General features: G+C 73.5%; 37 protein-coding genes and 1 pseudogene. 23 read left to right on the forward strand and 15 right to left on the reverse strand.

Annotated features, from left to right (window positions below; genetic code table 11):
* Positions 1 to 212: 212 nt before the first annotated feature.
* Entirely contained in the window at positions 213 to 410 is a 198-nt protein-coding gene (locus tag ACWEFJ_RS33860; RefSeq protein WP_449716231.1) for a hypothetical protein, read from the forward strand.
* A 38-nt stretch (positions 411 to 448) separates the two neighbouring features.
* Here the strand turns inward: ACWEFJ_RS33860 and ACWEFJ_RS33865 are convergent, their stop codons facing one another.
* The 7 genes from ACWEFJ_RS33865 to ACWEFJ_RS33895 form a co-directional block, all read right to left on the reverse strand.
* Positions 449 to 3,325: a glycosyl hydrolase family 95 catalytic domain-containing protein gene (locus ACWEFJ_RS33865; protein ID WP_449716232.1), complete on the reverse strand. Its 2,877-nt coding sequence runs from the start codon at positions 3,323 to 3,325 to the stop codon at positions 449 to 451.
* Between the two features lie 69 nt (positions 3,326 to 3,394).
* A complete protein-coding gene (locus ACWEFJ_RS33870) occupies positions 3,395 to 4,207 on the reverse strand; it encodes an NmrA family NAD(P)-binding protein (RefSeq protein ID WP_449716233.1) in 813 nt (270 codons plus the stop codon).
* A 192-nt stretch (positions 4,208 to 4,399) separates the two neighbouring features.
* Positions 4,400 to 5,422, reverse strand: a complete 1,023-nt coding sequence (locus ACWEFJ_RS33875; protein WP_378094522.1) for an ABC transporter permease — start codon at positions 5,420 to 5,422, stop codon at positions 4,400 to 4,402.
* A complete protein-coding gene (locus ACWEFJ_RS33880) occupies positions 5,415 to 6,923 on the reverse strand; it encodes a sugar ABC transporter ATP-binding protein (RefSeq protein WP_449716234.1) in 1,509 nt (502 codons plus the stop codon). The genes ACWEFJ_RS33875 and ACWEFJ_RS33880 overlap by 8 nt, the downstream gene beginning before the upstream one ends.
* Before the next feature lie 20 nt (positions 6,924 to 6,943).
* Positions 6,944 to 7,993 carry a sugar ABC transporter substrate-binding protein gene (locus ACWEFJ_RS33885; RefSeq protein ID WP_449716235.1) on the reverse strand — a complete coding sequence of 350 codons (1,050 nt, stop codon included), beginning with the start codon at positions 7,991 to 7,993 and terminating at the stop codon, positions 6,944 to 6,946.
* A 35-nt stretch (positions 7,994 to 8,028) separates the two neighbouring features.
* Positions 8,029 to 8,787 (reverse strand): SDR family NAD(P)-dependent oxidoreductase, encoded by a 759-nt coding sequence (locus ACWEFJ_RS33890; RefSeq protein ID WP_378094516.1) that lies wholly within the window; start codon positions 8,785 to 8,787, stop codon positions 8,029 to 8,031.
* 148 nt (positions 8,788 to 8,935) lie between these two features.
* Positions 8,936 to 10,243, reverse strand: a complete 1,308-nt coding sequence (locus tag ACWEFJ_RS33895; protein ID WP_449716236.1) for an enolase C-terminal domain-like protein — start codon at positions 10,241 to 10,243, stop codon at positions 8,936 to 8,938.
* A 287-nt stretch (positions 10,244 to 10,530) separates the two neighbouring features.
* Between ACWEFJ_RS33895 and ACWEFJ_RS33900 the strand changes: the two genes are divergently transcribed.
* The 9 genes from ACWEFJ_RS33900 to ACWEFJ_RS33940 all read left to right on the forward strand — a co-directional run bounded on the left by ACWEFJ_RS33900 (position 10,531) and on the right by ACWEFJ_RS33940 (position 20,060).
* On the forward strand, positions 10,531 to 11,217 hold the full coding sequence (locus tag ACWEFJ_RS33900; RefSeq protein ID WP_449716237.1) for a FadR/GntR family transcriptional regulator: 687 nt from the start codon (positions 10,531 to 10,533) through the stop codon (positions 11,215 to 11,217).
* Between the two features lie 34 nt (positions 11,218 to 11,251).
* On the forward strand, positions 11,252 to 12,103 hold the full coding sequence (locus ACWEFJ_RS33905) for a fumarylacetoacetate hydrolase family protein (protein WP_449716238.1): 852 nt from the start codon (positions 11,252 to 11,254) through the stop codon (positions 12,101 to 12,103).
* Positions 12,103 to 13,077: an aldo/keto reductase gene (locus ACWEFJ_RS33910; protein ID WP_378094508.1), complete on the forward strand. Its 975-nt coding sequence runs from the start codon at positions 12,103 to 12,105 to the stop codon at positions 13,075 to 13,077. The genes ACWEFJ_RS33905 and ACWEFJ_RS33910 overlap by 1 nt, the downstream gene beginning before the upstream one ends.
* On the forward strand, positions 13,077 to 13,964 hold the full coding sequence (locus ACWEFJ_RS33915) for an amidohydrolase family protein (RefSeq protein WP_449716250.1): 888 nt from the start codon (positions 13,077 to 13,079) through the stop codon (positions 13,962 to 13,964). Before ACWEFJ_RS33910 ends, ACWEFJ_RS33915 begins: the two co-directional genes overlap by 1 nt.
* Positions 13,961 to 15,241: a nickel-dependent lactate racemase gene (gene larA, locus ACWEFJ_RS33920; RefSeq protein WP_378094506.1), complete on the forward strand. Its 1,281-nt coding sequence runs from the start codon at positions 13,961 to 13,963 to the stop codon at positions 15,239 to 15,241. The genes ACWEFJ_RS33915 and larA overlap by 4 nt, the downstream gene beginning before the upstream one ends.
* On the forward strand, positions 15,238 to 15,921 hold the full coding sequence (gene larB / locus ACWEFJ_RS33925; protein ID WP_378094504.1) for a nickel pincer cofactor biosynthesis protein LarB: 684 nt from the start codon (positions 15,238 to 15,240) through the stop codon (positions 15,919 to 15,921). The genes larA and larB overlap by 4 nt, the downstream gene beginning before the upstream one ends.
* Entirely contained in the window at positions 15,918 to 17,078 is a 1,161-nt protein-coding gene (gene larC / locus ACWEFJ_RS33930) for a nickel pincer cofactor biosynthesis protein LarC (RefSeq protein ID WP_378094502.1), read from the forward strand. The genes larB and larC overlap by 4 nt, the downstream gene beginning before the upstream one ends.
* 1 nt (position 17,079) lies before the next feature.
* A complete protein-coding gene (gene larE, locus ACWEFJ_RS33935; protein ID WP_378094500.1) occupies positions 17,080 to 17,898 on the forward strand; it encodes an ATP-dependent sacrificial sulfur transferase LarE in 819 nt (272 codons plus the stop codon).
* 353 nt (positions 17,899 to 18,251) lie between these two features.
* Entirely contained in the window at positions 18,252 to 20,060 is a 1,809-nt protein-coding gene (locus ACWEFJ_RS33940) for an RICIN domain-containing protein (protein WP_449716239.1), read from the forward strand.
* A gap of 547 nt (positions 20,061 to 20,607) precedes the next feature.
* Here the strand turns inward: ACWEFJ_RS33940 and ACWEFJ_RS33945 are convergent.
* The 3 genes from ACWEFJ_RS33945 to ACWEFJ_RS33955 all read right to left on the reverse strand — a co-directional run bounded on the left by ACWEFJ_RS33945 (position 20,608) and on the right by ACWEFJ_RS33955 (position 26,974).
* Positions 20,608 to 20,865 (reverse strand): response regulator transcription factor, encoded by a 258-nt coding sequence (locus ACWEFJ_RS33945; protein WP_378098462.1) that lies wholly within the window; start codon positions 20,863 to 20,865, stop codon positions 20,608 to 20,610.
* A gap of 1,067 nt (positions 20,866 to 21,932) precedes the next feature.
* Complete coding sequence (locus ACWEFJ_RS33950) at positions 21,933 to 25,421, reverse strand: ThuA domain-containing protein (RefSeq protein ID WP_449716240.1); 3,489 nt, start codon at positions 25,419 to 25,421, stop codon at positions 21,933 to 21,935.
* 80 nt (positions 25,422 to 25,501) lie between these two features.
* Positions 25,502 to 26,974 (reverse strand): arabinofuranosidase catalytic domain-containing protein, encoded by a 1,473-nt coding sequence (locus ACWEFJ_RS33955; RefSeq protein WP_378097970.1) that lies wholly within the window; start codon positions 26,972 to 26,974, stop codon positions 25,502 to 25,504.
* 1,026 nt (positions 26,975 to 28,000) lie between these two features.
* On the opposite strand from ACWEFJ_RS33955, the gene ACWEFJ_RS33960 reads away from it, so the two are divergent.
* The 3 genes and pseudogenes from ACWEFJ_RS33960 to ACWEFJ_RS33970 form a co-directional block, all read left to right on the forward strand.
* Entirely contained in the window at positions 28,001 to 30,829 is a 2,829-nt protein-coding gene (locus ACWEFJ_RS33960; protein WP_449716241.1) for a PQQ-dependent sugar dehydrogenase, read from the forward strand.
* Between the two features lie 25 nt (positions 30,830 to 30,854).
* A complete protein-coding gene (locus tag ACWEFJ_RS33965) occupies positions 30,855 to 32,558 on the forward strand; it encodes a ThuA domain-containing protein (RefSeq protein WP_378097375.1) in 1,704 nt (567 codons plus the stop codon).
* A gap of 25 nt (positions 32,559 to 32,583) precedes the next feature.
* A pseudogene (locus tag ACWEFJ_RS33970) lies at positions 32,584 to 33,924 on the forward strand (RICIN domain-containing protein); the annotation flags it as partial.
* Between the two features lie 94 nt (positions 33,925 to 34,018).
* Here the strand turns inward: ACWEFJ_RS33970 and ACWEFJ_RS33975 are convergent.
* Entirely contained in the window at positions 34,019 to 34,786 is a 768-nt protein-coding gene (locus tag ACWEFJ_RS33975) for a helix-turn-helix transcriptional regulator (RefSeq protein ID WP_449716242.1), read from the reverse strand.
* Between the two features lie 70 nt (positions 34,787 to 34,856).
* Between ACWEFJ_RS33975 and ACWEFJ_RS33980 the strand changes: the two genes are divergently transcribed.
* Both ACWEFJ_RS33980 and ACWEFJ_RS33985 read left to right on the forward strand, forming a co-directional pair.
* Entirely contained in the window at positions 34,857 to 35,669 is an 813-nt protein-coding gene (locus ACWEFJ_RS33980; protein WP_449716243.1) for a phytanoyl-CoA dioxygenase family protein, read from the forward strand.
* Complete coding sequence (locus tag ACWEFJ_RS33985; protein ID WP_378097366.1) at positions 35,666 to 35,926, forward strand: hypothetical protein; 261 nt, start codon at positions 35,666 to 35,668, stop codon at positions 35,924 to 35,926. The genes ACWEFJ_RS33980 and ACWEFJ_RS33985 overlap by 4 nt, the downstream gene beginning before the upstream one ends.
* Positions 35,927 to 35,986: 60 nt before the next feature.
* Here the strand turns inward: ACWEFJ_RS33985 and ACWEFJ_RS33990 are convergent, their stop codons facing one another.
* The 4 genes from ACWEFJ_RS33990 to ACWEFJ_RS34005 all read right to left on the reverse strand — a co-directional run bounded on the left by ACWEFJ_RS33990 (position 35,987) and on the right by ACWEFJ_RS34005 (position 43,205).
* Positions 35,987 to 37,300, reverse strand: a complete 1,314-nt coding sequence (locus tag ACWEFJ_RS33990; protein ID WP_378097363.1) for a ricin-type beta-trefoil lectin domain protein — start codon at positions 37,298 to 37,300, stop codon at positions 35,987 to 35,989.
* A 539-nt stretch (positions 37,301 to 37,839) separates the two neighbouring features.
* Positions 37,840 to 38,619 carry a FadR/GntR family transcriptional regulator gene (locus ACWEFJ_RS33995; protein ID WP_378096222.1) on the reverse strand — a complete coding sequence of 260 codons (780 nt, stop codon included), beginning with the start codon at positions 38,617 to 38,619 and terminating at the stop codon, positions 37,840 to 37,842.
* Between the two features lie 232 nt (positions 38,620 to 38,851).
* Entirely contained in the window at positions 38,852 to 41,725 is a 2,874-nt protein-coding gene (locus ACWEFJ_RS34000) for a glycosyl hydrolase family 95 catalytic domain-containing protein (RefSeq protein WP_449716244.1), read from the reverse strand.
* Between the two features lie 475 nt (positions 41,726 to 42,200).
* Positions 42,201 to 43,205, reverse strand: a complete 1,005-nt coding sequence (locus tag ACWEFJ_RS34005) for a polyprenyl synthetase family protein (RefSeq protein ID WP_378096229.1) — start codon at positions 43,203 to 43,205, stop codon at positions 42,201 to 42,203.
* Positions 43,206 to 43,349: 144 nt separating this feature from the next.
* On the opposite strand from ACWEFJ_RS34005, the gene ACWEFJ_RS34010 reads away from it, so the two are divergent.
* From ACWEFJ_RS34010 to ACWEFJ_RS34045, 8 genes are all read left to right on the forward strand, one after another.
* The gene (locus ACWEFJ_RS34010) at positions 43,350 to 44,828 is read left to right on the forward strand and encodes a sugar ABC transporter ATP-binding protein (RefSeq protein ID WP_449716245.1); all 1,479 of its coding nucleotides are present in this window, start codon (positions 43,350 to 43,352) and stop codon (positions 44,826 to 44,828) included.
* Between the two features lie 44 nt (positions 44,829 to 44,872).
* Complete coding sequence (locus ACWEFJ_RS34015; protein ID WP_449716251.1) at positions 44,873 to 45,838, forward strand: ABC transporter permease; 966 nt, start codon at positions 44,873 to 44,875, stop codon at positions 45,836 to 45,838.
* Positions 45,835 to 46,824, forward strand: coding sequence for an ABC transporter permease (locus ACWEFJ_RS34020; RefSeq protein WP_449716246.1), 990 nt, complete (start codon positions 45,835 to 45,837; stop codon positions 46,822 to 46,824). The genes ACWEFJ_RS34015 and ACWEFJ_RS34020 overlap by 4 nt, the downstream gene beginning before the upstream one ends.
* A gap of 29 nt (positions 46,825 to 46,853) precedes the next feature.
* Positions 46,854 to 48,038 carry a substrate-binding domain-containing protein gene (locus tag ACWEFJ_RS34025; RefSeq protein ID WP_378096238.1) on the forward strand — a complete coding sequence of 395 codons (1,185 nt, stop codon included), beginning with the start codon at positions 46,854 to 46,856 and terminating at the stop codon, positions 48,036 to 48,038.
* 27 nt (positions 48,039 to 48,065) lie between these two features.
* Positions 48,066 to 49,208, forward strand: a complete 1,143-nt coding sequence (locus ACWEFJ_RS34030; RefSeq protein WP_378096241.1) for an inositol-3-phosphate synthase — start codon at positions 48,066 to 48,068, stop codon at positions 49,206 to 49,208.
* A complete protein-coding gene (locus ACWEFJ_RS34035; protein WP_449716247.1) occupies positions 49,205 to 49,987 on the forward strand; it encodes an SCO3242 family prenyltransferase in 783 nt (260 codons plus the stop codon). The genes ACWEFJ_RS34030 and ACWEFJ_RS34035 overlap by 4 nt, the downstream gene beginning before the upstream one ends.
* Positions 49,984 to 51,312 carry an EboA domain-containing protein gene (locus ACWEFJ_RS34040; protein WP_449716248.1) on the forward strand — a complete coding sequence of 443 codons (1,329 nt, stop codon included), beginning with the start codon at positions 49,984 to 49,986 and terminating at the stop codon, positions 51,310 to 51,312. Before ACWEFJ_RS34035 ends, ACWEFJ_RS34040 begins: the two co-directional genes overlap by 4 nt.
* Positions 51,312 to 51,718: TatD family hydrolase (locus ACWEFJ_RS34045; RefSeq protein WP_449716249.1), on the forward strand; the 407-nt coding region annotated here is incomplete at its 3' end. The genes ACWEFJ_RS34040 and ACWEFJ_RS34045, both read left to right, overlap by 1 nt.

Genomic DNA, 51,718 nt, shown 5'->3' on the forward strand with positions numbered 1-51,718 from the left:
GGCGCGCGAGCACCCGCTCCAGCAGCGCGCGGACCCGGACGGACTTGCTCGCCACCCGGATCGGCCGCCCGCCCGCGCGGCGGACGGGTTCGGGGAGTCGGCGTACCGGTCGAACGATGGCGACCACCCGCCGTCGGCGGCTCGTGCGCCCACGACCCCCGTCCTGCTGGGAAGCGAACACGCAACGTCGTGGCCGAAGTGGACTCCACCGGTTGGTGATCGCCGCGGACCACGTCGGTGACCGCGCGTCGCAACCCGTGGTGGCGGAGAGGTGGGTGTACGCGGGGACCTACGCCTGGCCCGTGTGCCAATCGGCGGGCACGGCGGCCGTGCAGCTCAAGCAGGCCAAGGACTACAAGTGCACGCACTCGTTCCTCTGGTACTACGACCTCTACCTGTTGCGCGATTGATCCCGGCGAGGCCGGGATCTCGCGGCTGACCGGGGGAGTCACAGCGGGACCAGTTGCCAGTGCTGGTTGGCGCCCCCGTTGTCCGTCCACTGGACGACGCGCGCGCCGTCGCCCGTCGAGCCTCCCTCGACGTCGGCGCACAGTCCATTGCGGACGTTGACGAGCCGGTGGTGGCCGCTGCCCGCGTCGACCAGCCGCCACCACTGGTTGTCGCTCGCCGTGTCCGCCCACTGGTCGAGCTGCGCCCCCTGCGCCGAGCCTCCCGGGCTGTTGAGCAGCCGCCCGCTGTTGCGGTTGACCAACCGGAACGAGCCGTCGTCGTTCGGCAGCAGCTGCCACTGCTGGTTGGCGCTGCCCGACCACGTCCACTGGATCACCTTGACCCCGTCGGCCGTGCCGGCGCCGTAGGCGTCGAGCACCTTCCCGCTGCGCCGGTTGACCACGCGGTAGTAGGTGGTGGCCGGCAGCCCCACGGTGAGGTCCACGCGCTGCCCGGCCGCCATCGACAGGACCCGCGCGTGCGAGCCCAGCGGTGACGCGGTCAGCCGCGCGGTGCCGGTGACCGAGGTGATCCCGCGCCGGCTGATGAGGGTGACGTCCTGCGGCACGGCGGACGTGGCCGAGAGCGTGACCGTCCGCGCGTTCAGGTCCCACGACAGGCTGTGCACGTGGATCCGACCGCGGGCCCGCACGCCGGTGATCGTGCCCGTCGGCAGCCGGGCGGGCAGGGCCGGGAGGAGTTCCAGCACGCCCGGCCGCGAGTACACCAGCGCCTCGGCCAGCACGGCCGGGATCGCGTGGGCGGCGTCGGCGTTGTAGATGTCCAGGTTCGGGTTGTGCGAGGTCATCAGCGACCGGAAGACCATGTTGTTGCCGAGGATCTTGCGCAGGTTGGCGTACACCTTCTCGCCGTCCTTCAGCCGGGCCGCGGCCAGGGCGCGGTGCAGGCTGCCGTGCGCGGAGGTGTTCTCGTCGCCGCGCAGCTCCAACGCGCGCAGCGCGGGGCGGACCAGGTCGGGCCGCTCCTCGGGGTTGATCTCGTGCAGCGGCCACGCGCCGTACAGGTGGTGCACGTGGCGGTGGTTGTAGCGGTCGGACAGCGACGGCCACGACCACTCGGCGAGCGCGCCGTCGGCGTTGACCCGGTAGTCGGGCAGCTTGGCCAGCAGCGCCGTCCAGCGCTGCACGCCCTGGCCGGGCCCCTGCTCGACGCCGAGCGCGGTCGCGGCGGCCACGGCGGCGCGCAGCGCGTGCCGGCCCGCGGCGACGTCGCCGGTGGCGTTGACCGAGAAGGCGACGCCGGTGTTGCCGGGCGTGTTCTCCATCGAGAACGACGGCACGAACACGACCCTGCCGCTCGCGTCGGTGCGGGTGAGGAAGTCCTCGTAGAACAGCGCCAGCTCCAGGAGGGCGGGCCCGAGCCGGTCGCGCAGGAACGCCTGGTCGCCGGTCACCTCGTAGTGCTCCAGCAGCGGCTGCAGCAGCCAGTCCGCGCCGCCGGTCCACGTGTGCCCGGGGAAGTCGGCGCCGTTGAAGTGCAGCATGTGGCCGTACTCGCCGTCGGTGCGCGACGGCGCGAGGAAGCCGCGGGCGCCGTAGAGGTTGCGCGCGTTGGCGCGCCAGTGGGCGAGCTGGCCCAGCACGAGCGTGAAGTAGCCTTCCATGGCCTCCGGCAGGTCCAGCACGTTGCCGCCCGCCACCTGGAGGTTGACGTTGGCGTCGGTGGTGAAGTCGTCGGCCCACGCGGCGTTCCACGAACCCGCCCAGATGCCCGTCAGCCGGGGCGGCAGGACACCGCTCGAACTGAGGAACAGGTAGCGGCCCGAGTCGTAGAGCCGTTCCAGCAACGCGGTGTCCAGGACGTCGCGGCGGGCGTTCTGCCGCGCGATCAACGCGCTGGTCGGCAACGCCCGGTCGGCCTCGGACACCCCCAGGTCCAGCCGGGAGCGGTCGTACCACGTCGAGTGGACCGCGACGTGGCGCGACCGCAGCGCGTCGTAGTCGGGCCCGATCGACGCCAGCGCCGCGTGCAGCGGCTCGGCGTCCCACCCGCCCGGCGACTCGTACCGGTCCAGCTTGGTGAGCAGCAGCAGGCGGGTCGCCCCGGTCACGACGACCGTCGCGCCGGACACCGCGACCGAGCCGCCGGTGGCGACGACCCGGGTGACGCCCTCGTAGCCGAACGCGCCCTGCCCGGACGGGTAGGCGCCGCGCAGGTTCAGGTAGCCCGAGCCGCCGACGAGGGTCGCCCGCGTCGCGTACCCCACGGTGGCGGGCACGCCGGGCAGCGCGGTGTTGACCGACAGGGTGGCGTCGACGGTCCCGCCGGTCGCCGGCCGCAGTTCGTGGACGATGACCCGGTCCGGGCGCGACACGAACGCGCGGCGCGTCCACGTGCCGCTGCCGTCCGTCCAGCCGGACGCGACCTCCCCGGTGCGGAAGTCGGTGGTCCGGGTGTAGTCGTTCGCGGTGGTCATGCCGGGCGTGGAGATCCGCAGCTCGTACGCCGGGTGGTACGGCTGCGTCCAGCGCAGCGACCACCCGGCGGCGAAGTCCCGGTTCGCGCCCGCGTAGTCGCCGGCCAGCGCCTTGGTGCGGGCGGCCTCCAGCCGGCCCGACAGCACCGGAGGGGTGACGGACCGCGTCCCGTTGGGCAGGACGAACCGGTGGTGGTTGAGCACCACCGTCTCGGCGGTCGGCGCGCCGTAGACCACCGCGCCGTACTCGCCGTTGCCGGTGAGGAAGCCGTCCGTCCAGGACGCGGCGGGCGCGGTGTCGTGGATGCCGCGCGTCGGCAGGGGCAGCGGCGGCGCGGCGGCGTCGGCCCGCGCGGGCAGCAGGCCGGGCCACGCGGCGCCGCCGGCGGTCAGGGCGCTCGCGGCGAGGAACCGCCTGCGGTCGAGTGGACTGTCCACGATCGGGACTCCTTCGTTCGGTGTGCTGCGGGCAGGGGCGGGGCCGACCGGCCGGTGTGGCGCACGGCGTCAGCCCCGGAAGCGGTCGACGTGCTCGGCGACCCACTGCGCGAAGGTGCGGGCGGGGCGGCCGAGCACCCGCTCGACCGTGTCGTCCACCGTGACGGCCTCCGCGGGCGGGGAGGCGTGCCAGCCGATGACGTACTCGGCGTCCGGGCGGGGGACACCGGTGGCCGTCAGCCGGTCGACGGCCTGCTCGTGCGTGATCCGCTCGAACGCGATGTCGCGCCCCAGGGCCGCGGCGAGCACCGCGATCCGGTCGCGCGTGGTCAGGGCCTGCGGGCCGGTCAGGTTGTAGGCGCGGCCCGCGTGGCCGTCGTCCAGGAGCGCGGTCACGGCGACGGCGGCGATGTCGGCCTCGTGCACGAGCGCGCTGGGCAGGTCGTGGGGCTCGCGCACGACGCCGTCGGCCCGGATCGAGTCGGCCCAGGTCAGGGTGTTGGACATGAACTCCTGCGCCTCCAGGCGCGTCCACTCGACCCCGGAGTCCGCCACGGCCTGCTCCGTCGGACCGACGTACCCGCCCCACAGCACCGTCATCCGCCGCACGCCCGCGTCCACCGCGCGCTGGACCAGGTCCGCGCCGACCTCGGCCAAGCCCGAGGTCACGGTGATGTGCAGCGCGGTGACGCCGGTCAGGGCGTCGGCCAGCGCGTCGGGCTCGGTGTGCGTGCCCGACGCCAGTTCCACGCCGGCGGGCAGCTTCCGCCGGGCCGCCCCGGGGTCGCGGGTCAGCGCGCGGACCCGCTGCCCGCGCCGCACCAGTTCGCTCACCACGTGGCGGCCGGTGTTCCCGGTGGCGCCGGTTACCAGGATGGTCACGGTGGTTCTCCTCTCGTCGCCGACGACGCTAGGAACTCCAGCTGACTCGAGGTCCACCGGATGTGGCGGCGATCATGGTCCGACCCCCTGGGGGCGGGACTGCGCCTTGCCTGCGGCAGCCCGGGACGGTGTGCGGACCTCGCCCCCGGGCCACCCGCACCTGGTCCTGGGCCCTGCCCCGGGCCACCGCACCTAGTCCTGGGCCTTGCCCCCGGTCACCCGGGACAGCGCGAGGGCGATGAGGATGATCGCGCCGTTGAGCGCGCCGATCCACTGCGCGGGGACTCCGCCGAGCGTGAGCACGTTCTGGATCAGGAACAGCAGCAGGATGCCGGTGAACGCGCCGAACATCGACCCCTTGCCGCCGTTGAGGCTGATGCCGCCGATGACGGCCGCGGCGAACACGGTGAAGATGTAGCCGGTGCCCTGCGCGGACGCGACGGACGCCAGCCGCCCCGACAGCAGCAGCCCGCTGAGCGCGGCGAGCGCGCTCGCGCCGACGAGGACGATCCACAGCACCCGGTCGGTGCGGATGCCCGCTGCCTTGGCCGCGTCCACGTTGCCGCCGATCGCGTACAGGGACCGGCCGAACGTGGTGGAGCCGAGCACCACCATCCCGGCGGCGAACAGCGCCAGGCACACCCACACCGAGGCGGGGACGCCCAGCCACTGCGCCGTGCCGAGGTAGAGCATCGACTCCGGGAGCTGGAAGAACGTCTGGCCGCCGGAGATGCCGGTCAGGATGCCGCGCAGCACGATGAGCATGCCGAGCGTCACGATGAACCCGTTGAGCCCGAAGCGGATGATGAACAGGGCGTTGACCACGCCGATCAGCACGCCGACGGCCAGCGTCACGGGCACCGACCAGCCGCCGGGCAGCAGGCCGAGCCCGTGGCCCGCGCCGACCGGCACGGTCAGCCACGCCGCGACGCCGGGCGCGATGCCGACCGTGGACTCCAGGGACAGGTCCATCTTCTTGACGATCAGCACGAGGGTCTGGGCGAGCACCAGCAGCGCGATCTCGGACATCGTCTGGAGCACGTTGACCAGGTTGTCCACCTGGAGGAACACCGGGCTGACCAGGTGGCCGACCACCAGGATCACGATGATGGCCGGGATCAGCGCGAAGTCGCGCAGCCGGGCGAAGGCGACGCGCCCGCCCCCGGCGCTCCGGCGGGCGGTGTCCGGCGCGGCCGCCGTCGTCGTCTCAGGCATCGAGGTCCATCCCCTCCATCGCGGCGACCAGGTCGTGGTCGTGCCAGCCGGCGGCCACCTCGGCGACGACCCGGCCGCGGAACACCACCAGGACGCGGTCGCACATGCGCAGGTCGTCCAGCTCGTCCGAGGCCACCACCACGCCGGCGCCGCCCTCGGCGACCTCCTCGACCTTGTCCAGCAGGAACTCCTTGGACCGCACGTCCACGCCGGCGGTCGGGTTGATCAGCACCAACACCTTCGGGTCGCCCGCCAGGGCGTGCGCCAGGACGACCTTCTGCTGGTTGCCGCCGGACAGCCCGGACACCGGCAGCTCCGGCCCCGGCGTCTTGATCGCCAGCCGGTCGATCATCGTGCGGGCGATGGCGTCGCGGCGGCGGCCGTCCAGGAAACCGGCCCGGCCGAGCCGTTCCGGGATGGTCAGGGTCGCGTTGTCCGCGACCGACATCTGCGGCACGAGCCCCTGGTGGTGGCGGTCCTGCGGCACGAACCCCGCGCCCGCCCGGAGCGCGGCCGGCACGCTGCCCGGTCGCGGCCGCACGCCCGCGATCGACACGGTGCCGGTGTCGGCGCGGCGCAGCCCCACCACGGTCTCGGCGATCTCGATCCGGCCGCTGCCCGCCGCGCCCGCCAGGCCGACCACCTCGCCCGGCCGGACCCGGAACGACACGTCGCGGTAGCGGCCGGCCAGCGAGATCCCGTCCACCTCCAGCGCGTCCGCCCCGCTCGGCGTCACGGGGGCGCGGCGGGCGCCGCGCGCCGCGACGGCCGCCTCACCGGTCATCGCGGCCACCAGGTCGGCCCGCGGCAGGTCCGCCACCGGGGCGGTCAGGACGTGCCGGGCGTCGCGGAACACCGTGACGGTGTCGCAGATCTCGTAGACCTCCTGGAGGTGGTGGCTGATGAACAGGAACGTCACGCCCTGCCGCTGGAGTTCGCGGATCCGGGTGAACAACCGGGCGATGGCCGCGCCGTCGAGCTGCGCGGTCGGCTCGTCGAGGACGATGAACCGCGCGCCGAACGACAACGCCCGGGCGATCTCCACGAACTGCCGCCGCTCGACGTCCAGCTCGCGGGCGGGCGTGCGCACGTCCACGTCCACCGACCACGTCTCCAGCAGGTCGCGCGCCTTGGCGTGCAGCGCCTTCCACCTGATGAGCCCGGTCGGGCCGCGGTCGTAGCGGTTGAGGAACAGGTTCTCCGCCACGGTCAGGTCGGGGATGATCGTGGACTTCTGGTAGACGCACGCCACCCGCCGGCGCCACGCGTCGCGGTCGGCGAGCCGGGGCGCGGGCTCGCCGCCGAACGCGACCGTGCCCGCGTCCGGCGCCTGGAGCCCGGTGAGGATGGACACCAGGGTCGACTTGCCCGCCCCGTTGCGCCCGACCAGGGCGTGGGTCTGCCCGGCCTCGACCCTGATGCCGGCCGAGTCGAGCGCGACCGTGGAGCCGAACCGCTTGGTGATGCCCGCCGCCTCGGCGACGGGTGCGGTGGTGGTCATCTCGCGTGCCGCCTTCCGGGTCAGCCGGTCTTCGCGCCCCACAGCGACCGGTCGTCGTGCCTGACGCTCGGCACGCCGTCGTAGGTGCCGCCGTCGGCCGTCACCAGCGGCGCGGAGAGCTGGTCCTCCAGCACGCCCTCGCGCACCCGGATGATCGTGCTGTCGTGGTCGGTCGGGCCGGGGCCGAACGTCCTGCCGTCGATCGCGGCCTTGAGGTACTCGACGGCGTACTTCGCGTACAGGTCGGCCGGCTGCGAGACGGTGGCGTCGATCCGGCCCTCGGCGATGTTCTTCAGCTCCTCGGGGATGCCGTCGTTGGACACGACGAACACGTGCCGGGGGTCGTCCGGCGGCACGAGCAGGTCCTTCTGCTTGAGCACCTGCAACGTGCCCGCGAGCGCGAAGCTCGACTGCATGTAGACGCCCCTGATGTCCGGGTGGGCGGTGAGGTCGGTCTGGAGCTTCTGCGCGGCGACCGCGCCGTCCCAGTTGGTGGCCTCGCCGAAGACCGTGATGCCGGGGTAGTTCGCCTTCATGCACTCGTTGAACGCCTCGGTGCGGTCGCGGCCGTTGATCGAGGCCAGGTCGCCCTGGAGCATCACGACCTTGCCCTGGCCGCCGAGCTTGGCGCCGAGGAACCGGCACGCCTTCTCGCCGTAGGCCCGGTTGTCCGCCCGCACCACCATGAACACGTTGCCGGTGTCCGGACGGGTGTCCACGGTGACGACGGGGATCTTCTTCGCCTCCAGTTGCGCGAGGGTCGGCGCGATGGCGGCGGTGTCCTGGGGCGCCATCGCGACGCCCTTGACGCCCTGGCTGATGAACGCCTGGGCGTTCGCGGTCAGCTTGGCCACGTCGTTCTGCGAGTTGGTGGTCTTCAGCTCCAGCCCGGCGTCGGCCGCCGCGCCGGGCGTGTACTCGATGAACGAGTTCCAGAAGTCGGTGTCCGAACGGGGGTAGTCGACCCCGATCACCGGTGCGCCGCCCGCGCCCTGCCCGGGGCCGCCGCACGCGCCGAGCAGGGCGGTGAGGGCGACGAGGCAGGCGCCGGCGAGGGTGCTGGTCTTCACGGCGGTCCTCCTAGCGGTCTTCGACCGGTGGCGGGTCAGGTTCGGGGGCGCAGGCGCAGACCGCTCATGCCGCCGTCGACGGCGAGCGCGGTGCCCGTGGTGGCGCCGGCGAGCGGGCTCGCCAGGTGGGCGATCGCGGCGGCGACCTCGTCCGCGGTCACGAGCCGGCCCATCGGCTGCCGGGCGTCGAGCGCCGCGCGTTCGGCCTCCGGGTCGGCCGCGCGGGCCAGCAGGCGGCCGATCCACGGCGTGTCGGCGGTGCCGGGGTTCACGCAGTTGACCCGGATGCCCTCGCGCACGAGGTCGGCCGCGGTGGCCAGGGTGAACGACAGCACCGCGCCCTTGGTGGACGAGTACAGCGCCCGGTCGGGCAGGCCGGCGGTCGCCGCGATGGAGCAGGTGTTGACGATCGCCGCGCTCCTCGACCGGCGCAGGTGCGGCAGGGCGGCGCGGGTGGTGCGCACCATGCCGAACACGTTGACGTCGAACACCCGCAGCCACTCGTCGTCCGGGTTGTCCTCGACCGTGCCCTGCGCGCCGATGCCCGCGTTGTTGACCAGGACGTCGATCCCGCCGAACCGGCGCACGACCTCCTCGACGGCGGCCCGCACGGAGTCGTCGTCGGTCACGTCGGCGCGGAGGCCGACCAGGGGCTCCGGCACGCCCTCGGGGGCGAGGTCGAGGCAGGCGACCCGCGCGCCGCGCGCGGCGAGCAGCCGTGCGGTCGCCAGGCCGATGCCGGACGCGCCGCCGGTCACCACGGCGGTCAGCCCTGCGAACTCGGCGGTGCTCATGCGGTGGCCTTTCCGTGCCGGGCGGGGTGGCGGTGGTCGGGTGTCCGGTTCGGTTCGGTCGACCCGTCGGATGCCGCGGTGGTCCCCTCGTGCAGGGACGTCGTGGTCGCGTGTCGGGCGGTGGTCGGCGGGTGGGGTGCCGCAGTGGTCATGCGATGGCCTCCCCCTGCCACACCGGGCCGTCGGGGTAGCGGTGGTCGCGCATCGACTCCGGGCGCAGTTCGGCGCTCAGCCCCGGCGCGGTCGGCGCGAGGTAGCGGCCGCCGCGGACCCGCACCGGGTCGGTGAAGTGCTCGTGCAGGTGGTCGACGTACTCGATGACGCGGTCCTCGGTGGTGCCGCTGACCGCCACGTAGTCGAACATCGCCAGGTGCTGCACCATCTCGCACAGCCCGACGCCGCCCGCGTGCGGGCACACCGGCACGCCGAACTTGGCCGCGAGCAGCAGGATCGCCACGTTCTCCGTGACGCCCGCGGTGCGGCTGGCGTCCAGTTGCAGGACGTCGATGGCCTCGGCCTGGAGCAACTGCTTGAACATCACCTGGTTGTGGGTGTGCTCGCCGGTCGCCACCTTCACCGTGCCCAGGGCGCGACGGATCGCGGCGTGGCCGAGGATGTCGTCGGGCGACGTGGGCTCCTCGATCCAGTACGGGTCGTAGGGCAGCAGCGCGGACATCCACTCGATCGCCTGCGGCACGCCCCACGCCTGGTTGGCGTCCACCGCGATGCGGACGTCCGGTCCGACGGCCTCGCGGGCCAGGCGCAGGCGGCGCACGTCGGCCGCGCGGTCCGCGCCCACCTTGAGCTTGATCTGGGTGAACCCGTCGGCGACCGCCTCGGTGGACAGCCGCACCAGCTTCTCGTCGTCGTAGCCGAGCCAGCCCGGCGTCGTGGTGTAGGCGGGGTAGCCCTCGCGCAGCAGCCGGGCCGTCCGCTCGGCCCGGCCGGGCTCGGCGCGGCGCAGGATGTCCAGCGCCTCGTCGCGGGTCAGGGCGTCGCGCAGGTAGCGGAAGTCGACCAGGTCGACCAGCCGCTCCGGGGACAGCTCGGACAGCAGCCGCCACACCGGCTTGCCCTCGCGCCTGCCGTACAGGTCCCACACGGCGTTGACGATCCCGGCGGCGGCCATGTGGATGACGCCCTTCTCGGGGCCGAGCCAGCGCAGTTGGCTGTCCCCGGTCAACCGCCGGGAGAACGCGCCGAGGTCGCCCAGCACCTCGTCCACCGGCAGCCCGGTGACCAGCGGCGCGAGCGCCCGCACGGCGGCGACCTCCACGTCGTTGCCGCGCCCCACGGTGAACGCCAGGCCGTGGCCCGCCGCGCCGTCGCTCGTGCGGATCGTGACGTAGGCGGCGGAGTAGTCCGGCTCCGGGTTCATCGCGTCGGAACCGTCGAGGTGGCGCGACGTCGGGAAGCGCACGTCCACCGCCTCCACCGCGGTGATCAGCTCGGTCATCGGGCCCCGCGCCCCCGGCCCGGGACGGCCCGTCTGGGCGTCATGGCGGTCACCCCTCGTCGTGTCGACGGCTGTTCCGGTGCGGATCAGCCGGGCAAGAGATGGGATGGATTTATAGGGCGCGGCCCCTCTCGTGTCCACGGACGAATCCCGGCTCACCACGAAAACCGCTGGTGGCGGGCGAAGGTGTGTCCGGAAGTCGCCAACCTGCCCGACGGACCCTTGGCCGGAGATGGGATGTCTTGTAGCCTGCCGTGGCCCGCACCACAGGACCACGGGAGCCACCGGTGTCGCTGACCGACAAGGCCATCGGCCGCATCCGGGACCTGATCCAGTCGGGCGAGCTGCCACCGGGGTCGAAGCTCCCGCCCGAGCAGCAGCTCGCGGCCGAGCTGGGGCTGTCCCGGAACCTGATGCGCGAGGCGGTCAAGGCGCTGGTCGTCGCCCGGGTGCTGGAGATCCGCCGCGGTGACGGCACCTACGTGACGAGCCTGGAGCCGGAGCTGCTGCTCAGCGGCGTCGCGTCGGCCGTGGAGCTGCTGCGCGGCGACACGCTGCTGGAGCTGACGGAGGTCCGCCGGCTGTTCGAGCCGGTGGCCACGGGGCTCGCCGCGACCCGCGCCGCGCCCGCGGACCTGGAGGAGGTGCGGCGCCACCTCGACGCCATGCGGGCCAGCCGCGACGACGTGGAGCTGTTCAACCGGCACGACGCCGCGTTCCACCGGGCGGTGGTGGCGGCCACCGGGAACGCCACGCTGACGACGCTGCTGGAGGGCATCTCCGGTCGCACCGCGCACGCCCGCGTCTGGCGCGGGCTGGTCGACGACGGCGTGGCCGACCGCACCCTCGACGAGCACGAGGCGATCTACCGCGCCCTGGCCGACGGCGACGCGCCGCTGGCCCAGGCGGCGGCGCTCACCCACATCAGCACCACCGAGCGGTGGTTGCGGGAGCACCTGGAGCGGGACGGCTAGACCGGCCGCCGACACCGAGAGGAACCCCGACCCGATGAGACTGCTGCGCGTGGGCGAGCCGGGCGCCGAGCGGCCCGCCGTGCTGGACGCCGACGACACCGCCTACGACTTGAGCGGGCTGACCGCCGACATCGACGGCGCGTTCCTGTCGACCGGGGGCGTGGCGCGGGTCCGCGCGGCCCTCGCCGACGGCTCGCTGCCCCGGCTCGACCTCGCCGGGCAGCGGATCGGCTCCCCGGTCGCCCGGCCCGGCAAGGTCGTCTGCATCGGGCTCAACTACGCCGACCACGCCGCCGAGACCGCGACCCCACCGCCCGCCGAACCGGTCGTGTTCCTCAAGGCCGCCAACACCGTCGTGGGCCCGAACGACACCGTGCTCATCCCGCGCACGAGCGTGAAGACCGACTACGAGATCGAACTGGCGGTGGTCATCGGCGCGACCGCGCGCTACCTGGACTCCGCGGCGCGGGCGGACGACGTCATCGCGGGCTACGCCATCGCCGACGACGTCACCGAACGCGCCTTCCAGCACGAGCGCGGCGGCCAGTGGGACAAGGGCAAGTCGTGCGAGACGTTCAACCCGCTCGGCCCCTGGCTGGTCACCGCCGACGAGGTCGCCGACCCGCAGGCGCTGGGGATGCGGCTGAGCGTCAACGGCGAGCCGCGCCAGCAGGGCAGCACCGCGGACATGATCTTCGGCGTGCGCGAGGTCGTCCGGTACCTCAGCCACTTCATGGTGCTCGAACCCGGCGACGTGATCAACACCGGCACCCCGGCCGGGGTCGCCTTCGGCGCGAACGACTTCCCCTACCTGCGCGCCGGCGACGTGGTCGAGGCCGAGATCGACGGCCTCGGCCGCCAGCGCCACGTTCTCGGGCAGGCGTGATGGTCCCCGCGCCGCTCGACCGGCGGGCCGCCCTCGGCCGTTCCGGGGTGGCGGTCGGCGGGCTCGGCCTGGGCACCGCCCCGCTGGCCGGCCTGTTCTCGGCGGTGGACCCGGACCAGGCCGCCGCCGCGCTGCAGGCCGCGTGGGACGTCGGCATCCGCTACTTCGACACCGCCCCGCACTACGGCGCGGGCCTGGCCGAACGGCGGCTCGGCGCGTTCCTCGCCGGTCGCCCGCGCGCGGAGTTCGTCGTGTCGACCAAGGTCGGGCGGCTGCTCGTGCCGGGGGAGCCGGACGGCGACGAGGGCTTCCGCGGCGAACCGGACCTGCGGCGGGTGCGCGACTACTCCGCCGACGGGGTCTACCGCTCGCTCGCCGAGAGCCTGGAGCGCACCGGCCTGGACGCGTTCGACGTCGTGCTCGTCCACGACCCGGACGACCACTGGGACGAGGCGGTCGGCGGCGCGTTCCCGGCGCTGGCCCGGCTGCGCGCCGAGGGCGCGGTGCGGGCGATCGGCGCGGGCATGAACCAGGTCGGGATGCTCGCCCGGTTCGTCCGCGAGACCGACCTGGACTGCGTGCTCGTGGCCGGCCGGTACTCGCTGCTCGACCGGTCCGCGGCCGACGACCTGCTCCCGCTGTGCGCCGAACGCGGGGTGGGCGTGCTGGTCGGCGGTGTCTTCAACAGCGGCGTGCTCGCCGACCCGGCTCCCGGCGCGACCTACGACTACGCGCCGGCCCCGGAGCACGTCCGGCGGCGCGCGCTCGACCTCGCCGCGCGCTGCGCCGACCACGGCGTCCCGCTCGCCGCCGCGGCCCTCCAGTTCCCGCTGCGGCACCCCGCCGTGAGCGGGGTCGTCGTCGGCGCGCGCAGCGCCCACGAGGTCCACGCCAACGCCGGGCACGCGGCCCTCCACATCCCCGAGGCGCTGTGGGCCGACCTCGACGAGCCAACCCGGGAGGAAGCACCGTGATCCGGATCGACGCGCACCACCACCTGTGGCGGGTGCTCCCCGGCGACGCGGCCGGACCGGGACCCGCGCCGCGCGCCCACGACTGGCTGGACGACCCGGGCCTGACCGCGATCCGGCGCGACTTCACCCTGGACGACTTCGCGCCGGCGGTCGCGGCGGCCGAGATCGACCGCACGGTGCTCGTCCAGGTCCTGCCGGACGTCGAGGAGACCGCCGACTTCCTCGCGCTCGCCGGCCGGGACCCCGACGGCCCGGTGGCGGGTGTCGTGGGCTGGGTGGACCTGACCGACGGCCGCACGGCCGACATGCTCGCCGCGCTGCGGGCGGGCCCCGGGGGAGAGCGGCTGGTCGGCGTCCGGCACCTGGTGCAGGGCGAGGCGGACCCGCGGTGGCTGACCCGGCCGGACGTGCGCCGGGGCCTGCGGGACGTGGCGGAGGCCGGTCTCGCCTACGACCTGCTGACCCGGCCCCATCAGCTGCCGGCGGCCATCGAGACCGTGCGCGCGCTGCCCGGCATGACGTTCGTGCTCGACCACGTGTCCAAACCGGACATCGCGGCCGGCGGCCTGGAGCCGTGGGCGTCGCTGGTCCGCGGGCTCGCCGCCGAGCCGAACGTGTTCTGCAAGCTGTCCGGCATGGTCACCGAGGCCGACCACGCGGCGTGGACGGTGGCCGACCTGCGCCCGTACGCCGACGTGGTGCTCGACGCGTTCGGCCCGGCGCGGGTGATGTTCGGCTCGGACTGGCCGGTCTGCCTGCTCGCCGCGTCCTACGAGGAGGTCGTGGCCGCGGCCGAGGCGGTGACCGCGGGCCTGACCGAGGCCGAGCGCGACGACGTGTTCGGCGCGACGGCGGTCCGCGCCTACCGGCTGCGGGAGTCGACGTGAGGGTGCGCCTGGCGTACGGCGAGACCGGGCTGGACGTCGAGGTGGACGGGCGCGTGGCGACCGTGGTCGAACCGGTGCACCACGAGGCGGCCCCCGACCAGCAGGCGGTCCTGCGCGAGGCGCTGCGGTCGCCCGTGGCCGGACCGCCGTTGCGGGAGCGGGTGCGCCGAGGGCAGACGGTGGCGATCTCGGCGTGCGACGGCACCCGGCCGCAGCCGCGCCACCTGATGATCCCGGCCGTCCTGGCGGAGCTGGACGGGATCGTGGACCTCGACGACGTGGTCGTGCTGGTCGCCACCGGCACCCACCGCGGCAACGACGAGGCGGAGCTGCGCCGGATGTTCGGCGACGAGGTCGTGGACTCGGTGCGGATCGTCAACCACGACGCCCGCGACCGGGGGAGCCTGGCCTGGGTCGGGACGCACGGCGCGGGCGTGCCGGTGTGGCTGAACCGGCAGTGGGTCGAGGCCGACGTGCGCATCACCACGGGGTTCGTGGAGCCGCACTTCTTCGCGGGCTTCTCCGGCGGCCCGAAGATGGTCGCGCCCGGCCTCGCCGCCCTGGAGACGGTGCTCGTGCTGCACGACGCGGCCCGCATCGGCGACCCGCGCGCCACCTGGGGCGTCACGCACGGCAACCCCGTCCACGACGACGTGCGCGCGATCGCCGAGGCCACCGGGGTGACGTTCGCGCTCGACGTGGTGCTCAACCGGGACCAGGACATCGTCGCCGCGTTCGGCGGCGACCTGCTGCCCATGCACGCCGCCGCCACGGCGTTGGCGAAGCGGACCGCGATGCGCCCGGTCGACGCGCCGTTCGACGTCGTGGTGACGACCAACTCCGGCTACCCGCTGGACCAGAACCTGTACCAGGCGGTGAAGGGCATGTCCGCCGCGTTCCAGGTGGTCCGGCCGGGCGGGACCATCGTGTGCGCCGCCGAGTGCCGCGACGGCTTCCCCGACCACGGCTCGTACCGGGAGGTGCTGGCCTCGGCCCCCTCGCCGCAAGCCCTGTTCGAGGCGATCAGCGCCCGCGCCGAGACCGTGCCCGACCAGTGGCAGGTGCAGATCCAGGCGCGGATCCAGTCCGGCAGCCGGGTCGTGATGCGCACCTCGCACCTCAGCGACGCCGACCTCGCCACCGCCCACCTGGAGCAGACGCGGGACATCTCGGACACGGTCGCGCGGGCGTTGGCCGCCGCGGGCCCGGACGCGCGGGTCTGCCTGCTGCCCGAAGGCCCCCAGACCATCCCGTACCTGCGGGGAGGGCGGTCGTGAGCGGCGTGCTCGACCTCGGGTTCGCCCGGCTCGACCTGGGGCGCGAGGAGCGGCAGGGGTTGCCCGAGGTGGTCTACGGGCCGGGCAAGACCGCGGCGCAGGTCCGAGGGATCGTCACCGGGCTGCTCGACCACAACACCGGGCCGGTCCTCGTCACCCGCGTCGCCCCGGACGTCGCCGACGCCGTGCTGTCCGCCGTGGACGGTGGCGGGTTCGACGCCGAGGCCCGGCTGCTGGTGTGGCGACCGGCCCCGGCCGGGGACTTCCGGGTCACCGTGGCCGCCGCGGGGACCTCGGACCGCCCGGTCGCCGCGGAGGCCGTGGCGGTGGCCGGCGCGATCGGGCTCGACGTGACCGCCGTGCACGACGTCGGGGTCGCGGGACTCGACCGGATCCTCCAGGTCCGCGACCACCTGGCCGCCGCCGACGCGGTGGTCGTCGTGGCCGGCATGGAGGGCGCGCTGGCCAGCGTCGTGGGCGGCCTGGTCCGGGTGCCGGTCATCGCGGTGCCGGTGTCCACCGGGTACGGCGCGTCGCTGGAGGGCGTCACGGCCCTGCTGGCGATGCACGCCTCCTGCGCGGCCGGGGTGACGGTCGTGAACATCGACTCCGGGTTCTCCGCGGCGATGGCCGCCCACCGCCTCGCGCAGAGCGTGCGCGCCCGCGGGGGTGGCGCGTGATCTGCGCGGTCACGCCGTTCACCGGCGTCGCGGGCGACATGCTGCTGGCCGCGTTGATCGACGCCGGCGCGCCGCTGGACCGGGTCCGGGCCGCGGTGGCCGCCACCGGGCTGACCGGGTGGGACCTCACCGCGCACCGCGTGGTGGAGCACGGCCTGCGCGCCACCCGCGTCCGCGTCGAGGTCCACGACACCGCCACCGAGCGCCGCGCCGCCGAGGTGCTGGAACTCGTGGCGAGGGCCGAACCCGCACCGGTCGCCGCCCTCGCCGTCGCCGCCGTGACCGCGATCGCCGAGGTCGAAGGGCACCTGCACGGCGTCGAGCCGAGCGCCGTGCACCTGCACGAACTCGGCGGCCACGACACCGTCGTGGACATCGTCGGCACGGCCGCCGCCGTGCACGCCCTCGGCGTCACCGAGGTGGTCAGCGGACCGCTGCCGCTCGGGCGCGGTCGGGTGAAGGCGGCCCACGGCGTGCTGCCGTGCCCCGCGCCCGCGACGCTCGCCCTGCTGACCGGCGCGGCGGTCGCCGGGACCGACCTGCCGGGCGAGACCGTGACGCCGACCGGCGCGGCGCTGCTGCGCGCCCTGGGCACGCGCTACGAGCCCGTGCCGCCCATGACCGTGCGCGCCACCGGCTACGGGGCCGGAACCCGTCGCCTGGCGGACCGGCCCAACGTCACCGCCGTGACGCTCGGCGACCCCCTCACCGCCCGCGTGCGGGAACACGTCGTGGTGCTGGAGACCAACCTGGACGACGTCACCGGCGAAACGCTCGGCCACACCATCGCGCGCGTCCTGGAGCACGGCGCGCTCGACGCGTGGACGACGCCCGCCGTGATGAAGAAGGGCCGGCCCGCGCACGTGCTGCACGTCCTGGCGCGCCCGGCCGACGCGGACCGCCTCGGCGAGGTGGTGCTGGCCGAGACGGGCAGCCTCGGCCTCCGCCGCGCCGACGTGACCCGCACGGCCCTGCCGCGCGCCTTCGAGACGGTGCACGTGGACGGGCACCCGGTGCGCGTCAAGCACGGGCCGCACGGCGCCAAGCCCGAGCACGACGACGTGGTGGACGTGGCGACGCGGCTCGGCCTGCCCCTGGCGGCCGTGCGGGACCGGGCGTTGCGGGCCGCCACCGGACCATCTCCCACCGGAGGGTGACATGGGCGAACACCCGCTCGTCGGCCGGATGCGGCACATCGGGCCCGTGGCCGTGGCGTACTCGGGCGGCGCCGACTCGGCCCTGGTGCTGGCGGCGGCCGTGCGCGCGGTCGGGCCGGCCCGGGTCCTCGCGGTGACGGCCGTGTCCGAGAGCCTGGCCACCGGCGAGCTGGCCCGTGCCGCCCGGCTGGCGGACGACCTCGGCGTCACCCACCTGACGCCGCGCACCCGGGAGCTGGCCAGCCCCGGCTACCGGGCCAACGGCGCGGACCGCTGCTACTTCTGCAAGTCCGAGGTGCTGGGCACGATCACCGCGCTGGCCCGCGAGCACGGCTACGGGCACGTGGCCACAGGCACGAACGCCGACGACGCCGCGGACCCGTTCCGGCCGGGCATCAGGGCCGGTGCGGAACGCGGCGTGCACACGCCGCTGCGCGACGCCGGGCTGGGCAAGGACGACGTCCGGCGGCTCAGCCGCGAGTGGGCGCTGCCGACCTGGGACAAGCCCGCGACGCCGTGCCTGGCGAGCCGCATCCGGTACGGCCTCGAGGTGACGCCCCACCGCCTGGCCCGCGTGGACCGGGCGGAGGTGGCGGTGCGCGCCCTGCTCGCCGCGGCCGGGATCGCCTCGCCGGACCTGCGCGTCCGCGACCTCGGCGACACCGTGCGCCTGGAGGTGGACCCGGCCGTGGTGGACGGGGTCGCGGCGCTGCCGGGGCTGCGGGAGGCGTTGTCCGGCGCGGGGTTCGCCGACGTGCCGCACGAGGTCGACCCGTTCCGCTCCGGGCGGCTGAACACCGAGCCGCCCTCCCGTCCCTGATTTCGTCCCGCACCGCCGTTCCCGACCCGACCGCGCCGTCCCGCTGCTCCGTCCGGGCCGTCTCGCTGCTCCGTCCCGGCCGTCCCGCACCGCCGTTCCCGACCCGAGCGCGCCCTCCCGCCGCTCCGTCCCTGCCGGTCCGGCCGCCGCCGTGCTCGTCGCCCCCGTGCCGTCGAAGCCGTCGTGGTTCGGGCTGTGTCGATGCTGTAGCGAATCGGTTCGACGGAGTTTCCATTGCCATGGCGGGCGGTGGGCGCGTACCGTCACCCCACGATCGAACCGGTTCGAGTGGTGATCCGCCGCCCGACCACCTCCAGGACGAGCCGGTCCCCACCCCCTCCCCAGGAGTCAGCGTGGACCCCACCCGAACGAGACGACGCGGCCTCGGCGCACTGCTCGCCGCCGTGTCCGTCATCGCGCTCGCCGCGCCGGCGCAGGCCGCCGACGAAGCGATCACCGTCAACTTCGCCACCGCCACCGGCGCCCCCACCTACCGGGCGTCGGGCTGGATCTACGGCATGACCGAGGACGCCTCCGGCCCTGCCGACCACTTCTTCCGCGACGTCAAGTTCCGGTACCTGCGCGCGGGCGGCGCGCAGCTCGACTCGCCGGGCGGCTGGGTCTCGGGCCGGTACGACCGCCGGTGGAACGCCACCCGCGCCCAACTGCTGCGCACCCGCGCGCTGGGCGGCGAGTTCGTGCTGCTCGTGCACGACCTGTGGGGCGCGGACGGCTACCCGATCTCCCGGTTCCCCGGCGACAACGGCAACTGGACCGACTACGACAACTTCCTCACCCGGCTGATCGACGACGTGCGGGCGACCGGCGCGCCCGTGCAGTGGGACCTGTGGAACGAGCCCAACATCACGCTGTTCTGGAACCGCCCGCAGTCCCAGTACTTCGAGCTGTGGCGGCGCACCTACCAGCGCGTCCGCGCGGCGTTCCCGGGCCACCTGGTGGTCGGCCCGAGCTGCGCGTGCGTGCCGTCCACGGGCGGTTGGTGGACGCAGTACCTCGACTTCGTGCGGGCGAACAACGTGGTGCCCGACATCGTGAGCTGGCACTCGCTGCCCGGCGACCCGGTGGCGAACGTGGCCACGGCCAACACCACCCTGGACTCACGCGGCATCGCGCACCCGCGCCCGTACCAGATCAACGAGTACGGCGCGTCGAACGAGCAGAACCCCGGCGACGGCTCCTGGTACATCGCCCGCCTGGAACGCGCGGGCGCGGACGGCCTGCGCGCCAACTGGGCGGGTGGCGGCAACCTGCACAACGACCTGGGCAACCTGCTCACCCGCAACTCCGCCGGGCAGCACCTGCCCAAGGGCGAGTGGTGGGTCTACCGCTTCTACGGCTCCCAGACCGGCCAGGTCGTGTCCGTCACGCCGAGCCAGAGCTACGACGCGTTCGCGACCAAGACCACCGGGTCGGCGAAGGTCCTCGTCGGCGGCGGGGGCACGACCGGCAACGTCGCGGTCGCGATCCGGGGCCTGGACGCCACCAGCGGCATCGTGCAGAACAACCAGGTCCGGGTGCGCGTGCAGCGGATCCCCCACAACAACGGCGGTGCGGTCCAGGGGCCGATCACGGTCCAGAACTCGGTCGTGACCCTGTCCGGCAACGCGACCACCGTCACCGTGCCGCACTCGAACGTCGACGAGACGTCCACGATCACGCTCCTGCCGCCGGGCGACACCGGCTTCGAGACGGTGGCCGTCGCCCAGCACTCGCAGCAGTGCCTGGACAACACGGGCCTGAGCGGCGCGGACGGCAACCGGCAGCAGCAGTTCCACTGCGAGGGCGGCGACCAGCAGCTGTGGGACTTCCGACCGGTGGCGGGCGTCGCCGACACCTTCACCGCGGTCAACCGGCAGTCGGGCAAGTGCCTCGACGTGGCCGGCGCCTCGACCGCCGACGGCGCGGCGATCGTCCAGCAGACCTGCGCGGCGGGGGCGACGAGCCAGCAGTTCACCCTCCGCCGGGTCACCTACGCCGGCAACGACGTGCACGACCACCAGCTGGTGGCGCGGCACAGCGGCAAGTGCGTCGACGTCAACGGCGTCTCCACCGCCGCCCGCGCGCAGCTCGTCCAGTGGTCGTGCAAGCCGGTCGGGCAGAGCAGCGAGCTGAACCAGACCTGGCGGCTCTGGGGCCGGTGAGCCCCCCGGTCCCGGCGACGCGCCGCGTGACGCGTCGCCGGGACCGCCCGCGCGCCTGCCGGTCCCGGGGGACGCCGCGCGCCGGTGTGCGCGCCTTCCCCGGTCCCGCCGGACTCCGGCCGCCCGCGGGCGCGCGACGTGCCGGGTTCCGCCGGCCATGCGCAGGTGCGCGACCTGGCGGCTCCGGCGGACGCCGCGCGCAGGCGCGAGTGCGCAACCGCCGGGGCCGCCGAGTGCTGCGCGCCGGTGTGCGCACCCGCCAGGGCCGCCGACGGCCGCGCGCCCGCGTGTGCGACTGCCGGGGCCTCCGGATGCCGCGCGTCGGTGTGCGCACCTGCCGGGGCCGCCGAGTGCTGCGCGTCGGTGTGCGCAACCGCCGGGGCCGCCGAGTGCCGCGCGCCCCTGTGTGCGACTGCCCTGGCCGCCGGACGCTGCCCGCCGGTGTGCGCACCTGTCCGGAGCCGCCGGACGCCGCCGACCGCGCACCAGTGCGCGCCGTGCCGAGTTCCGATGGGCGCACGGGTGCGCGGCCGGGCCTCGGCCAGGGTCACACCCAACCCCGTTCGCGGGCGATCACCCCGAGCTGGAAGCGCGAGCGCACACCCAGCAGCTCCTGGAGGCGCGTGATCCGGCGGTGCACGGTCCGGACGCTCACGCCCATCTCGCGGGCGATCGTCTCGTCGAGCGCGCCCGTGCCCATCAGCCGCAGCAACTGCCGGGTCGTGGCCGTGGGCTCCCGCTCCGCCGCGCCGACGTCCTCGGCGACGGGTGACACCGCGGCTCCCAGCGACTTGAACGCGGTCATGGCGCGCGGACCTCCGAGGGCTCCGGCGCGGTGGCCGCCAAGACGGCGGTCCGCCCGCCGCGTGCCGTGCCGGTTGCGTGCGCGGGCAGGCGGGCGGCCGGGGAGCGGTCGCGTGCGGTGCCGGTCGGGTGCGGGAGCCGGTGGGCCGCTCGGGAGCGGCTGTGGTGGGTGCTGGAGGGTCTCGTGACCCGGGGCAGGGCGGTGGTCGCCGCGGCGGGCGATCGTGAGCCGGGGGACATTGCGTTCCTTCCGATGGCGACGATGGCAAGGGAATGGGCGGCGTCAGGGGTGGGGATGCGGCGTCCGGGCACGACCTCTCGCGCCCGCGGCCCGGTCCTTGGCTGTCATGGACTGCTCCACTGCGTCGTGGCACCCGCCGGTGACGTCCGAGGGGCGGCGATGTGTCGTACTCTTCGCGGCGGTCGTCCGGCGACTGTGCCTGACTCGCGCCCCGGATCCGGCCGTGGCCCGCGGCCTTCCCCAGAACCCAATGACAGCGGTCACCAACCCATGAAGTCAAGGGAAAGAAGGGGTTGAGCCCGAAACTGGCCAGGCGCACCCCGGCCGTTCGACGGCATTCGACGCCGTTCGACCATACCGACTCGTGGCTCGTGCGCCACGGATAAGTCAGTCTTACCGCGTGGCGTGGCATGAGCGACCCGCGGACCGCGGTCAGGTGACGGCGGTGCCGTTCACGCTAACAACCGGAGCCCGCAGGACAGCGCTCCCGGCGAGCTTAACGTCACTGACAGGCGTCTGGCGATCGCCCGAAGTCATGTTAACGCTAACAACGCTGGTCACGGGCGCTGCTTGCGTACGCAACAAAACGCGGGACGTGACCGGCCGCCGGCCGGATCGGGCCGCCACGGCACGCGAGCCCCTCCGACGAACCCCTCCGACGAACCCCTCCGACGAACGCTCCGCGAAGGCCACCGACGACCCCCCCACCGACGACCCCCGCCGCCGAACCCCACATGCGAACGCCGCGCACATGCCTCCGACGAACCTCCCAAAAAAACGCCACCGGCGCCGGCGATGGCTCGCCGGCGCCGGTGGAGTGCTGACCGCTAGCTGAGGCTCCACCTCTGGTTGGCCCCGCCGTTGCACGACCAGATGATCAACTGGGTGCCGTCGGCGGAGCTGCCGCCGTTGGCGTCCAGGCACTTCGTGCCGTTGCGGATGGTGCCGTCGGACTGCACGGACCAGTTCTGCGACGACGCGCCGCTGCACGACCAGAGCTGCACGGCCGCGCCGTCGGTCTGGCTGCCGTTGGCGACGGTCATGCACTTGCCCAGCGCCTGCAGCGTCGAGCCGGTCTGCGTCCACTTCTGGTTGTTACCGCTGTTGCAGGTCCAGAGCTGGACCTTGGCCCCGTCGGCGGTGGACGCGCCGTTGACGTCGACGCACTTGCCGCCGATGCCGACGATCTGCTTCGCCGTCCCGCCGCCACCACCGGTGCCGACGCCGGGCCCGACGTAGTTGATCGAGTCGAGGTCGAAGCTGTTGGCCGACGACGTCTTGAACACCACGAACAGCTCGACCGTGCCACCCGGGTTGGTGATGTTCACCGCGGGCATGTTCTGGTAGTTGTCCCACCCGCCGGTGCTCGTCACGGACGAGGACGCGATCAGCGCGCCGGTCGGGGAGCCGGACCGCAGCTCGATCGTGCCGCCGCCCGACGGCGAGGACACCCGGAACGACACCTGGTTGATCCCGGTGAAGTTGACCGGCTTGAACGAGATCCAGTCGTTGTTGCTGATGTCGCCGACGCGCCCGCCGGACTCCGCGCCCGCCTGGGCGACCACCCGCACGCCGGACGAGCCGGTGAAGAACTCGGCCTGCTTGCGCTTGGGCTGCAGCACGACCGACCCGCTGCCGGTCAGCCCCGGCAGCCCGGCCGCGCCCTTGTCGGTGTACTCGGCCGAGCCGATGATGTGCGCGTTGCCGTTCTGGTGCTCGGTGTCCGCCTCGGCCCGGATCGAGCCGGAGCAGCCCTGGATGGGGTTGCCCAGCGGGTGCTTGTGGGCGTCGTGGCCGATGTTGGCCTGGGTGACCACCCGGGTGCAGTCGATCGTCCCGTCCTCGGCGTCGGTCACCGAGAGGGTGTACGGGATCGTGTCGCCCCAGGCGAACATCCCGCCGTCGGCCGGGCCGGTGAACCGCACGGTCGGCGCGGTGTTGCCGGAGGTGACCGTGAGGTTCGCGGTGCCGGTCTTGCCGGTCGGGTCGGTCACCGTGAGCTGGACGGCGAACGTGCCGGCCGTGGTGTAGGTGTGCGACGGGTTGGCGGCGGTCGAGGTGCCGCCGTCGCCGAACGTCCACCGGTAGGTCAGCGCCCCGCCCTCGGGGTCGCGCGACCCCGCGCTGGAGAACTGGACCGTGAGCGGCGTGCCGCCGGACGACGGCGTGGCCGTGGCCTGCGCGATGGGACTGCGCTCACCGGCGTTGTAGTCGATGCGCCACAGGCCCGCGCCGGGCAGGTGCACGTTGTCGTCCCAGCCCGTGCCCCAGGTCAGCAGGTACATCGAGCCGTCCGGGCCGAACTTCATGTCCATCGGCGACGCGAAGCTCAGGTTGCTCAGGAAGTCGTTGATCTTCAGGAGGTTGCCGGACGAGTCGGTGCGGAACTCCCACATCCGGTTGCGGGACCAGTCGCCGAGGAACGGCGTCTGGTCGAAGTAGGCCGGGAACTTCGTGGGGGAGGGGTTGTTCGCGTTGTACTGGTAGATCGGGAACGCCATCGGCGCCTCGCCGCCGTCGCCCAGCTCCGGGAACTTGCGGCCCTCGGTGGCGCTGTTGCCGTACCAGACGTCCGCCGCGCGCGAGGCGGGCAGCGTGGTCAGGCCGGTGTTGTTGGGCGAGGTGTTGGTCGGCGACGCGCAGTTGAACTTCGCGCCCGACTGCCCGGTGGCGAAGTTGTAGTCGTTGAACGGGGTGTTGTTGCCGATGCAGTACGGCCAGCCGTAGTTGCCCGGCGACTTGATCACGTTCCACTCGACGAGCCCGCCCGGACCGCGGTTGGCGTTGTCCGCGCCCGCGTCCGGGCCGTAGTCGGCCGCGTAGATCACGCCCGTGGTCGGGTGGACGCTGAACCGGAACGGGTTGCGGAAGCCCATCGCGTAGATCTCCGGCCGGGTCTTCGCCGTGCCGGGGGCGAACAGGTTGCCCGACGGGACGGTGTAGGTGCCGTTGGCCTCCGGGTGGATGCGCAGGATCTTGCCCCGCAGGTCGTTGGTGTTGGCCGCGGTGCCCTGGGCGTCCCACCACTTGCGGCCGGAGCGTTCGTCGATCGGCGCGTAGCCGTCGGAGGCGAACGGGTTGATGTCGTCGCCGACGCCGATGTAGAGGTTCTTGCCCGGCCCGAACGCCAGGTAGCCGCCGGTGTGGCCGGGCTCGTTCTCGCGCCAGGCGGGCACCGTGAGCAGGACCTTCTCGCTCGACCGGTCCAGCGTGTCGCCGTTCATGGTGAACCGGGAGATCCGGGTCGCCTGTTCGGTCGAGTCGGCCGGCGAGTAGTTGAGGTAGATGTACCGGTTGGCCGCGAAGTCCGGGTCCAGCGCCATGCCGGTGAGGCCGTCCTCGGAGTTCTGGCCGTTGCCGTAGACGTTCAGCGACGCCGCCGTGACGGTGGTGCGGGTGTCCGGCTTGTAGATCTTGAGCTTGCCGCCGTACTCGGTGAAGAACACCCGGCCGTCCGGCGCCACGTCGACCGCGCCCGGCGCGATCGTGCTCTGGTCCAGCGCGACCCTCTCGTAGCTGGCCCACACGGTCGGACCGCAGTCCGACGCGACCTTGCCGCCCGCGCTCTCCACGCCGCCCGCGACGTGCTGCCGGAACAGCGACTCCGAGTAGCTGGACGCCTGGTGGCCCATGCCGGTGGCCCAGACGCGGCCGCCCTCGAAGTTGCGGCACCACGAGATCGGGTGGTCGTAGCCCATCTTGGAGCTGCCCGCGTCATAGGTCGTCTCGTCCGCGGTCACCAGCACGTGCACGTTGCCGCGCGCGTTGCGGTCGAAGTTGTACCACTCCTCGGTGCGCGTCCACCGGTCCGGCAGACCCGCGCCGGAGGGGTGCTTGCGGTCGGCGACCTTGGCGGTGCCGGTCACGGTCGCGGAGTGCTGGGTCATGGTCATGCCGAGCATCTGGTCCCACCACGGGAACTGCTGCTCGATGTTCATGTCCGTGGCGTTGTGGATCGCGACGATCCCGCCGCCGCCGCGGAGGTACTTCTGCACGGCCGCGCGTTGCGCGTCGTTGTCCCACACCATGCCCGACGTCTGGAGCATGACCACCACGTCGTACGTGGCGAGCGTGGCGTCGTTGAAGACGCTGGAGTCCTCGCTCTTGGTCAGCTCCCACTGCCGCTCGGAGGCGAGCTGGTCGAACATCGCGAGCCCGGCGGGGATCGAGTCGTGCCGGTAGGCGCCGGACGCGGTCTTGCTGAACACCAGCACGTGGAAGCCCTCCGGGTGCGCCTGGGCGACCGGAACGGCGAGTCCCACCATCAGCAGTGCGGCCCCCAACGCGGAGACCGCGCGCCTCAATCTGCGGCGCATCAACCACTCCTCTCACCGGCTCCGGTCGTCGGAGCCGCGTTGTGCCCCGGCGCCGTGCGTGCCCGCGCCGGGTTCCTCGGTCAGCTCGTGCTCCACTGCTGGTTCGCGCCGCCGTGGCAGGTCCAGAGCTGGACCGGTGCGCCGTTGGCCGTGGAGGCCCCCGACACGTCCAGGCACAGGCCGGACTGGACGCCGGTGATCGAGCCGTTCGCGTTGACGTTCCACCGCTGGTTCGGCTGGCCGTTGCAGGACCAGATGATCACCTTGGTGCCGGCCGCGGTGCCCGCGGCGTTGGCGTCGAGGCACCGCTGGTTGCCGCCGTCGTAGACGGTCAGCTCGCCGGACGGCGTGCGCGTCCAGGTCTGGTTGGCGCCGCCGGAGCAGTCGCGGATCTGCACCTGGGTGCCGCCGGTCGTGGAGCCGTTCGGCACGTCCAGGCACTTGCCCGCGCCCACCGCCCGGATGGCCCCGCTCGGCGTGGTGCCGCCGCCGGCGGCGTAGCCGGCCGCGGTGATGTTGGCCTGCACCGCGTTCTCGGTCGCGTCGGACGGGTAACCGGCGACCATCGCGCCCTCGTAGAACGTGCCGGCGCTGAGGTTCGCGCCACCGCCGGGCTTGCAGCAGTCGCCGCCGCTGCCCAGGATGATCGCGCCCTGCTTCTTCATCGGGCTGTACCCGTTGGGCAGCGCGCCGTCCCAGAGCGTGGTGAGGGCCCCGGACTGCGCGTTGCCGCCCTTGAGCGCGAACCGCGTGGTCCCGTTGTTCTTCAGCATCGCGGTGACGTAGCGGCTGGTGAACGCGCGCTGGTTGGGGTTCCAGGACTGGCTCCCGCCCGGGTACAGGCCCCATTCGAGGTCGGCCTGGACCCACGGGCCCGTGCCGGAGCAGCCGCCGAACCAGCACTGCGTGCTGAAGTTGATCGCGTCCATCGCGCCGGCCGCGTCCGCGCTGCGGGTCGTCTCGCTGTTGCCGTAGTCGAAGCAGCAGCCGCTGTTGACGTGCGTGCCGCTGGTCACCATGTACATGCCCTCCGGCGCGCTCCCGGTGGGCACGCCGGTCAGGTGGCCGTCGCGCCAGTAGCTGTTGCCCGGGTTGATGTAGAGCGAGTACGCCTTGTTGCCGCCGACCGCGAGCGACTCCGACGTCGCGATCGCGGGTCGGCTCTGGGTCGAGCCCGGGACGACCGTCGAACCCTGGTACCACAGGTCGTTGCCCCGGCCGGACTGGTCGTAGACCACGGTGATCACGCAGGTGGTGCCCGCGCAGAACGAGTCCTGGACCGCCGCGTTCGCGGTGCCGCCCGCGGCCAGGACGCCGACGTCCCTGGTGGTGTTGTCCGACGAGCGCCGGACTTGGTAGAGGTTGCCCGAGTACGAGCCGTACAGCGCCCGGGTCGTGCTGTGCGCCGCGACGCACGGCGTGCCGCCCGCGGCGTAGATGTCGCACGGCCCGGTGCCGGCGGCCGAGGCCGTCGGCGCGGACGCCAGCGTGTCGGCGGTCAGCACGGCCGCGAACAGCACGGCCACCGCGAGCACCGCGCGCAGGCGGGGCACGACCCCGGTGTGGTGTCGGGCGACCGGGTGAACCGGTGGGGGAACAGGTGAAGGCTGCATTCCGCGACTCCTTGTCCGCTCCTGCGGTCGAAACGCGCGCGAAGATCGGCCGGGTCGGTGACGCGGCGACGGCCCCGCAGCGACGACACGGGACGGGGCGGCCGTACCCGCCGGCCGGCGGATCGGCGGGGGCGGAACGCTAGTCAACTCGAACCGGTTCGACCGCGAAGGACGCTACGCTGGACGGCGTCCGACGGGCAACGGGCTGCTGTCTCGGCACGCCCAGATCATCCGCCCTGACCTGCTATTGAGCGCCTGTAGTGGTGGAACGTGGCAGAAATCTGCCAACCGATAGGAGTCGTCGGACTACTCCCGGTATGGTCACCGCAGCGATCGATGGGTGCCGCGTCGAGTCGCTGAAGGCTGCGTTGTCGAATCGGTTCGACCCGTTCCAGGGGCGAGTGAGCCCGCCACCACCCCGCCGCCGAGCCACGTCGCCCGCAGCGCGCAACCCGAGCACCCGTGACGACCCCGTAGCAGGTGGCCGAGCACCCATGACGAATCGAGTGATCCCGCGACGGCGGTCGCACCACCGACGATCCCGGTCGTCCCGCTCGGTCGGCCCGCCCGCCGCCGACCCGCGTCGCCCCGCGCCGGGCGGTCCGTCCGCCGGTGAACGGCGCCGTTGCGCGCCGGACCGGTTGACCGCGCGTGAACCGTGCCGTTGCGCGCCGGGCCGCCCGTCCGCCGGTGAACGGTGTCGTCCCGCGCCCGGCCGCTTGACCGCGCGTGAACCGTGCCGTTTCGCATCGGGCGGTCCGACTGCCGGTGAACGGTGCCGTTGCGCGCTGGATCGCTTGACCGCGCGTGAACGGTGCCGTTCCGCGCCGGGCGGCCCTGCCGAGGACGACCTCGCCGGGCGGCCCGCCCGGCGCGGGACGAGGCCCTGCCAACGGCGGCAGGCGAGCCGTCCCGCCACAGCGAGCCGTGCGCGCCGCGCGCGACCGAGATGAAGGTATGACCCGCATGAGAAGACGACTCCACGCGGCGGCCTCCGCCGCCCTGCTGACCGTGGCCGCCACGGCGGCCCTGACGGGCGGCGCCGCGCCGCCCGCGTCCGCGCACACGGTCAACCCGGCCGAGTTCCAACAGGTCGAGCTGGCCAAGGGCGTCGCCGAGATGGGCGAGCCGATGTCGATGACCGTGCTGCCGGACCGCTCGGTGCTGCACACCTCGCGCAACGGCACGATCCGCCGCACCACGGCGGCCGGCACCACCAGCGTGATCGGCACCATCCCGGTCTACACCCACGACGAGGAGGGGTTGCAGGGCATCGCGGCGGACCCCAACTTCGCCACCAACCGCCAGGTTTTCGTGTACTACGCGCCGCCGCTGTCGACGCCGGCCGGCGACGCGCCGTCCACCGGCACGAACTTCTCGGCCTGGAACGGGGTCAACCGGCTGTCCCGGTTCACCCTCAACGCGGACTTCACGCTGAACACCGCGAGCCAGGTCACCGTGCTGGAGGTGCCGACGAGCCGGGGCATGTGCTGCCACGTCGGCGGTGACATCGACTTCGACGCGGCGGGCAACCTCTACCTGTCGACCGGCGACGACTCCAACCCGTTCGACTCCGGCGGGTACACCCCGATCGACGAGCGCGCCGGCCGCAACCCGGCCTACGACGCGCAGCGCACCGCCGGCAACACCAACGACCTGCGCGGCAAGGTGCTGCGGATCAAGGTGAACGCGGACGGCACGTACTCGATCCCGGCCGGCAACCTGTTCCCGCCCGGCACCGCCCGCACCCGGCCCGAGATCTACGTCATGGGCCTGCGCAACCCGTTCCGGTTCAACGTGGACAAGGCCACCGGCACGATCTACCTCGGCGACTACGGCCCCGACGCGGGCTCGACCAACGCCTCGCGCGGCCCCGCCGGCCAGGTGGAGTTCAACCGGATCACGTCGGCCGGCAACATGGGCTGGCCCTACTGCACCGGCGGGAACACCACCAACGAGACCTACGTGGACTACACGTTCCCGAGCGGCCCGTCGGGCAGCCGGTTCAACTGCGCCGCGCCGGTCAACAACTCGCCCAACAACACGGGCCTGACCAACCTGCCCGCCGCGCGCCCGGCGTGGATCAAGTACGACAACTGCTCGTTCGCCGCGTTCGGCTGCGGGTCCGAGTCGCCGATGAGCGCGCCCGTGTACCGGTACGACGCGTCGAACCCGTCCACGGTCAAGTTCCCGGCCTCGCTCGACGGGCACGTGTTCGCCACCGAGTTCGGCCGCCGCTGGATCAAGACCATCGACGTCAACCCCGACGGCTCGCCGGGCACGGTGGGCGACTTCCCGTGGCGCGGCACCCAGGTGATGGACGCCGCGTTCGGCCCGGACGGCGCGCTGTACGTGCTCGACTACGGCACCGGCTGGGGCAGCGGCGACGCCAGCTCGGCGCTCTACCGCATCGAGTACATCGGCGGCGGCAACAACCGCGCGCCGACCGCGTCCGCCTCCGCCGACCGCACGTCCGGCGCGGCGCCGCTGACCGTGGCGTTCTCCTCGGCCGGCTCGACCGACCCCGAGGGCGGCGCGCTGACCTACGCGTGGAACTTCGGCGACGGCGGCACGTCCACCGCGGCCAACCCCAGCCACACGTTCACCGCCAACGGCCAGTACACCGTCACGCTGACCGTGAAGGACCCGAACGGGCTGACGGGCAGCACAAACGTGGTGATCACGGTGGGCAACAGCGCGCCCGTGGTCACGCTGAACACCCCGGCCAACGGGTCGCTGTTCAGCTTCGGCGACACCGTGCCGTACACGATCACGGTCACCGACGCCGAGGACGGCGCGATCGACTGCACCAGGGTGAAGCTGTCCTACATCCTCGGCCACGACAGCCACGGCCACCCGATCACGTCGAGCACCGGCTGCTCGGGCACGCTCCAGATCCCGGTCGACGGCGAGCACGACTCGGCGGCGAACCTGTTCGCCGTGTTCGACGCCGAGTACACCGACCAGGGCGCGAACGGCGTGCCGCCGGCGACGACGCACACCCAGAACATCCTCCAGCCGCGGCACCGCCAGGCCGAGCACCACACGTCCCAGTCGGGCACCGCCCTGTACGACAAGACGGCGGCCGAGGGCGGGCGCACGGTCGGCGACATCCACAACGGCGACTGGATCGCGTTCCAGACCTACAACCTGACCGGCGCGAACCGGTTCACCGCCCGCGTGTCGTCGGGTGGCGCGGGCGGCACGCTGACCGTCCGCACGGGGTCGCCGACCGGTCCGGCGCTGGGCTCCGCGACGGTCCCGGTGACCGGCGGCTGGGAGGTGTTCACCGAGGTGTCCGCGTCCCTGACGTCGGTGCCGAGCACCACCGGCACGCTGTACCTCACGTTCTCGGGCACGGGCACGGGCTACCTGTTCGACCTGGACGCGTTCACCTTCGGCACGTCCACCGGCACCCGCGCCGGCGCGATCACCGGCGCGAGCGGCAAGTGCGTCGACGTCAACGGGGCCAGCTCCGCCGACGGCGCGAAGATCCAGCTCTGGACCTGCAACAGCGGCGCGAACCAGACGTGGGCCGTGAACGGCTCGACGCTGCGGTCGCTGGGCAAGTGCATGGACACGGCCAACGGCGGCACCGCCGACGGCACGGCCGTGCAGCTGTGGGCGTGCAACGGCGCCACCAGCCAGAACTGGACGGTCGGCGCGAACGGCTCGCTGGTCAACGCCAAGGCCAACAAGTGCCTGGACGCGAACGGCGGCAGCTCGGCCGACGGCACGCAGCTGATCATCTGGAGCTGCCACGGCGGCGCCAACCAGCGCTGGACCCTGCCCTGATGCCGTCCTCCCGGAGGAAGACGAGATGAGCACTCTGCCCACGAGACGGGCGCTTGGCGTGACCGCCGCGGCGCTCCTCGCCTGCACCGTGATCGGGACACCGCCAGCGACGGCCGCCGACGCGCCGTACGACGTGCTGGTGTTCTCCAAGACGGCGGGCTTCCGCCACGACTCGATCCCGGCCGGCACCCAGGCGGTCCGCGACCTGGGCGCGGCCAACAACTTCACCGTGACCGCGACGGAGGACGCGAGCCAGTTCACCGCCGCCAACCTCGCCCGCTACGAGGCGGTGGTGTTCCTCAACACCACCGGTGACGTCCTCGACGGGAACCAGCAGGCCGCGTTCGAGTCCTACATCCGGGGCGGCGGCGGGTACGTCGGCGTCCACTCGGCCTCGGACACCGAGTACGACTGGTCGTTCTACGGCGAGCTGGTGGGCGCGTACTTCGCGTCCCACCCGGCCATCCAGCAGGCGACGGTGCGCGTGGAGAACCGCGCGCACGCCGCCACCGCCCACCTCGACCAGGCGTGGGTGCGCACCGACGAGTGGTACAACTTCCGGACCAACCCCCGGTCCACGGCCCGGGTGCTGGCCACCCTGGACGAGTCGACCTACTCCGGCGGCTCGATGGGGGCCGACCACCCGCACACCTGGTGCAAGACGGTCGGCGGCGGGCGCTCGTTCTACACCGGCGGCGGCCACTCGCAGTCCGGCTTCGCCGAGCCCGCGTTCCGCGCCATGCTGCTGGGCGGCATCCGCTACGCGGCCAACCGGACCAAGGCCGACTGCCGCCCGGAGACCGGGTACACCGGGTTGTTCACCAGCGCCACCACCGGCTGGTCGCAGGCCGGTCCGGGCGGGTTCACCGCGAGCGGCGGCACGCTCAGCTCGTTCGGCGGCCCCGGCCTGTACTGGTACAGCGCCAAGGAGTTCCGCTCCTACTCGCTCAAGCTCGACTGGCGGCTCGCCGGCGACGGCAACTCCGGCGTGTTCCTCGGCTTCCCGCCGAGCACGGACCCGAACTCGGCGGCGGCCAACGGCTACGAGGTGCAGATCGACGCCAGCGACGCGGCCGACCGGACGACCGGCGCGGTCTACGGGTTCAAGGGCGCGGACACCGCGGCCCGGGACGCGGCGCTGAACCCGCCGGGGGAGTGGAACACCTACGAGCTGCTCGTCGAGGGCGAACGGCTCCAGGTGTTCCTCAACGGGGTCAGGATCAACGACTTCACCAACACCGACCCCGTGCGGTCGCTGACCTCCGGGCACATCGGCCTGCAGAACAACGGCACCGGCGACGACGTGTCGTTCCGCAACGTGCGGATCAAGGAACTGGGCACCACCACCCCGCGCAGCGGGCCGATCCGCTCGTCGACCGGCAAGTGCGTCGACGTCAGCGGCAACAGCAGCGCGGACGGCGCGAAGATCCAGCTCTGGACGTGCCACGGCGGCGCGAACCAGACGTGGGCCGTGAACGGCTCGACGCTGCGGTCGCTGGGCAAGTGCATGGACACGGCCAACGGCGGCACCGCCGACGGCACGGCCGTGCAGCTGCGCACCTGCAACGGCAGCACCAGCCAGAACTGGACGGCCGGTGCGAACGGCTCGCTGGTCAACGCCAAGGCGAACAAGTGCCTGGACGCGAACGGCGGCAGCTCGGCCGACGGCACCCAGCTCATCATCTGGAGCTGCCACGGCGGCGCCAACCAGCGCTGGACCCTGCCCTGATGCCGCTCACCCAGAGGAGGACGAGATGAGAAGACTGCCCACGACACGGGCGCTCGGCGCGGCCGCCGCGGCGCTCCTCGCGGTCGGCCTGGTCACGGCCGTGAGCGCGCCGGCGGCGTCGGCCGCGACGGTGGACCCGGCCGCGTGGTACGTGCTGGTGAACCGCAACAGCGGCAAGGCGCTGGACGTGTCGGCCAACAGCACCGCGGACGGCGCGGCGGTCCAGCAGTGGTCGCGCCACGACGGGACGAACCAGCAGTTCCAGTTCGTGGACGCCGGCGGCGGGTACTACAAGCTGCGCGCCCGGCACTCGGGCAAGGTGCTCGACGTCAACGGCGCGAGCACCGCGGACGGCGCGACGATCATCCAGTGGACCGACCACGGCGGCGTCAACCAGCAGTTCCGGCTCGCCGACTCGTCCGACGGCAACGTGCGGCTCATCAACCGCCAGAGCGGCAAGGCGGTCGAGGTGCAGGGGTCGTCCACGGCGGACGGCGCGCCCGTGGTGCAGTACGGCGACACCGGCGGCGCGAACCAGCAGTGGAAGCTGGTGGCGATCGGCGGCACGAACCCGCCGGGCGGCTCGGGCTGCGGCAAGGCCCCGACGCTGACGAGCGGCACGCACACCATCACCAGCAACGGCAAGAGCCGCACCTTCATCCTGCGGATCCCGTCCGGCTACGACAACAACCGGCCGTACCGGCTGATCTTCGGGTTCCACTGGCGCGGCGGCACGATGAACGACGTCGCCTCCGGCGGGACGAGCGGCGCGTCGTGGGCGTACTACGGGATGCAGGAGCAGTCGAACAACAGCGCCATCCTGGTGGCGCCGCAGGGGTTCGGCAACGGCTGGGCGAACTCCGGCGGTGAGGACGTCACGTTCGTCGACGACATGATCCGGCGCATCGAGGGCGACCTGTGCGTCAGCCAGACGCAGCGGTTCGCGATGGGCTTCAGCTACGGCGGTGGCATGAGCTACGCGCTGGCGTGCGCCCGGCCGACGGTGTTCCGGGCGGTCGTGGTGTACTCCGGGGCGCAGCTCAGCGGGTGCGCCGGCGGCACGCAGCCGGTCGCGTACTTCGGCATCCACGGCATCTCGGACAACGTGCTGAACATCTCGGCGGGCCGGTCGTTGCGCGACACGTTCGTGCGCAACAACGGCTGCGCCGCGCAGAGCCCCCGCGAGCCCGCGGCGGGCAGTCGGACCCACATCACGACGACGTACTCCTGCCGCGCCGGCTACCCGGTGCAGTGGGCGGCGTTCGACGGCGGTCACGGCCCGGGCCCGGTCGACGGGTGCAGCGGCTGCGAGGACGGCACCCGGACGTGGACCAAGACGGAGGCGTGGAGGTTCCTGTCCCAGTTCTGACCCGACCGCGATGAGCCGGCCGAGACGAGCCGGCCGTGGTGCGGGGGACGGGTCCCACCGTTCCCCGCACCACCGCGGGCGGGATGAGGGATCACCGGCCGGCGCGCACCGCGCGGGGTGACGCGCCCAACTCGCGGCGGCACGCCTTGTTGAACGCCTGGAGGTCGGCGAAGCCCACCGCGGCGGCCACCGCCGGGATCGGCAGGGTCGACTCGCGCAGGAGGTGGCGGGCGCGTTCCAGGCGGCGGCGTCGGACGTAGGCGACCACGGTGTCGCCGGTCTCCGCGCGGAACAGCCGGATCAGGTGGTTGTGCGACACGCCCGCGGCGGCGGCGATGGCGGGCACGGTCAGCGGTGCGGCCAGGTTCGCCTCGACGTGCGCGACGGCACGGGCGACGGCGGCGTGCGGCCTCCCCGCCCTCCCGGTCGACGCCAGACCCACCACGCGCCACAGCACCGCCCACACGTCCGCCACCGCCGCGGTGGGCGTCACCGGCGCGGCGGCGATGGCGTGCCGCAGCAGGTCCGCGAGCCGCGGCGCCTCGACGCCCGCGTCCTGCACCACCGGCACGGTCGACACCTCCCCCGTCCCCGGCAGGCGCAGGTGGGCGTACAGGTGCTCGGACCGGCCCCGGTAGCGGTACACCACCCGCGTGCCCGGCGGCACCAGGCTCACGTGGCCCGGCCGGATCGGGTGCGGGGCGCCGGCCACCGCCAGGTCCGCCTCGTAGCCGTACAGGTGCAGCTGCCACAGGTCGGGCAGGAGGAATTCGTCGCGGCGACCGGCGACGCCGTGCACGGCCACCCCGAGGTTGACCACGGAGGGCGGTTCGCCGAGTGACACCGCCACCTCGCGCATGGTGAGAACGTACCAGTATTGGTGACTGCGACCCACGACACGGCCGCACGTCGTGCCTACCGTCTGGGGAATGGGAACCAGCAGCCACCTGCTCTCCTCGGTGCTGATGGCGCGCTTCGCGGCACAGGGATTCCTGCGCCTCGACGCGGTCGTGCCCGAGGAGTTGAACGCCCGCGCCGTGCGCGCCATGGCCGAGGGCGTGCCGGCGGTGCCGTACGGCACCCCGTTGGGCGAGGCGTTCGGGGAGCGCTCCTTCGCCCGCCGCCTCGTCGACCTCCCGCCGGTCGCCGGCGCGCTGCGCGGCCTGGTCGGCCCGGACCCGACCGTCGACCACGTCGCCGTCCACGTCCGCGAGCCGCACGAGGGCGCGGCCCAGCCGTTGCACGGCGATGCGATCATCGACACCCGCCGGGACGCGTTCGACGTGCAGCTCATGTACTACCCGCACGAGGTCACCGCGGACATGGGCGGGACGCACCTCGTCCCCGGCAGCCACCTCCGCCAGACCAACGAGAGCGACACCGGGCGCTACCAGAACCTGCGCGGCCAGATCCGGCTCACCTGCCCCGCCGGCACGGTCCTGCTGCTGCACCACGGGATCTGGCACGGCGGGCGGCGCAACGACTCGGCCCGCCGCAGGTACATGTTCAAGATCAGGTTCAACCCGACGGTCCGCCAGGTGCGGCTGTGGGACACCGACGACCTGGACGACCCCGCCGTGGTGACCGAGCTGTCGGCGACCTACCCGTGGTACGAGCAGGCGACCGCGCGGCTGGAGGTCTACAACCGGGTCCTGCTGTGGCGGGCGCTGACCGGTGACGACTCGTTCGACGTCGAGCGCTGGGTGACCCGCGTGCACAACCGCCCCGGGAGGACCGCGTGAGGCAACGGGTCCTGATCCTGTACCTGGCCTCGTCCACGTTGGACGACCGGGTCGTCGCCTGGTCGTCCTACGACGGCACCGGCCGCACCACCCCCACCACCGGGGACGGCGACGAGCCGCCCTACCGCACCGGGACGGACGCCCTGCGCGACGGCTGGCGGCTCTTCCAGGCCTCCCAGCTCCTCCCGCCGCACCCCGGCCACGAGTACGACACCTCGTTCCTCAAGCACGAGTTCCTGTTCGAGAAGCTGGAGTGACCGGCGTGGTCCGGCCGGGGCGGCGCACCGCGTCGCGCCCGGCCGGACCACGTCCGCGGGTTACGCCCGCACCCAGCGCTGGTTCGCGCCGCCGTGGCAGTTCCACACGACCACCGCGGACCCGTTGGCGGTGGCGGCGCCGCTGACGTCCAGGCACAGCCCGCTCTGCGCGTTGCTGATCGTGCCGTTGGCGTTGAGCGCCCACTGCTGGTTCGCGCCGCCCTGGCAGTCCCAGATCCGCACCCGCGTGCCGGCGGCGGCGCCGCTGGGCACGTCCAGGCACTTGCCCAGCACCCGCAGCGTCTGCCCGTTCAGGCTGAACTGCTGGTTCGCGCCCGAGTTGCAGTCCCAGACGATCATCGGGGTGCCGTTCGCCGAGTTCGCGCCGTTGACGTCCAGGCAGCGGCCGCTGGCCTCGCCGCGCAGCCGGAACGTGGTCGGGGCCGGCGGCTGCTCACCGGTGAAGAACTTCCACACCTCGCCCTTGACCCAGCTCCGCGCGCCGCTCTCGCAGCCCGCGCACCCGTCCACGGGGCCCTGCTGGTGACCGCCGTCGAAGGCGGCCCACACGACCGGGTACCCGCTGCGGCACCCCGAGTAGGTGGTGCTGATGTGCGTGTTGCTGCCGCGCGCGGGCTCGGGCGCGTTCTGCGCCGTGCAGCCGTTGTTCCGGACGAACCTGTCCCGCAGCGACCGGCCCGCCCCGATGTTGTCGGAGATGCCGTGGATGCCCATGTACGCCACCGGCTGCGTGCCGCCGCTGCACCCGCTGATCTCGCCGGGCGCGGCGATGGCGGCGACCGCGCGGAACGCGGTGGGCCGCGAGCACGCGAGCGAGTAGCTCATGGCCCCGCCGTAGCTGAAGCCCAGGGCGAAGCGCTGCGTCGTGTCGACGCACAGGTCGTCCTCGATCCGCCGGATCATGTCGTCGACGAACGTGACGTCCTCGCCGCCGGAGTTCGCCCAGCCGTTGCCGATGCCCTGGGGCGCGACGAAGATCGCGGTGTTGTTCGCCAGCCGGCGCAGCCCGTAGTGCGCGTAGACGTCGCCGTCGCTGCCGCCCGAGGCGACGTCGTTGGCGGTGCCGCCCCACCAGTGGAACCCGAAGATCAGCCGGTGCTGGTAGGTGTTGTTGTAGTTGTCCGGGATGCTGAGGATGAAGCTGCGCGACTTGCCGCCGCTCTGGATCGTGTGCGTGCCGCTGCGCAGGGTGGGCGTCTTGCCGCACCCCGGGGTCGCGGCGGCGGTGACGACGTCGGGGGCCGCGGCCGCGGGTGCGGGCTGCGCGCCGGCGACGTCGGCGCCGCCCAGGAGCAGTGCGGCGGCGGCGCCTATCAGGGCCCAACGCCGGCGGGGGCGATCGTTGTGGGACACGGGTGTGCATCCGTTCTGTGATGGGGTGGGGAAGTGGCGGCGAGTCGGCGGTCCGCACAGGGCGCGCGGACGCGGTGAGCCGGCCGGGAAGCGCTTACCGCGGGTGCGGCGAAGAGGTCGCACGCCGGGCGCGGGGCCGGTGCGTCACCCGATCCGGTGACGCCGATGTGTCCGACTCATTCGCGGTTGCCGGCGGCGGTCGCCGCGGGCGCCGGGACGGCACGGCGCGATCCGGGCGGCACGGGGGGTGGGCCGGCGCGGCGAGCTGGTCGCCGCGCCGGCCCGATTTCGGATTCCAGTTGGTCAGCGGGGGGAGTCGACGCGGTCCGCGCGCACCGGTGGGGTGGATCGGGCCCGGCGATGAGCAGACATGTGCGCTCCCTCGATGCGTCGTTGCCCCTGGGTGCCGATGTCATACAAACACGGAGTTTGTCCAGGGAGATTTGTAGCACACATTTACGGGACGCGTCCAGACGCGCCGATGCTTTCTCGGGCAGCGTGAAGAGGGCCGACGACGGCCAATCGACGGGCGGCGGCGCTCAGCCGAAGAGGCGGCGCTGGATCTCGCGGCGGTAGTCCTGCAGCGTGTTGTCGACGTGGACGGCCGCCGCCCGCGCGGCCGCCTCCGGGTCGCCGTCCCGGATCGCCTGGTAGATCGCGAAGTGCTCCTCGACGGCCTCCGCGGCGTGCCCGCCGATGGTGCCGTGCAGCCCGATCGTGCTGGACTGGCGTTGCAACCGGCGGGCCTCGCGGATCGCGGCGACGAAGAACTGGTTGTGCGAGGCCTCGGCGACCGCGAGGTGGAAGTCCTCGTCGCCGCGGTCGAACAGGGCGGCCTGGTCGGTCACGTGGCCGTGCCGGCACGTCTCCGCGGCGGCGCCGATGGCGCGCAGCTCGGCCGGGGTGGCGTGGGTGGCGGCGAGCCTGCTGGCCGCCGTCTCCTGCACGCGGCGGAACTCGAACAGCATGTAGACGTGGTCGAGGTTGGTGGGCAGGAAGAAGCCGCCCCACCGGGAGGAGCCGAGCATGCCCTCGTCGTCGGCCACGTAGAGGCCGCGCCCCTTGTGCGCGCGCACCCGCCCGATCGCGGAGAGGATCTTGATGGCTTCCCGCACCACCGTGCGGCTGGTGCCCATCCGCGCGGCCAGCTCGTTCTCGGTGGGCATCCGGTCGCCGGGCTGCAGCTCCAGTTCGGCGATGAGCTGGAGGATCTGTTCGGCTACCAGCTCGTAGCCGGGCCGGTACGGGCCGCTCGGCGGGGTGCCGTCCGGCTGCCCCGCCGGCACGCCGACCTCCGGTGCCAGTGCGCCATCCGTCAACGCCGCTCCTTCGTGACGGGTCACCTCAAGAGTATGACGGCTCACGCCGTTCGCACAGCTTACATCGCCTCGTGGAGGAAGTGGGCGAGCACGCGTGGCTGGGCGATCGGCGCACGTCAGCGCCTGGGGTGCCGGTCAGTGGTGCGGTCGGGTGCGGTCGGCGGGAATAAGCATGCTCATCAGCGGCGACGGGTCGCCGCCCGCGGACCGCGCGGCCCGCGGGCGGCGGTCGTCACGCGCGCAGCAGCTGGAAGCGCTGGTTGGCGCCGCCGGTGACGGTCCACTGGGAGATGCGGGCGCCGTCGGCGGTGGAGGCGGACCACACGTCCATCGCCAGGCCGCTCAGCTGGTTGACCAGGCTGACCACCCCGCCGCCCTGGTCGACCACCCGCCAGAGCTGGTTCGGCGTCCCGGCGTCACGCTGCTGGGTGATGTCGGCCCCGGTGCCGGCGCCGGACACCTGGAGCACCAGCCCGCTGTGCCGGGCGCGGATGCGGTAGCTGTCGCCCGAGGGCAGGAAGTCGAACTGCTGGTTCAACCCGCCCGTGGCGGGCCACTGGACCAGCGCGGCCCCGGCGGCGGTCGACGCGCCGTTGACGTCGGCCCGCTTGCCGCTGTGCTGCGCCACCAGGTGGTAGTTCACGCCGGGCTCGACCAGCGGCGGCCGGCCCTGCGCCGTCACCCGGTAGGTGTGGCCCGCCTGCCCGGTGAACCGGATCAGGTCGGCCTCCACCCGCTCCGGCTGCACCACCGCGCCGCTGGTCGCGTCCCGCAGCTCGAACGTGCCGGTGAACACCCGGCCGCGGACCTTGACGGCGCCGTCGCGGTCGGGCGTCACGGTCAGCTCGGTCGCCCAGCCGCCGCTCCACGCGGCCCCGACGGTGTACCCGCCCCGACCGCGCAGACCGGCGAACCGGCCGGTCGGCCAGGCGGCCGGCAGCGCCGGCAGCACGTGCAACTCGCCGTTGTGGCTGTGCAGCAGCATTTCCGCGATGCCCGAGGTCGCGCCGAAGTTGCCGTCGATCTGGAACGGCGGGTGCAGGTCGAACATGTTGGGCGCGAGCCGGTCCGGCGTCACCAGGGAGCGGATCAGGTCGTGCGCCCGGCCGCCCTCCTCCATCCGCGCCCAGTAGTTGATCTTCCAGGCGAGCGACCAGCCGGTGCCGGCGTCGCCGCGCAGTTGCAGCGTCCGCCGGGCGGCCTCGAAGAGCTGGGGCGTGCCGCGCTTGGTGATCTGGTTGCCGGGGTGCAGCCCGTACAGGTGCGAGACGTGCCGGTGGTTCGGCTCGGTCTCGACCCAGTCGTAGAGCCACTCCATGACGTTGCCGCGCGAGCCGACCCGCGTCGGCGCGAGGCGCTGGCTCGTCGCGCGGACCCGCGAGCGGAAGTCGGTGTCCACGCCCAGCACCTCGGACGCGCGGGCGCAGCCCTCGAACAGGTCCCGCAGGATCTGCATGTCCATGGTGGGACCCGCGCACACGCTGGCGTTCGCGTGGTGGTTCAGCTCCGGCGAGTTCGACGGGTTGGTGACGAGCCACTTCAGCGTCGGCTCCTCCACCAGCGTGTCCAGGAAGAACTGGGCGGCGCCCTTGAGCGCCGGGTAGTAGGACCGCAGGAACTCCACGTCACCGGTGAACAGGTAGTGGTCCCAGATCATGGTGGCGAGCCACGCGCCGCCGGTCTGCCACATCCCCGCGGCCGCGAAGTCCACCACCGACGAGCCCCGCCAGCCGTCGGTGTTGTGGTGGGTGACCCAGCCGCCCGCGTTGTACTGCGCCCGCGCGGTGCGCGCGCCGGTCACGGTCAGGTCGTTGATCATGCGGAACACCGGCTCGTAGCACTCGGAGAGGTTCGTCGTGTCGGTCGGCCAGTAGTTCATCGGCAGGTTGGCGTTGAGCGTGTACTTGGACTCCCACGCCGGGTTGAGCTGGTCGTTCCAGATGCCCTGGAGGTTGGCGGGCTGGGTGCCCGGCCGGGAGGACGAGATCAGCAGGTAACGGCCGTACTGGAAGAGCAGGGCGGAGAACTGCGGGTCGGTGGTGCTGTTGTGCTGGTAGATCCGCACGTCGGTCGGCTGGTCCGCGGCGGCGGTGCGGCCGAGGTCGATCGTCGCGCGCCCGAACAGCCGCTGGTAGTCGGCGACGTGCCGGGAGCGCAGCACGTCGTACGCGGCGCCCTGCGCGCCGTTGAGCCGGCCGCGCGCGATGCCCTGGTAGTCGCCGCTCACGTTGCGGTAGTCGACGTAGCTGGTGCCGATCGAGATCAGCAGGGTCACGCTGGTGGCGTTCGACACCCGCAACGTGCCGCCGGAGCTGCTGGTGCTGCCGCCCTCGGCGACGGCCTTGGCCAGCACCAGGAACCGGACCGCGCCCGCGATGCCGCGGTGGTCGCCGGACCGGCCGTCCAGCGCGATCGTCGTGCCGTCCGGGCTGGACGCGGTCGCGCGCTGCGGCGTGCCGAACGCGGCCGTGAAGGAGATCGAGCCGGGCGTCTCGGCGGTCAGCCGCATGGCGATCACCTGGTCCGGCGCGCTGGCGATCACCTCGCGCCGGTACCGCACGTTGTTCGCCACGTACGTCACCGCGGTGGTGGCGGTGGTCAGGTCGAGCCACCGCTGGTACCCGGAGACCGTGCCGGGGGAGGGGAAGGTGAGCCGGAGGTCGCCGACGGTCTGGTAGGCGAGCTGGCCCGCGGGGATGCCGAGCATAGTCTGGTCGATCAGGCTCTGCGCCTGCGTCCACTGGTTCGCGAACACCAGCCGCCTGATCTCGGCCAGGGCGGCCGCGCCGCGGGTGTTGGTGTAGTCGTGCGGACCACCCGCCCACACCGTGTCCTCGTTGAGCTGCAACCGTTCCACGTCGGCGTTGCCGAAGACCATCGCGCCCATGCGGCCGTTGCCGACCGGCAGCGCGCGCAGCCACTCCGAGCCGGCCGGCCGGTCGTACCACAGCGCGAGGTCGTCGACCGCGCGCACCTCCGGCGGCGCGGCCGAGCCGGCGCGGGCCTGCGCGGTCCACCCGCCGGACACCAGCAGGGCTCCGGCGCCCGCCGCGCCGTACTTCATCACTTGCCTTCGGGGCAGCTCCGACATGTGCTCGGCCTCCAAGCGGACGGTGATCGGTGCGGGGCAGGGCGGGACGTGTGTCCTCTGTGGAGCGTCGTGCGGCGGGCCGCGACGTCCAGGGCTCAACCGGACCTCCGGGCAAGGTAGCCAGTGGCTCACCTCGACGTCAACGCTCAAGGAAGGCGCTTTGTTAGCGATAACAAGGCTTTCCTTTGATTGACCACGTCGAATCGCCGTTCGACGGATAGTCGGATTAGTCCGCACGGTGTAACGAGGCGTTTTCGCCGATCCGACGTGTGGCCGCAGTCGTTGCCCTTCTCGTTAGCGCTAACAGTTGCGTTAGCTGATTTTTAGCACCTACGGTCCCGTCCGGACCGGCCCGAATCCACGCTTCCCGATCCGCCCGGAGTACCCATGGTTCGACGGCGAACTGTCCTCTTCGTGCCCGCGTCCCCGCTCGGCGTCCGCCGTCGAGCGGCAGCCGCGTAGGAGGAGCACGGTGCGTGCGGACGGACAGCTAGGCGTCCCGGTCGGTGATCAGCCTCGCCAGGTCGGCGAGTTCCGCCGCGGGCCGCGGCGCGACCGGGTCCAGGTGCCGCACGGCCCGCGCCAGCAGGCGGTCGGCCTCGGCGCGGCTCCACGCGCGGCCACCGGCCTCCTCCACCAGCTCGGCGAGCCGCGCCACGTCGACCGCGCCGCCCTCCCGGTAGCGCTCGGCCAGCTCGCGCCCGGCCGGCGTGCCGGATTCGAGCGCCGCCACCACGGGGAGGGACTTCTTGAGGCTGCGCAGGTCGGACCGGGCGGGCTTGCCGGTGGTCGCGGGGTCTCCCCAGATGCCGAGCAGGTCGTCCACGTGCTGGTAGGCGACGCCGAGCAGGTGGCCGAACGACCGCAGCGACGCCACCACCGGCGGCGCGGCGTCGGCGAAGTGGGCGCCCAACGCGCACGCCGCCGCCAGCAGGGGCGAGGTCTTGCGCTCCACCATCGCGACGCACTCGGCCAACCGGACGTCGTCGCGCCGCTCGAACGCCAGGTCGGCATGCTCCCCGTCCACGAGGTCGAGCACCGCCGCGGTGAGCACGCGGGTCGAGGCCGGGTGGGACGACGCGGCCAGCACGTCGGCGGCCAGCGCGAGCAACGCGTCACCGGCGAGGATCGCCGCGTCCGCGCCGAACACCGCCCACGCCGTGGGCCGGTGGCGGCGGGTGGGGTCGCGGTCGAGCACGTCGTCGTGCAGCAGGGTGAAGTTGTGGGCCAGCTCCACCGCCACGGCCGCCGCGACGGCGGACTCCGCCGACCCGCCCGCCGCCTCGGCGGACAGCAGCGCGAGCGCCGGGCGGACCGCCTTGCCCGCCCAACCGCCGCTCGGCGTGCCGTGCTCGTCCCACCAGCCCAGGTGGTAGCCCGCGACGTGCCGCATCGAGGCGGGGAGCCGGTCGACCGCCGACCGCAGCGCCGGCCCCACCAGGTCACGGCTCCAGGCCAGCACGGAGGCGGCCGGTCGTGGTTGCGCGCTCGTCATGGTCTGCTCCCGGTGCGGGCGGAGGGCGAGGGGGATCCACAGTGGAGGGTGGCGGGGCGCGCCGCCTCGCGGGCGCCGTCCGCGACAACAGTGAACCACACGCGTCGATGTGGTCCGGGAGACGAAGTGGACGGAGGCCCGCGGGTGAAAGTGCGGTTGGAGGCCATCACCAAGAGCTTCCTCGGTGTCGCCGTGCTGCGGGACGTGGACCTCGAACTGCGGGCCGGCGAGGTGCACGCGCTGGTCGGCGAGAACGGCGCCGGGAAGTCGACGCTGCTGAAGGTGCTGGCCGGTGCGCACCGGCCGGACTCCGGCCGGATCCTGCTGCCGCGCGGCGAGGTCTCGTTCACCGGCCCGCGCGACGCGCAGGCGGCCGGGATCGCGATCATCCACCAGGAGTTCAACCTCCTGGAGCACCGGTCGGTCGCCGAGAACGTCTTCCTCGGCCGCGAGCCCGTGCGCCGGGGTCGCGTCGACCGCCGGGCCATGGAGGACGAGACGCGCCGGCTGCTGGACTGGCTGGGCGTGGGGAGCATCGACCCGGCGGACACCGTGGCGCGCCTCTCGGTCGCGCAGCGGCAGGCGGTGGAGATCGTCAAGGCGCTGTCCGCCGACGCCGAGGTGCTCGCCATGGACGAGCCCACCGCCGCGCTGGCCGACCACGAGGTCGAGCTGCTGTACCGGCTGGTGGCGCGGTTGCGCGAGCGCGGGATGGCGATCCTCTACGTCTCCCACCGGATGCGCGAGGTGTTCGACCTGAGCCAGCGGATCACCGTGCTGAAGGACGGCGCGCTCGTGGCCACCTCGGCGACCGCGGACATCACCCCGGACCGGCTCGTGCGGCTGATGGTCGGCCGCCCGCTCGAAACCCTGTACCCCGGGCGTGGCGGCGACGTCGGCGACGTGCGGTTGGCGCTGCGCGCGGCGGGCAACGGCCGGGTGCGCGACCTGAGCTTCGAGGTCCGCGCCGGGGAGGTCGTCGGCGTGGCCGGGTTGCAGGGCTCCGGCCGGTCCGCGATGGCGCGGGCGATCTGGGGCGTGGAGCCGTTCACCACCGGGGTCCTGGAGGTGGACGGCGTGCCGACGCGCGTGGACGGGCCGCGGGCCGCGGTGCGCGCCGGCCTCGGCTACGTCACCGAGGACCGCAAGGGCGAGGGCTTGGCGCTGCGGCAGTCCGTCCGCGACAACGCCCTGCTGGTGCGGCGGGCCGCGCTGCGGGGGTCGGGGGCCCGCCGCACGGCCGACCTCGCCGACCTGCTCGCGTCCGTGGCGGTCACCGCGCGCGGGCCGCACCAGGAGGTGCGGTACCTGTCGGGCGGCAACCAGCAGAAGGTCGTGCTCGCCAAGTGGCTCGCGGTGGGGCCGCGGGTGCTGGTGGTGGACGAGCCGACGCGCGGCGTGGACGTGGGCGCGAAGCAGACCGTGCACCGCCTGCTGCGCGACCTCGCGCGGGCGGGCATGGCGATCCTGATGATCTCCTCGGAGCTGCCCGAGCTGATCGGCATGAGCGACCGCATCCTGGTGATGCGCGAGGGCGCCGTGGCGGGGGAGCTGCCGGCCGGCGCCTCCGAGGAGGCCGTGATGGCGCTGGCGACCGGCCACGGGATCGGTGACGTCGCGTGAGCGTGGCGCCGGAGCGGACCAGGTCCGGGCGGGACGGGGGCGCGGTGCGGGCGCGCGGGCGTGCGCTGACCCCGACCGCGACCGTCTACCTCGCGCTGGTCGCGCTGCTCGTCGTCGGCAGCGTCCTGGTGGCGTTGCGCGGCGGGGTGCTGCTCGACCAGGGCGGCATCCTCAACATCCTCACCCGCGCCACCGCGCTGGGGCTGGTCGCGATCGGGCAGACGGTGGTCGTGGTCACCGGGTCGCTCGACCTGTCGGTGGCGTACCTGGTCGGGCTGTGCTCGCTGCTGGCGGCCGAGACCATGGCGGGCCGGGACGGGATGATCGTGCCCGGCGTGCTGCTGGCGCTGGCCGTCGCGGCCGTCGTCGGGCTCGTCAACGGTCTCGTGATCACGGTCCTCAAGGCCAACGCGTTCATCGCCACGCTCGGCGTGGCGCTGGTCCTGCGCGGCTACCTGGAGCACGGCTACACCGGTCCCGCGGGCAGCGTGCCGCGGTCGTTCCAGCACCTCGGGTACGGCCGGATCGGCCCGGTCCCGGTGGCGGCGCTGCTGGTGCTGCTCGTCGCCGCGGGCACGTGGTGGTACCTGCGGCGCACCCGCGGCGGCTACCACATGTACGCGGTCGGCGGGGACGTGGACGTCGCCCGGCTGTCCGGGGTGCGCACCGGCCGCACGGTCGTCACCGCGCACGTGCTGTGCTCCCTCGCGGCGGGCCTCGCGGGCGTGTTCCTGGCCGCCCGGCTCGGGTCGGGCGCGCCGTACGTCGGCACGGACGCCGGGTACGACCTGGAGTCCATCGCGGCCGTGGTGCTCGGCGGGACGGCCCTGGCCGGCGGCCGCGGCGGTGTCGTCGGCACGCTCGGCGGCGTCCTCATCCTCGCCACGCTCGACACGGTCTTCGACGACCTCGCGGTCGACCCGTTCTTCAAGGACGTGGTGCGCGGCGTCGTGCTCATCATCGCGGTGGCGCTGTACGCCCGCCGCCACCTGTCCCGGAGGTCCACGTGACGTGGCGACCCCGCCTGGCCGACGGGACCGCCCCGGTGCTCGTGGTGCTGGCCGTCCTGCTGGTGGCGCTCGCGGTCACCGGGCCCGCCTACGCCGAACCGGCGGGCTACCTGGCGCTGCTCAAGCGCGCCGCGCCCCTGGTGCTCCTGGCGATCGGGCAGTACTTCGTGATCGCCTCCGGCGGCTTCGACCTGTCCGTGGGGTCGCTGGTGACCGCCGAGGTGGTGATCGCCGCCCGGCTGGTCGAGGGCGACGACGCCAAAACGGCCTGGGTGATCGCCCTGCTGCTCTGCTTCGGCGTGCTCGTGGGCCTGGTCAACGGCCTGATCACGACGAAGCTGCTGGTGCCGTCGTTCATCGTGACGCTCGGGATGCTGCTCGTGCTGGACGGCGCGGTGTTCCTGTGGACCGGTGGCGCGCCGCGCGGCGCGTTGTCGCCGTCGTTCCGGGTGTTCGGCCGGGGCGGGTTCGACGTGCCGGTGCTGGGCCAGGTGCCGTGGTCGGTGCTCGTCCTGCTGGCGGCGCTGGTCGGCGCGGCGCTGTTCATGCGCGGCGGCACCGGCCGCACGCTGCTGGCGGTGGGCGACAACGACACGGCCGTCCGGCTCGCCGGCGGTCGGGTGGACCTGCTGCGGGTCGTCGCGTTCGTGCTGTCCGGCCTGCTGGCGGCGGTCGCCGCCATCCTGCTCGCCGGGTTCGCCGGCGTCTCCGCCCAGGTCGGTACCGGCCTGGAGTTCCGGGCGATCACGGCCGTCGTGCTCGGCGGGGTGGTGCTCGGCGGCGGTCGCGGATCGGTCGTCGCGGCGGCCGCGGGCGCGCTCACGCTGGAAGCCCTGTTCTCGCTGTTGAACCTGCTCGGCGTCTCGGGCGCGCTCGAGACCGCGGTGCAGGGGTTGATCATCATCGCGGCGGTCGCCTACGCCGCGCGGGGCGGCGGGTCACGACGAGTGCTCCGGCCTCGCCGGTCCGACCCGGTCACGCCCTGAACGCCGCCGAAGAACCGAGGAGCACCATCATGGACAGGAAGTGGTTGGCCGCCGCACTCGCGGCCGCGCTGGTGACGGCGGGTTGCGCGAGCGACCTGCCCGCCGCGGGGCCGGGTGCCACGACGACCTCCGACCAGGCCGCGGACCGGTCCGAGTTCTTCGACCGGGCCGAGTACGAGCGCCAGTTGCGGTTTCGCACCACCACACCGGTCGGGCTCCCGGGCGGCGGCTCGGAGCCGTGGGAGCAGGCGCTCGACCCGAAGCTGGTCGACACGGCCGCGTTCGCCAAGCCCGGCGGGGGCCACCACCTGTGCTTCTCCAACGCCTCGGTCGACAACCCGTGGCGGCAGGTCGGGTTCAAGACCATGCGGGAGGAGGTGAAGCTGCACCCCGAGATCGCCGAGTTCACCGTGCTGGACGCGGAGGCCAAGGACGACAAGCAGATCAGCGACATCCAGTCGCTGACGGGCCGCGGGTGCAGCGCGCTGATCGTCTCGCCGAACACCACCGCCACCCTCACCCCCGCCGTCGAGGCGGCGTGCCGGACGGGCGTGCCGGTGATCGTGTTCGACCGCGGCGTCGACTCCGACTGCCCGGTCACGTTCATCCACCCGATCGGCGGGTTCGCGTTCGGCGCGGACGGCGCGGAGTTCCTGAAGCAGCGGGTGAAGCCGGGCGGCAAGGTCCTGGCGCTGCGCATCCTGCCCGGCGTGGACGTGCTGGAGCAGCGGTGGGCCGCGGCGAACGAGATCTTCACGGGCAGCGGGCTCGACATCGTCGGCGTCGAGTTCACCGACGGTGACGCGGCCAAGACCAAGACCATCGTCGGGGACTACCTCCAGCGCGAGGGGCAGATCGACGGCGTGTGGATGGACGCCGGCGCGACCGCCGTGGCCGCGGTCGAGGCGTTCCAGGACGCGGGCGTGCCGATCCCGGCGTTCGTCGGCGAGGACCAGCAGGACTTCCTGCGGCTGTGGGCCGCCGAGGGGATGACCGCCGTCGCCCCGACCTACCCGACCTACCAGTGGCGCACGCCGATCATCGCCGCGCTGCGGATCCTCAAGGGCGAGCAGGTGCCCGAGGAGTGGGTGCTGCCGCAGCCGAAGGTGACCCAGGACGACGTCGCGGACTTCATCGACCAGGACATGCCGCCGCTGCACTACGCCATGTGCGGGTGCGAGGGCATGCCGGGCTACCCCGGTCCCTGGAAGTAGTCGGCACCCGAGATCGGAGGAGGAGCCATGGCGGGATCCGTGGGACTTTGGCTGGTCGGCGCGCGCGGCTCCGTCGCGACGACCGCGGTGAGCGGGCTGCTCGCCCTGCGCGCGGGGCTGACCCCGGCGACCGGGTGCGTGACCGAGCGGCCCGAGCTGGCCGGCGTGCCGCTGCCCGGCTGGTCGGACCTGGTCGTCGGCGGGCACGACGTCGCGCACACCCCGCTGGAGAAGCGGGCCGAGCTGCTGGCCCAGGGCGGCGTGCTGCCGCACCACCTGCTGGACGGCGTCCGACCCGGCCTGCGCGAGGTCGACGGCGAGATCCGCACGGCCCGCTTCGACGGCACGCAGGCCGACGTCGCCGAACGCCTGGCCGCGGACATCACCGCGTTCCGGGACCGGCACCGGCTCGCCCGGGTCGTCGTGGTCGACGTGTCGTCCACCGAACCGCCCGTGCCGGCCGAGCCCGAGCACGCCGACCTGGCCGCGCTGCGGCGGGCGCTGGCGGACCCGCGGCGCGCCGTGCTGCCGCCGAGTTCGCTGGCCGCCTACGCGGCGCTCACCGCGGGCTGCTCCTACGTGGCGTTCACGCCCTCGACCGGGATCGCCCTGCCCGCGCTGGACGAGCTGGCCCGGCGGGAAGGGCTGCCCTACGCCGGGCGGGACGGCAAGACCGGCGAGACCCTGCTGCGCACCGCGCTCGCGCCGATGTTCACCGCGCGTGCCCTGCGCGTGCGGTCGTGGGCGGGCACCAACCTGCTCGGCGGCGGTGACGGCGCGACCCTGGAGGACCCGGCGCACGCCGACAGCAAGCTGCGGACCAAGGCGAGCGGCCTGGCGGCGCTGCTCGGCGGCGAGGTCACCGCGCCCCTGCACATCGACAACGTGCCCGACCTCGGCGAGACGAAGACCGCGTGGGACCACGTGTCGTTCGAGGGGTTCCTCGGGGCGCGGATGTCGTTGCAGTTCACCTGGACCGGGTTGGACTCGGCGCTGGCCGCGCCGCTGGTGCTCGACCTGACCCGGCTCGTGGCCGCGGCGCACGCGGCGGGGGAGTCGGGCGCGTTGGGCGCGTTGGCGTTCTTCTTCAAGGACCCCCTCGGTTCCGACGAGCACCGCCTCGCCGAGCAGACCCGCGCGCTGCACGAGTGGGCGAGGGGACTGGGATGAGGGCGTACCTGGAGCTGGTGCGGGCGCCGGCCGCGCTCACCGCGCTCGGCGACACCCTCGTCGGCTCCCCGACCCCGCTGCGGGGCAGGCGGCTGCTGCTGCCTCTGGCCTCGGCCGCGTTGTACTGGGCGGGGATGGCGCTCAACGACTGGGCCGACCGCGACCTGGACGCGGTCGAGCGGCCGGAGCGACCCATCCCGTCCGGGCGGGTCGCCCCCGAGGTCGCCCTGGCCACCGCCGTCGGCCTCACCGGCGTGGGCATCGGGCTCGCCGCGGCGGCTGGGCGCGACGCGGTCCCCCTCGCGGCGGCGGTGTGGGCCTACGACGCGGTCCTGAAGGACACGCCCGCCGGTCCGCTCGCGATGGCCGCGTGCCGCGGGCTCGACGTGCTGCTGGGCGGCCGCGCCCCGCTGCCCGCCGCGCTGGTGGCGCTGCACACGCTCGGCGTGACCGTGCTGTCGCGCGGCGAGGTGCACGGCACGTCGCCCGCCGTGGCCGGGGCCGTCGCGGCCGGCACGGCCCTGACCGCCGTGTCCGCGGCGGTCGCCTCCGGCGGCCGGCGCACCGGCGTCGCCGCCGCGGTGGCCTACGCCGCCTCGGTCGGACGTGCGCAGTGGGCGGTGGTGCGGGACCCGTCGGCGACGACCGTGCGCGCGGCGACCAGGGCGGGCATCCACGGCGTGGTGCTGCTCCAGGCCGCGCTCGCCCGGCACGGCGCGGCGATCGCGCTGGTCCTGCCGCTGGTCCGGGCGCTCGGCCGGAAGGTGGGCCCGACATGACCTTCCACCTCGGGTACGGCACCAACGGGTTCGCCAACCACCGCCTGGACGACGCGCTGTCGATCATCGCCGACCTCGGCTACACGGCGGTCGCCCTCACGCTCGACCACCACCACCTCGACCCGTTCGCCGACGACATCGGGCCGCGCACCGACCGGCTCGCGGCCCGCCTGGCGCAGCTGGGCCTGCGGGTCGTCGTGGAGACCGGGGCGCGCTACCTGCTCGACCCGTGGCACAAGCACCACCCCACGCTGGTGAGCGGCGACCAGGAGGTCCGGGTCGACTTCCTGCTGCGGGCCAAGCGGATCGCCGCCGACCTGGGCGCGGACTGCGTCTCGTTCTGGTCCGGCATCGGCTCCCCGGACGCCTGGGAGCACCTGAAGTCGGGCGTCGACGCCGTGCTGACCGGCGGGCCCGCCGTGCCGATCGCGCTGGAGCCCGAGCCGGGCATGGTGGTGGAGCGCCTGGACCAGGCCCTGCGGCTGCGGGCGGAACTGGGCGACCCGGACCTGCTCGGCATCACGCTCGACGTGGGGCACTGCGTGGCGGTGGAACCGCAGGACGCGGCGGCGTGCGTGCGCCGGGCGGGCGACCTGCTGCTGAACGTGCAGTTGGACGACATGGTGCCGGGCGTGCACGAGCACCTGGAGTTCGGCGAGGGCCTGCTCGACCTGCCCGGCACGCTCGCGGCGCTGACCGACATCGGCTACCGGGGTGTCGCCGGGGTGGAACTGCCCCGGCACAACCACGTCGCGCCCGTGGTGGCCAGGCGGGCGTTCGAGGCGCTGCGGGCGGCGAGCTGGCTGGCCGGGGCCGAGCGGTCCGTGCGCGCCGACCCCGCGTCCATCCGGTCCCTGTTCCCGGCCGCGGGCCGGGCCGTCCGGGACCGGGTGGCGGATGCCCGCGTGCGGCTGCTCGTGACCTACGCCGACGCCGCCCCCGACGTGGCCGAAGGGCTCACCGCGCTCTACCGGCACGGCACCTCGGCCGAACGCCTCGGCGTGCTCCGCGGGCTCGCCGAGATCGGCGGCCGGGCGGCCGAGACCGGCGTCGAGCTGGTCAAGGACGCCCTGCGCGGCAACGAGACCGGCCTCGTCGCGGCGGCGCTCGGGCCGTTCGCCGCCGCGCACCTCGACCAGCACGCGTGGCGGCACGGCGTGCTGAAGTGCCTGTTCATGGGCGTGCCGCTGGACGTCGTCGCCGACCTCGACCGGCGCGCGGACGACGAACTGCGGCGGATGGTGTCCGCGTTCGCCGAGGAACGCCGCGCGGCCGGCCACCAGGTGCCCGCGGACGCCCTCGCTCTGCTCGGGAAGGCGTCCTGATGCGCATCTTCGACCCGCACGTCCACATGACCTCGCGCACCACCGACGACTACGAGGCCATGCACCGGGCCGGCGTGCGCGCGCTCGTGGAACCCGCGTTCTGGCTGGGACAACCGCGCACCAACGTGGGGTCGTTCCTCGACTACTTCGACGGCCTGATCGGCTGGGAGCGGTTCCGCGCGGCCCAGTTCGGCATCGCCCACCACTGCGCCATCGCGTTGAACCCGAAGGAGGCCAACGACCGGCGCTGCGCCGGAGTGCTGGACCACCTCCCGCACTACCTCGCCAAGGACGGGGTGGTGGCGGTGGGGGAGGTGGGTTACGACTCGATGACGCCGGAGGAGGATGTGGCGTTCGCGCGGCAGTTGGAGTTGGCGGTGGATCACGATCTGCCGGTGTTGGTGCA

The organism is Actinosynnema sp. NPDC004786, from assembly GCF_053601135.1.

What these genes read in the sequence shown, in the direction of transcription:
- ACWEFJ_RS33895 (WP_449716236.1), bottom strand. Translation starts at nt 10,243, where the DNA reads ATGACCGAGCTGATCACCGCGGTGGAGGCGGTGGACGTGCGCTTCCCG.
- ACWEFJ_RS34030 (WP_378096241.1), top strand. Translation starts at nt 48,066, where the DNA reads ATGGCGGGATCCGTGGGACTTTGGCTGGTCGGCGCGCGCGGCTCCGTC.
- ACWEFJ_RS33965 (WP_378097375.1), top strand. Translation starts at nt 30,855, where the DNA reads ATGAGCACTCTGCCCACGAGACGGGCGCTTGGCGTGACCGCCGCGGCG.
- ACWEFJ_RS33905 (WP_449716238.1), top strand. Translation starts at nt 11,252, where the DNA reads ATGAGACTGCTGCGCGTGGGCGAGCCGGGCGCCGAGCGGCCCGCCGTG.
- ACWEFJ_RS33910 (WP_378094508.1), top strand. Translation starts at nt 12,103, where the DNA reads ATGGTCCCCGCGCCGCTCGACCGGCGGGCCGCCCTCGGCCGTTCCGGG.
- ACWEFJ_RS33975 (WP_449716242.1), bottom strand. Translation starts at nt 34,786, where the DNA reads ATGCGCGAGGTGGCGGTGTCACTCGGCGAACCGCCCTCCGTGGTCAAC.
- ACWEFJ_RS33945 (WP_378098462.1), bottom strand. Translation starts at nt 20,865, where the DNA reads ATGACCGCGTTCAAGTCGCTGGGAGCCGCGGTGTCACCCGTCGCCGAG.
- ACWEFJ_RS34025 (WP_378096238.1), top strand. Translation starts at nt 46,854, where the DNA reads ATGGACAGGAAGTGGTTGGCCGCCGCACTCGCGGCCGCGCTGGTGACG.
- ACWEFJ_RS33890 (WP_378094516.1), bottom strand. Translation starts at nt 8,787, where the DNA reads ATGAGCACCGCCGAGTTCGCAGGGCTGACCGCCGTGGTGACCGGCGGC.
- ACWEFJ_RS33880 (WP_449716234.1), bottom strand. Translation starts at nt 6,923, where the DNA reads ATGACCACCACCGCACCCGTCGCCGAGGCGGCGGGCATCACCAAGCGG.
- ACWEFJ_RS33980 (WP_449716243.1), top strand. Translation starts at nt 34,857, where the DNA reads ATGGGAACCAGCAGCCACCTGCTCTCCTCGGTGCTGATGGCGCGCTTC.
- larE (WP_378094500.1), top strand. Translation starts at nt 17,080, where the DNA reads ATGGGCGAACACCCGCTCGTCGGCCGGATGCGGCACATCGGGCCCGTG.
- ACWEFJ_RS33875 (WP_378094522.1), bottom strand. Translation starts at nt 5,422, where the DNA reads ATGCCTGAGACGACGACGGCGGCCGCGCCGGACACCGCCCGCCGGAGC.
- ACWEFJ_RS34005 (WP_378096229.1), bottom strand. Translation starts at nt 43,205, where the DNA reads ATGACGAGCGCGCAACCACGACCGGCCGCCTCCGTGCTGGCCTGGAGC.
- ACWEFJ_RS33960 (WP_449716241.1), top strand. Translation starts at nt 28,001, where the DNA reads ATGAGAAGACGACTCCACGCGGCGGCCTCCGCCGCCCTGCTGACCGTG.
- ACWEFJ_RS34035 (WP_449716247.1), top strand. Translation starts at nt 49,205, where the DNA reads ATGAGGGCGTACCTGGAGCTGGTGCGGGCGCCGGCCGCGCTCACCGCG.
- ACWEFJ_RS34040 (WP_449716248.1), top strand. Translation starts at nt 49,984, where the DNA reads ATGACCTTCCACCTCGGGTACGGCACCAACGGGTTCGCCAACCACCGC.
- ACWEFJ_RS33950 (WP_449716240.1), bottom strand. Translation starts at nt 25,421, where the DNA reads ATGCGCCGCAGATTGAGGCGCGCGGTCTCCGCGTTGGGGGCCGCACTG.